Genomic DNA, 55,972 nt, shown 5'->3' with positions numbered 1-55,972 from the left:
AGGGAAATAGCGCATATAACTTTTGGCTATAGCTATTCCTGCTCCTGCTATATTGAAATTCATGTCTAAGTGCATCGTATCTCCGCGACGAGGCAGGTCGATGACTCCAATCTCAGAAAACCCGAGAGGAATTAATTTTTCTTTTAACGCCTGAGCGCTCTCATAGCTTGATCTCATTCCCACATTAATAAAGACCGCATCCTTGTTTAAGACAAATACATCGCCATTTTCAAGTGCATTCACCGTGTCATTATCATGGATGGAATAATGGTCGTCGTCAAACCACTGTTCGAAAATTTTGTGGGCATGAAAGTACTCTGGTCTTCTCATGGTATTCCCAGCTTCACCTGGAATTACTTTATTACCGAAGACACAGGCCAGGTCTCGGACAAAAACGCGATTGATCAACTGTTCATGGAAAGCTTTATCTTCTTCCTTGAGGTAATTGGAATAGTCGACCACTTGGACTCCCTCTTTACTCATCGCCTCGACCATATGGTTAAAACAGATTTTCATTTTATCGCTATCCGCTGTTTTTTCCCAACGGATATCTGTTGCGGTTTGTTGATCAGGGACATGGAGAACGGAAGGTGTACAAACCACTACCTTTTTAAGGTCATCGTATTCATTCCAGCAATTAGGGTTCCAATTCATCATGAATGCCACGCTCCTTCTTTATCTCTTGATACTTTCTCCTCATCTACATAAAACATTCTTCGTTTCACACATAATCCTGGCAAATATTTTCAAACTAAACGCAGAAGGAGGGGTGATCATGGCTGATGTACATAAAAAAGGGAAACTATCATGGTGGCAGCTGTCGTTCATCGGGATCGGATGTATTATTGGAACAGGATTTTTTCTAGGGTCCAGTATCGCCATTGAAAAAGCCGGGCCAGCGGTCTTGTTGGCCTATTTGATCGCAGGAATCGGGACGTATATTGTTTTCCGTTCCTTAGCCGCCATGACAGCGAATCATCCGGAGAAAGGTTCGTTTCGCACCTATGCCAAACAAGCCTTTGGTCCCTGGGCTGGGTTCAGCAATGGCTGGGTTTATTGGTCTTCAGAAATGTTAATTATGGGGAGTCAATTAACGGCCCTCGCCATCTTTGCACAGTTCTGGTTTGAAAAAATTCCTCTCTGGGGGCTGGCTTGTGTCTTTGCCGTCCTTGGGCTCTTGGTCATATGGCTTGGAGTCAAGCAAGTAGAGCGAATGGAGAATATTTTCGGGCTGATAAAAATTTCCGCAATCATCATGTTCATTCTTATAGCGATTCTTGCTATGACTGGAAACATAGGGGGAGGAGAACCGAAGGCTATGACAAGCCCGCTTTCTTCCTTTTCTGATGGAAAGGGGGCCGGGCTTTGGATCGCCCTGCTTTATGCGTTTTATGCGTTTGGGGGAATTGAAGTCATGGGGCTGATGGCTAATGAATTGAAAGACCCAAAGGACGCACCAAAGTCAGGGACAATGATGCTGATCGTGCTCACTAGTGTATACGTGGCCGCCTTTTATTTTGTCCTTAAACTTACCTCATGGAAGAGCATTTCCACAGAGGAAAGTCCTTTTCTCACGGCACTGACGGAATATTCTCTCCCCTGGGTGCCGCATGTATTCAATAGTGTCTTAATCATCGCTGGATTCTCAACAATGGTAGCCTCTCTCTATGCTGTCACAACGATGCTGATGGCCTTGAGTGAAGAAGGGGATGCACCTGAACTATTCGCAGAAAAGGAGGAAGGGAAAGTATCGAAGCCTGCCTTTCTTCTAACCATTCTCGTTGTCATTCTCTCCATTATACTTGCTGTACTGCTTCCTAATCGGATCTTTGAATATGTAACGACAGCAGCAGGATTGATGCTTTTGTACAACTGGGCTTTCATCCTCCTGTCTTACAAGAAGTTGATGGTGAAAGGGAAAAAGGGAACCATACTCGTAATGATTGGGATCAGTCTCATCATTGTTGCTGTAACAGGCACATGGATTGATTCAATGACTCGGATCGGTTTTTTTGTAAGCTTAGCGTTCCTGGTCCTGATAGGCTTTGCAACATGGGTGAAGCAAAAGAAAACACCCCATTCAGGGGCGTAAACTTTTCCATTTGTTCTTCAATGCCATAAAAGGACATTTGGATAAGGATGAATCGTCATCTTTCAAGAAGTATTGCTTCCATTCATGGTTATCTTTTTGTCCATACCATTTTAAGGCAGGGTGGGTAGGAATACCATCGTATTCTTCTAACCGCTTACGAATCACCTTTTTGATTTTTCTGCCAAAGGGAGTCGAATCGTTGATTTCATCAAACACCCAGCGTGGCTGAAAAGCAAGAAGCATACAAGGGAAGCTTCGACTGTTCCTGAGCTTATGGACTGGGGTAGCACAAAAAGCGAAGTAGGGTTCACCATTGAAACAAAATTCCCATGCAGGGTCCTCAGGGTTCTTTGGTATATTCTCCGGCCAAGGGGATGGATCTTTCGAGTGTGTGACGTTCAGTAAAGTCCAAAAAACCTCTTCATATTCGTCCATCGTTGTTTGTTCATCCAGAAGTGTTCGTGTATCACAAAAGATCACGAGGGATGCGTAGTTCCCTGTGGCTCTCGATATCTCACCATACTGTTTTAATAAAAGAGCTAACTGGTCTGTGCTTTCATCTGTCCGTGGATCTCCCACAAAACCGAACCGCAGCATGTTCTTCATGAATCCTTGTATTCCAGGTACACAAGGATATGGGTTCTCCCGCTGAGTCATCATGTTCGAGAATTGTTGATAAACTTCAAGTTGCCAGAGTTCGAGGTCATTCGCGTGGTTCTCTATTTCTTCCTTGGTGTACAACATAAAAAATCTCCCTCCTAGGATACATCCATATCCTATTGGAGAGAGCACTTATAGGTGACTGTCTACCCGACAAACATCTTCACTGCCTGAAATCCAAAATAAACACCGAAACCAATCAGCAATAGGCCGGAAAGTACAGAAATTCCTCTTAACAACTTCGCCGTCATCCACCTTCTAGCTCCAGATGCTGCTCCAGCCATTGTAAAATCCCATAACATGATTCCAATAAAGATGCCCCCGCTGTAAATAAGTAGTTGAGTGTGTTCATATTGAGAAGATATTTGAGCGAGAATAGAACCATAAATACCGATCCAGAAAAGAATGTTCAATGGATTTGATAAAGCCATCAAAAATCCTGTACGGAAGGATTTCATTTTTGTCGATGAATAGGACCGATTCGTTTCTTCCGTATGGGAGGCTGTCATGCTTTCAATGCCAGTATAGATCAATACAAAAGCTCCAAAAGACCAAAGGAATGTTTTCACAAGAGGGAGCTCTACGTATTGAGCCAGTCCAAAGTAGATCATCAGCATGAACAAGGCATCCGCGCACATCGCTCCCACACCGACAAGCCAGGCATGCCAAAAACCATACCGAATTCCCTTGTCCAACTGGGCGGCGTTGATGGGGCCGATTGGAGCGGATAGTGATAGGCCGAGCAGAATATAACTGAATAGCAAGGCGAAGGACCTCCTTTATAGGTGCTTGTCCCTACACTATATTATAACGATGCTTTTTGTATTAACAAAATTACAAAACAACCGTATTTTTAAAATCCTCTTTTAATCCCTTTGGAGTGCCTGATCCAGTAATAAAGGCAAATGTAGTTTGGACGCGAATGCATCATTGAAAAGGACGCCCGTGGAAAAACAGGCGTCCTTTTTATTTAGTGTGGCATGTTGCCTTGTGGAGCGGTTGTATAGCTTTGCAACATTTGGTTCATATCTTGTTGCTGTAATTGTGGGACCTGGTAATATCCATGCTTGTTTTGATAAAGGAAAATCTCATAACTCATCTCAATGAAGTTTGGAACACTATCTGCAATGACACGGCGCAGGACAGGGTTCGTCATTTCTAGAGCTGTCATGGACAATAATGTGGCGAGTGTTTTTGTTTGTCCTAACATATAGGCAGAAAGGCCGTTATCTGCAAGTTCACTGACAGACTGGTTCGGTTTTTTCGGTTGCCCGGGTTTGATGCCGTATACGACTTCATTGCTTTGTTGCATTTTATATTGTTGTGTCGCTTGAGTTGGATCCTGTCCGGTACTGAAACTCTGTACAATTGTATTGTACATCTGCGTCACAAACGCATGTTGGCGCTGCTGGATGCTTTGAAGCTCAGGGTCCTGGATATGCTGAGCATACATCTGGTACTGATCGAGCATATTGATTAAGCTTGCGATAACTTCATGTGCATCAAATAACTCGTGGCCACCATGGTTCTGATTCATCATGTTTTGGGGCATTTGCTGCCCTTGCTGGTTTTGATTCTGACCTTGGGTTGGGTTCATAATCCTTCCTCCTCCTTTTACATCTTTAAGTTTTCCTTATTTTTTGGATTCATGTACAGGGAAAGAAACCCACAGGCTAAACGAAAAAAGAAGGAAGAGTTTTATGTGTTTATAGTTGAAATAAGGGTTATTTAATGAAAATGTTTGGGACTTAACAAGGGATAGGAATTGGCTGGAATTTTGGTGATTAGGGAAGAGCGAGCCGCTAATGACCATTCCACAAAGGAAGAAGATTGAGATACTGGAAACGGTTTCTTTTTACTTATGGACAACCTCTGTGAAAGTGGTAAAATGAAGACAGCCTGAAGCAAAGGGAGATTGTCTGAAATGAAGCCGCTAATGAGAAAAGTATTTGTTGTACTGATATCTGTCATGACTTTAGGTCTTTACGTCCCACCGATGCAGATCGACACCGATGCAGCTGATAAGAAAGAGCTGTCCGATCGGCATGTGGAAGAGGCGTCCCTTTCCACTGATACTGAAGAACTTGATATAAGTCCGCCTGCATCTGTAGCGCCTTTGACGACAGATGATTGGATTGAAACCATAACGGAGCAAGCAAAAACACAGACCCTTGCAAAGATGGGGCCGAGAATTATTGAAAAAGTAGATGAAGATATGACTAAAACGATTTTTCCGAAGATCGAAGAGGTCATGGAAGAGATCCTTACATCTGCGGATGAGAACGAAGTTCCGTATTATGAAATTACCGAAGATCCGTCTCCTGGATACGGTGAACGAATTTTTAATATCAAAAACAAACATACAGACGAAGAAATTGCTCGTTTCCACGTGAGAAGAGATAAGCGTCCTGGCGAAGGATACTGGTTCAATTTCCATTATCACCTGCAAGAGGATAACTTTATGAAACACCATGAGCTTGGCGAGATTTATTGGGAAAAAAACACGCCACCCAAATGGATGTCCTAACAAAGAAAGCGACCTTATGAAAGGTCGCTTTTATTTTTCATAAAATCCCGGCCTGTCCAACAACTGTTCATTTGAATCCCTTCTTTTTCTGCGTAATCATCTCCCCATTGACACATTCCATAAAGAACGGGTTGAAGCTTGCGTCCGAAGTCAGTTGTAGAGTACACCACCCTTGGAGGAACCTCTTCATGAACTGTCCGCTTCACAAGTCCATGTCCCTCAAGTTCTCTTAATTGTTGTGTGAGCATTTTTTTAGTGATCTCTGGAATGGTTCTCCTCAATTCATTGAACCTCTTGTCTCCTTCATTCAAATGCCAGAGTAATAAGACTTTCCATTTTCCCCCGATTAAATCAATCACTAAATTGATGGCGCACTGGTATTCTGATTGCAGTTCTTTCATCGTGTTTCCCTCATTTCTAACTATGAATAGGTTACCCTTTAGTAACTCAGTTACTGAAAAGTGCCTTCTTGTTTCTGTCTTTACCACTCGTTAGTATATAGTATATCGTTTCACTTGTTTAAGGAAACTGTTTAAAGAGGAGATGAAGACGGATGAAAGCTCTGCTATTAAAAGGTGAAAATCAATGGAAAGAAATGAAACTGCAGGAAGTAGAAAAGCCTCACCCTCAAAAAGGGGAAGTTCTTATTGAGGTACATGCGGCTGGATTGAACCCTGTCGATTATAAAACCGCAACGAATGGTAACCCCAATTGGACGTATCCTCACATCCTCGGTCTGGATGCTGCAGGTACAATTGCCGAGGTTGGAGATGGTGTGACTGAGTGGAAGAAGGGCGATCGAGTGGTCTACCATGGTGATTTGCTAAAGAAAGGCGCTTATGCGCAATATGCTGTAACCACAGCTCATACGATCTCACGGATTCCAGATGAAATCAGCTTTGAAGAGGCGGCTGCATTACCGACAGCTGGTTACACGGCTTACCAAGCGATCCACCGTAAGCTTCCGTTGGATCAAGTGAACACTATTTTGATTCACGCGGGAGCAGGGGGTGTTGGAGGTTTTGGTATTCAACTGGCAAAAGCAGCAGGAAAAACGGTCATTACAACAGCCTCCTCCCATAATCACGATTATGTACGAAGGTTAGGCGCAGACTTTGTTATTGATTATCGTAATGAAGATGTTCACCAAAGAGTTAAAGAAATCACCGACGGTAAAGGTGTCGATGCAGTCGTTGACGCAGTAAGCCGTGACAATGCTACCGCATCATTGGACTTCCTTGCCTTTATGGGCCATTTGGTATATATCGCTGGTGCTCCTGATTTCACTAAAGTAAAACCCTTTACTACCGTTGTTTCGTACCATGAAATTGCCCTTGCAGCGGCACATGGAGCAGATGTAGAGTCCCAAAAAGACCTTGCTGTTATCGGGGATGAGATGCTTGAGATGATGAGTGTCGGTAAACTTTCCTCTCTACTCGAAGAGACCATTTCATTGGAAGAGGTCCCTCAGGCTCTGGAGCGTCTATCCGAACGCCATGTGAAAGGTAAAATCGTAGCGAAAATTAAATCATAAAGAAGGAGTTTTTAAGGATGTACCCATATCCAAGAAGTTTCTCACATATTGGTTTGTCCGTACCAAATTTAGAAAAAGCGATTGAGTTTTATACCGAATTATTCGGATGGTATGTCATTATGGAGCCATCAGACGTCCATAATGATAATACACCAGTCGGTCAGATGTGCCGGGATGTTTTTGGCAATGATTGGGAGACATTTAGAATTGCTCACCTATCAACAGGTGATAAGATAGGCATTGAGCTTTTTGAATTCCCACATCAGGAAGAGCCGGTAAATAACTTCGAATATTGGAAAACAGGCATCTTCCATTTCTGTATTCAAGACCCGAATATTGAAGATGTTGTCGAGAAAGTGAAGGCAAAGGGTGGGAAACAACGCATGCCTATACGTGAATATTACCCTGGCGAAAAACCGTATAAGATGGTTTATGTTGAAGATCCCTTTGGCAATGTTTTTGAAATCTACACCCATAGTTATGAATTGACTTATTCCAAAGGTGCCTATTAAGGAACGACTTCGAAAACAATGAGCTTTGTTGGAGAAAAAAAGCCTGCGCAGCGCGCAGGCTCTTTTTTTTAGTCTTTATCATCACCAATGATTCGTACTTCTCTTTCCAAGTCGACTCCGAATTTTTCTTTTACCGTTTTTTGAACGTGCTCAATCAAAGAAATGTAATCAGAAGTCGTTGCATTATCCTTGTTAATGATAAATCCAGCATGTTTTTTAGAGACTTCAGCACCACCGATATTGGTCCCTTGAAGATCACTATCTTGAATCAGCTTTCCAGCGAAATATCCTGGAGGTCGTTTAAACACACTTCCACAGGAAGGATATTCAAGTGGTTGTTTAGATTCACGCTTGTACGTCAAGTCGTCCATCACTTCTTTTATATCTTCATATGGGGCCGGTTTCAGATGGAAGGTAGCCTCTACTACGATATCACCATTGTCAGGGATGTTACTTGTTCGATAATCAAGATCAAGTTCAGATGCAAGGCGCTTTACGAGATTTCCATGTTTATCTACCACGTATGCGTAATCGAGAACATCTTTGATCTCCCCACCATAAGCACCTGCATTCATGTATAACGCTCCCCCGACTGTGCCGGGAATTCCGCAGGCAAACTCCAATCCAGATAAATTCTTATCAAGAGCATAACGAGAGGCATCGATGATACGGGCACCGCTTTGGGCGACTACGGTGTTGCCTTCAGAATAAATGGTATCCAGATGTTTTAAGTTGATGACGATTCCGCGAATGCCGCCATCTTTAATAATTAAGTTGGATCCATTTCCAAGCAGAGTGAAAGGAATATTGTCTTCATTCGAAAGCTTAACAACACTCTGAATTTCTTCGTAGGATGTTGGAGTAATAAAAAAGTCGGCTTTTCCGCCAAGTTTTGTGTACAAGTGGTCTTTCAACATTTCATCCACTTTCACATTATCCTCTTTCACAAGCTCCAACAATTTATTATAGATCTCTTGCTTCTTATTCATAAACACCAGTCCTATTATAAGTTGATTATATTCTGATTGGACCTCAATCAGTTTTTCCAGCGATTTCTTTTAATACAATTTATGAAATACCGGAGGAAAAGTTCATTTTGGCTTTTTATAATCACGCTTCCTATTCTATCACAAATCGTTGTGGTCGTTGTGTAAGGATTTCACACTAGACCTTAATGGGGAGGAATGACACGAATATTCAAAGCCTGATCAGTAGAAAATAACCGCTATAGGGAGGTGTTAGAGGATGGCGCTGGATGTAAAATGTGAAGTCCGAAACTGTGTTCATAACAATGACGGAATTTCCTGCGGAGCAGATGAGATTTTCGTTGTCAGTCACAAAGGTAAAAAAGCGAGTCACAGTGAAGAAACGGATTGTAAAACATTTGAACCTGCAAATGTATAAGATTCCCCCTATAGATCAAGGTCTGCGTTTTCGGCAGGCCTTTTTTTCATTTTTTTCTCTTAATGAAAGCGTTTTAATTGTAGGGAATGTTTATTATATTCAGAAAAATCATTGCTATGCTCCTTACTTGTTAGTATCATCATGGTAAGTTATTTCATTTACGAAATGATTCGACCATTAAAAAAGGGGTGTTAGGGATGGAGAAAACGAAAAAAGATCTAAGAATAAGAAGTAAAGACATCAGTGAAGGCGTCAATCGAGTCCCGAACCGCTCGATGTTGAGAGCTGTTGGATTTACAGATGAAGATTTCAAAAAACCGATGATTGGAATTGCGAGTACATGGAGTGAGGTTACTCCTTGTAATGTACATATCGATAAGCTTGCACAAGAAGCGAAAAGTGGAGCCGGTGAAAATGGTGGAGCACCGATGATCTTCAATACGATTACAGTAGCTGATGGGATTGCGATGGGGCACGAGGGCATGTTTTATTCCCTTCCAAGTCGTGAAGTGATTGCGGATTCCATCGAAACTGTTACAAATGCTGAACGATTGGATGGTCTGGTGGCGATTGGAGGCTGCGACAAAACAACGCCAGGCTGTTTAATATCCATTGGCCGTTTGAACATTCCTTCCGTGTACGTTTATGGAGGAACGATACAACCAGGAAAGCTGGATGGAGAGGATATCGATATTGTTTCGTCCTTTGAAGCTGTAGGAAAGTACCATGAAGGACAAATTGATGATGAACAGCTGCACAGAGTTGAATGTCATGCATGTCCTGGAGCGGGTGCTTGTGGTGGGATGTACACAGCGAATACAATGGCTTCAGCTGTAGAAGCGTTAGGGATGAGTATTCCCGGGTCTTCCTCTACACCAGCAGTTAACGATTATAAAGAAACAGAATGTAAACAAGCAGGTGAACTTGTCATCGAGCTGCTCGAAAAAGAGATTTACCCTCGCGACATCATGACCAAAGAAGCATTTGAAAATGCCATCACTGTTGTTATGGCCTTAGGTGGATCCACAAATGCGTTCCTTCACCTCCTTGCCATGGCCCATTCTGCAGGAGTGGATCTGGATCTTGATGACTTTGAGCGTATCAGACAGGAAGTTCCTCACATTGCTGATATGAAGCCGAGTGGAAAATACGTGATGCAGGACTTGTATGAAAGTGGCGGCGTACCGGCTGTTATGAAATTGCTCCTTGAAGAAGGTTTATTACACGGAGACTGCCTTACGGTCACTGGGAAGACGGTCGCTGAAAACCTGGCAGAAGTCCCTTCTCTCAAAGAGGGCCAGAAGGTCATTGTTCCGTTTGACCAGCCAATCAAAGAAAAAGGACCACTCGTCGTTCTTAAAGGAAACCTGGCTCCAGAAGGCGCTGTAGCTAAAATGTCCGGACAGACAATCAGCCGTTTTGAAGGACCTGCCCGTGTGTACAACAGTGAAGATGAAGCGACGGAAGCCATCGTCAACGATGAAATTAAAGAAGGGGATGTTCTCGTTGTACGAAACGTAGGTCCAAAAGGAGGACCGGGCATGCCAGAAATGCTTTCCATTACAGCTATGATCGTAGGAAAAGGGCTGGGTGGAAAGGTTGCCCTGCTTACAGATGGTCGTTTCTCAGGTGGATCACACGGCTTCGTAATTGGTCATGTCGCACCGGAAGCAGTCGTTGGAGGTCCGATTGGGCTGCTTCAAGAAGGGGATACCATCACGATTGATAGTGATACACAACAAATTAACTTTGAAGTTAGTGATGAAGAATATGAGCGCAGAAAAAGTGAATGGAAACGCCCAGAACCTAAGCATAAGAGAGGTGTCCTAGCGAAGTACGCGAGACTCGTGTCTTCCTCTTCCAAAGGTGCCGTAACTGATTTGGATCTGGATGAATAAAACCATATGCCTCCTGAGAAGCCCGGATTCCGCTCCGGGCTTTTTTATTTATCCCACAATAATCTTCCACGAAAGTACTCTTTACTTGAAGAATCAATTTCGAGATGTTTAGGGGTTCCTTACTCAGGTTGAGCGTTAGGGTGGCTGGGAAGCTACTCGTCCAGTTTCATCGCCTAGTCATGTCTACCAGGGAGATTCCGCATTTGAACACTTTCGTGTGGGGGAGCGCCGAGCTTCCTCGGACTGTGTCCTGCGGGATCTCGTCTATCTCCTTCTCCCACGGAAAGCGACTCATTCCCCGTAGCCCCCATCTACTCAACAAACGTCTCGAAACAGAGTCTTCAACAATCCTGCCTTTATGTACGATATGTATTTAAAGGATATGAACATCTTGTTGTAGAAAAAGAAGGAGGGAGGTGGAGCAATAATGACGAAGGTTGCATTGATTAGACATGGCAGTACACCATGGAATAAAGAAAAAAGGGCGCAGGGAAGCTCTGATATTCCTTTAGATGAAGAAGGCATGGCGGATGCTCGGAAATTGGCTGAGCGCTTACATAAGGAAACATGGGATGTGCTTTATTCAAGTCCTTTGAAAAGAGCACAGCAGACAGCAGAATTCATCAGTGAAAAAGTAGGATTGACCATCCAATTTGACTCACGTATAGAAGAAGCAAGTGGTGGTCAGATTGAAGGTACCACAGAAACTGAGAGAATTGAAAAATGGGGCAAAGACTGGCGGGATTTGGACTTAGGCATGGAAACCCCTGAGAGTGTAGTTTCAAGAGGAATGTCGTTTATGGAGGATGTTTTAAAAAAACACGAAGGGAAAAAAGTCATCGTCGTTAGTCATGGTGCTTTGATCAGTCATTTATTGAGAGAGTTGGATAGAGAAAGGGTTAGGGATGAACATATGAAAAACACTTCTTTATCTGAAGTTCATCTTAGAGACGAACAATGGTATTGTGAGCGATTTAATTGTACAATCCATTTAGATTGAGAGAAGCGGCTCAGAAATGAGCCGCTTTGTTTATTGTTCTTTTGTGTAATTTAAATCCCAAGTTATTCCGAAAGGGTCCTTCACTTTCGCATATACAGCGCCCCAAAAAGTATCCTGTAGTTCCATCACTACATTTCCACCATCTTTTAAACGGTCGTAATAAGTTTGGATCTCTTCGGAACTTTCACATTCTAATACGAGGGCAATATTGCTTCCGGCAGTAACGCTTTGATCTCTAAATGAATCGGAGACCATAAAGAATAAGGCATCTTTTTTGAATTGTGCATGCATGACGCGCTCGTCCATTTCCTTTGGAGTTTCAAAATCTGCTTCGCCAAAGGTTTGAAGATTGAGGATCTCGCCATGGAAGACTTGCTTATAATAGGCCAGTGCTTCTTTTGCCTTACCGTTAAAAGTGAAATAAGGGGTCGCTTGATGCTTCATTACAGGGAACACTCCTTTTGGAATTTTATTTATCCACACAACCATTGTATAGCTTAGAGGAAAATAAAACAAGAACATTTGTTCGTTTACTTTTTGAAGGTATTATTCCAAGCCTTCATTTTATCTAAAGCAAGTAAATCATTTTTAATTTCTCCAGGTTTGACGGCATTGCCTATCACATAATCTTCAAATGTCATCCCTACAAAATCGAAAATATGGCCGAACTGCTGGATCAAAGGCAATCCGGTGACATAAGGATTACTTCCGCCTGTAGTAATTACATAGGCTTTCTTTCCGCGCACTTGCTCTTTGAAGTTATAACGATCATCACGCATATATTGAGACCAGCGGTCGAAGAACAATTTCATATGGGAAGTCATTCCAAACCAGTAAATAGGAGTGACAAAAATGATAAGATCATGAGCTAAAAACTCAGCCAGAACGGCTTCATAATCATCGTCGACAGGTGAAAAGCCTTCATCCGTATGACGCATATCAGTTATCGGGTGTATTTTATAATCACTAAGGCGTAATTGTGTATGCTCAATTCCTTCCATTGCTTGTTTGACAAGGTGTTCAGAATTTCCGTTTTCTCTAGAACTCCCTAAAATGGTCAATATTTTCATTTAATGCTGCCTCCTTTGCTTTTAGAAAGAGTATATCATTGAACATGACATCATTGTTATCTATACTTATCGATAATAACTATTGTAAAAGATGATTGAGGTGTGCTTATGGATCTATCCTATTTTTATACATTTAAAGAAGTGGCTAAGTGGGGCAGTTATACCCGTACGGGGATAGAGCTTGGTTATGCCCAGTCCAGTGTGACTACACAAATCAAAAAACTCGAAGATTACTATGGGGTGAGACTTTTTGAGCGTGCTGGACAGATCATGCGCTTAACCCAGTCTGGCGAACAGCTCCTCTATTATGTCGATCAGGTTACCGATTTAATGGAAGAAGCGGAAACAAAGCTTTCAGATCGTGTTCAAATGCGAGGAACAGTGAGAATTGGAGCTGTCGAATCCTTGGCGGCTTATTTCATATCCAAATCATTGAAAGCTTTTAAAGAACAAAACCCCGACCTGAGAATTCAGTTAGAATCCGGACTCTGTCCAAATCTCAAGGAGAGTGTTTTAGAAAGCCATTATGATCTCGCTGTGGTTCTGGATGAAGAAGTGAAACATCCTCACTTAAAAACTTTACTTCTTCGAAAAGAAAAAATGGTTATGGTCGCTGCTAAGGAGCACCCGCTTGTGGGTGAGAAGGAAATAGACTTGCGGTGTATAGAGGATGAAACACTCATTCTGACAGAAAAGAATTGCTCCTATAGAAATATGCTGGAGAGACTTTTAAAAAAACGTGCAGTTGAACCTCGCTCTGTGATTTCATTTACAAGTCTTGAAGCAATCAAACAATGTGTGATTGACGATCTGGGGATCGCAATGCTTCCGGAAATGACAGTTGACAAGGAAATAGAGAATGGAAGTCTTTGTGTTTTGGATTTTGATCATGAAGAATTGGCTTTATATATCCAAGTCATTCATCACCAAAAGAAGTGGTTATCTCCATCGTTGGAAAAGTTCATCCAGCTGCTTGATGAGAAAAAATGAGACCAACCCCAACTGTGTTAAAACAGTTTCTTTAGAAAAAACAGGGGGAATGATTCTTTTTAGGGATCAAACCAAAGGAAATTAAATAATAAAAAAGGCGCTGAATCCCTTTCGCAGCGCCTTTTTTGTATCCGGTAAATGCCTAAATTAAAAAAACTTTCAGAAAACGGTTGCAATTTCGTGGTTCACGCAGTAAACTGTACCATAACAGATAAACAAAATAAGTTCTGTTATAACAAAGGAGGAGCTAAAATGAAAAAACAACAAAATGTCCCTTGTCCGCAGTGTGGTTCTAAAATCGAAGGTCATACTTACAATTACATGATGGAATGTGATCGTTGCCTTTCCAAAAAAGACGAATAATTTTTTGGGTTAACTGTTATATATCAGTGGTTTTTATTTCTTATTAGTATACAACAGAGGTGGCGATTCAATGGAAACCAAATTGTCTGGAATACAAATTCATGGAACGATGCACGACGGATTTGCAGAGATTTTAACAGACGAGGCATTATCCTTTATCGTTCAATTGCATGAAAAATTTAATGATAAAAGAAAACAGTTACTTGCAGATCGGATCGAGACCCAAAAGAAAATCGATCAAGGAGAGCGGCCTGATTTTCTAAAAGAAACAGAACATATCAGGAAATCTGACTGGACGATATCCCCCATACCTGACGATCTTAAAGATCGTCGGGTGGAAATTACAGGGCCTGTGGATCGGAAAATGGTTATCAATGGCCTGAATTCAGGGGCGAAGGTATTCATGGCTGACTTTGAGGATGCGAATTCTCCGACCTGGATGAATACTATTCACGGCCAGATTAATTTGAGAGATGCGGTTCGAAGAGACATTCGTTTTGAAAATCCAAGCGGGAAAGTATATGAGTTAAAGGAAAAGACCGCTGTACTTAAAGTACGCCCGCGTGGCTGGCATTTAGATGAAAAGCATATGACATACAATCAGGAACGGCTCTCAGGTAGTCTTGTCGACTTTGGTCTCTACTTTTTCCATAATGCGCAAAAACTCATAGAAAATGGTTCAGGGCCGTATTTTTACTTACCGAAGCTTGAAAACCATCGAGAAGCAAAATTGTGGAACGATGTGTTTGTTTTTGCTCAGGACTATCTGAACATCCCACAAGGTACAGTGAAAGCGACTGTTTTAATTGAAACGATTTTAGCTGCATTTGAGATGGATGAAATTCTTTTTGAATTAAGGAATCATTCCGCTGGGTTAAACTGTGGCCGCTGGGATTATATTTTCAGCTACTTGAAAAAATTCCGTCACGATCAAGACTTTTTACTGCCTGACCGTGCAGATGTGACGATGACAGTTCCATTTATGAGGGCTTACTCGCGGTTAACCATTCAAACCTGTCACAAGCGAAACGCTCATGCCATGGGTGGGATGGCGGCGCAAATACCAGTGAAAAATGATAAAGAGAAAAACGACGCTGCTTTTGAGAAGGTACGTGCAGATAAGGAGCGTGAAGTGAAAGATGGGCACGACGGGACGTGGGTCGCCCACCCGGCCATGGTAGAGACAGCGATGGATATTTTTAACAAACATATGCCTGATGAAAACCAGATTCAGAAAGATCAAGCGACCGGCTCTTACCGTGCAGAACAATTGCTCGAAGTACCTGAAGGATCTATTACAGAGCAGGGGTTAAGAACAAATATTAATGTTGGGATCCAATATATGGCGTCATGGCTGGATGGAAGAGGGGCAGCACCGATTCATCATTTAATGGAGGATGCAGCAACTGCTGAAATCTCGAGAGCTCAAGTATGGCAGTGGATCAGACATCCGAAAGGCATTTTAAAAGATGGCAGGGAGATCACGATCGAGCTTTACGCATCATTGAAAGAAGAAGAGATGGAAGCGATACGCTGGGAAGTTGGAGAGAGTGTTTTTGAAAAAGGTTCCTATGTGGAAGCCGCTCAGTTGTTTGACCAACTGATTCGAAACGATGAGTTTGCTGAGTTTTTAACTTTAGAAGCTTATAACCATTTATCTTAAGGGGGATTTCATAATGAATGAGCGTATAGAAAAGTTGCGTCACCAATGGCAGGATGAGAGTCGATGGAGCGGGGTGCAAAGACCATATGAAGCCGAAGAGGTCATTCGGTTAAGAGGGTCCATGGATATTCAACATACCTTAGCGGAAAAAGGTGCTGAAAAGCTCTGGAAGTTAATGAACGAGGAAGATTATGTCCACGCGTTAGGTGCTTTGACAGGGAACCAAGCGATGCAGCAGGTGAAAGCGGGTCTGAAGGCTATCTATTTGAGTGGCTGGCAAGTGGCGGCTGATGCCAACCTTTCAGGGCACATGTATCCTGATCAAAGTTTGTACCCGGCTAACAGTGTACCGCAAGTGGTGAAAAGGATAAATCAAGCTTTGCAAAGAGCGGATCAAATTCACCATATGGAAGGCAAAGACGATATCGACTGGTTTGCGCCTATTGTGGCAGACGCCGAAGCTGGCTTTGGTGGGCAGTTGAATGTGTTTGAGTTGATGAAAGGAATGATTGAAGCGGGGGCTGCAGCCGTTCACTTTGAAGATCAGCTTTCTTCGGAGAAAAAATGTGGTCACCTTGGAGGGAAAGTCCTTTTGCCGACACAGACGGCGGTTCGAAATTTGATTTCCGCAAGGTTTGCTGCGGATGTTATGGGGACACCGACGATTATCATTGCAAGAACCGATGCGAATGCAGCGGATCTGATTACGAGCGACGTCGACCCATATGATGCGTCATTCATTACTGGTGAGAGAACGGCTGAAGGGTTCTTCAAAACTAGGTCTGGATTGGATCAGGCCATTGCACGTGGTTTGGCTTATGCGCCATATGCTGATCTTGTTTGGTGTGAAACATCGGAGCCTAACCTGGAGGAGGCTCGCCGTTTTGCAGAAGCCATTCACGAACAATATCCTGGGAAGCTATTGGCTTATAACTGCTCTCCTTCTTTCAACTGGAAGAAGAAGCTGGATGATGAAACAATTGCAAACTTCCAGAGGGAATTAGGAAAAATGGGATACAAGTTCCAATTTGTCACATTGGCAGGGTTCCATGCCTTGAACCACGGCATGTTTGAACTTGCTCGTCAGTATAAAGATCGTGGTATGGAAGCTTATTCAGAACTACAGCAGGCAGAGTTTGCGAGCGAAATTCACGGATATTCAGCGACACGACACCAGCGTGAGGTTGGAACAGGATATTTTGATGAAGTCGCTCAAGTAATTTCAGGTGGAACATCTTCTACAACGGCATTGAAAGGGTCCACAGAAACCGAACAATTCAACACTGAAACCGTTAGCCCTTCTTCCTAACTGGAGCCAATAAATGAGTGAGAAACGTCGGGAGTTTGAGTCCTCCAGGCGTTTCTTTTTCTTGTTTATAAAGCACAATTCCCCGCCAAATTAATATGGTATGATATCAGTTATTTTCAGTGATTGCGAAAATCAGGAGTGATATCATGCCGGTGATTTCAGGAAAAGATTATATAAAACGGATTGATGCTATGCACGCAGAAGTGTGGGTGGCCGGTGATAAAGTGACGGGAAAGATTTCTGAACACCCTGCTTTTAATGGGATCATCAGCAGCCAGTCGGAACTCTACGACCTTCAATGTGATAATCAAGATGATATGACTTTTTCCTCGGAAACGACAGGGAACCGTTTGGGGCTGTCTTACTTAATTCCAAGAACGAAAGGGGATTTAGAAAGAAGGAGGAAAATGATTCAACGGTGGGCTCTTCATTCTGGAGGAGTAATGGGTAGAAGCCCGGATTACATGAATACCGTACTCGCTGCCTTCGCTGCATCCATTGATGTTTTGGACGGAGAAGCGAATTGTTACCCAGAACGGCTTTTGCAATTTTATGAATATGCCCGAGAGAATGATTTATCGTTCACCCATACATTTGTTAACCCTCAAAGTAACCGTTCAAAGTTAGCTTTTTTAGAAGAGGATGTCACCAATGCTCGGATCATGGACCGGACCGACAAAGGTTTGATTATTAAAGGAGCTAAACTTCTGGCAACACAAGGGGGAATAACGGATGAGATCATTGTCTTTTCTGCCCCTGGTGCACAGGATAATGCGCACGCCTACTGCTTTTCTATTCCGAGCGATACGAAAGGGTTAAAGTTTATATGTAGAGAATCGTTCGCCAACCCTGGTCCATCTTATGATTATCCTTTATCCTCACGATTTGAAGAGATGGACACGATCGTCATTTTTGATGATGTACTCGTTCCATGGGAGCGTGTCTTCATCCACGATAATATCCGAGCAGCGACCCGTCTGTATGTGCAGGGAAAATTTGTTCCTTTTACGCTACATCAAATTGTTTCAAGACAGATCATTAAGACTGAATTTCTATTAGGAATCGCTCAGGGAATCGTGGACACCATTCAAATCGGTGATTATCAACATGTTCAAAGTAAAGTAGTGGAAATAGTCAAAGGGTTGGAAGTTATGAAGGCACTTGCCATCAAGTCCGAACAGGAAGCGTCTGTTGATGCTTCAGGGATTATGGTTCCTGCAAAGCAACCGCTATATGTGGCTGTGAATCAATTTCAAGAATCCTATCCGAGATTTGCTGAGATCCTTCAAATCCTTGGTGCCAGCGGAATGATGTCAATTCCACAAAAGGCGGATTTTGAAGGAGAGGTCGGAAAGCAACTTGACCATTTTTTGCAAGGAGTCGATGTGAGCGGGAAAGATCGAGTTTCCCTTTTTCGGTTAGCCTGGGATTTGACGATGAGCAGTTTTGGTTCTAGACAAACGCTTTACGAACGATTTTTCTTCGGGGATCCTGTACGGCTTTCACAAACCATTTATCAAATTTATGATGACAATCATGCGTTGGAAACCATCCAACCGTTCCTATTAAAAAAAGCTGACAAGTAAATGTCAGCTTTTTAGCGTTTAGCATTCGCTTTTTTTGCTTTTTGTTCTAACTGAGAGCGAGGTTGCTGATCGGCGACATCTTCAGAAAGTCCCTGTGGGTTTACCGTATTGCCGCCATTTCTTTTGAATGCGTTACTTTTCTTACTCATAAGCACACCTCCTATCGTTTATTTTGGAATAATGCTCGGTTTTTATCCATGTTTTCAACAGGCAAAAGCTTACAACGAATGGGTTGTTCAAACATGCAAAAGCTAAGCGCAAAGGAGGAGTTAGGTATGAAGCAAAAACAAAATAACCCCCGGCGTAATCCTAGACAAAACACGGACGACTTCAGTTCCCAGGGCTTATCTATTACACAGGAGCAGGTATCCGACACGCTCACTGAAGGTACGTACGACGCCAAGATTGATGAAGTGGATGAAAACGGACAGTTGATCAGCCACAAGGGTGAGGATATTAAAAAAGGAAAGCAGCGTGACTGAGGATGGCTCGAAAAAATAAACTGCTTGTTCCGGAAGCAAGAGCAGGGCTCGATCAAATGAAAGCTGAACTTCTTCAGTCATCTTCTCCAGATCAAACGAAATATGAAGTGGCAGAGGAACAGGGAATCCCTTTGAAAAAAGGCAACAATGGTGATTTGTCTACGAGGGATGCAGGTAGAATCGGCGGTCAGATCGGTGGGCGGATGGTAAAAGAATTAATTCGCAGAGCCCAACAGCAAATGGAACAAAATCAAAAATAAGAGGCGCTGTCCGGCGCCTCTTATTTCTATATCGTCACTTGGTTGGAGAACGCTTAAAGCTTATTAGACAACATGTCTCTTGGATGCATCATCATTAAACGATCAAGTTCTTTTTTATGGTAAAGGAATTCCGATTTATTCTTAGAGACAAGGGCCTGATCGATTTGGTGCTGATGCACAAGAACCGCTAATTCAAGATCCATTTCTGTATAGAGTGAGCGGTCTTCATACTTTTCATCAATAAAAGGGATCGACATATAAAAAGGATCAGCATCATTTTTTCTAACAGCAATATACCAACCTGCATGATCTACATAAAAGGGGTCTTCGAGGATGTGAAGGTGATCGCCTTGGACAAACTCAACAATTTCATGGCATGTACAATCTTGGTTGCCTTTTTCATATGTGAACGTTTGTAGAACGGTCAAGGTATTCTCCATAGCCATTCTCCTTTCAAGGTGTTAAAACAATAATAATTGATAATGATTATCAATGTCAAACAAAAATCCGCTTTTTTTCTGATAATTTTGGTATAATGATATAAATAAAACGGCTTTTTCATAGAGGAGAATCTTTATGGGGAATATCAAAGATTTGGTTGGAAAAGTACAGTTCGATGGGGATCGTCCCATCGTTGTCCCTAAAGAATTACAGTGGATTGGCCAGGGAAGAAGCGCCGTGGTCTACCGATTGAAGGGGACAGACATAGCGGTTAAGGTTTTTTATCCAGGTTACGAGGATCTCGCCCATATTGAAGGGGAAGTTTATGAAAAGCTGAACAACCATGAGTTTTTTCCAGCTTTTCATGAAAAAGGAGAAGGTTATTTGACGATGCAGTACGTGGAAGGCATCACGTTTTATGACTGTCTCGTCAATGGAGTTGCCATTACAGAAGAGATGGTCCGACGTGTAGACGATGCCCTTGAATTTGCGTGCCGGTTAGGTTTCAACCCTTCTGATACTCATTTAAAGAATATCCTGCTTACTACCGATGGTGAAGTGAAAGTGATTGATGTGGTTCGCTTCACACAGGAGTTTGATTGTCCGCATTGGCGTGATTTGAAAAAAGCATATGAAACCTTTTATCAGCGCCGTTATGTCCCGAAAAAATTCCCTCGATTTTTTATAGAATTTATCATACGTTTGTATCGCAAAAGGCTGCTGCCGATTTAGAAGGTTCTGTTGTTTGGTCATCCATTTTTCTGGGAAAACCCTGAACTAGAAAGGTGGAATGTAATCATGACACAATATCGTTTAAGCGATGTAGAAGTCGGTAAAAATTACAAGGCCAAAGAGTTAGACAGTTTTGTATCCACAACAGATGTGCTTGTTCTTTCCAACAACGATTCACAACTATTTACAGAACCTGAAAGGGAGTATAAAGTTGTCGATTCATTTGAAGGTTTTTTTGAACATTCCTCTGAAGATGGAGAAAAGTATTTTCGTGAAAAGAAAGCCTATGTGGTAGAAAAAGTATAGAAAAAAGGCATCCTTAAAGGATGCCTTTTTTGATGGAAAATCAGTACCTTAATTTCATTAAAATATCCTTAATTTCTTCATCGGCCATAAGTATATCTTCGTATTTCTTCGTAATTTCAGTCAAAGCGACATCATGATAGAAGAATTCAGTAAAGAACTTTACTAATGGCTTGGATAAAGTATGAATGCCCTGGAAGGCATCACCCTCCACGCCGGCAAATAAAATTTCCTTGTAATCAATGATGATAAGCTTGTGCCTTTCGAGGGCTTCGTGTTTTTCATCGGGAAGGAGGACATGCGCATGCAGTTTTCCTGAATCCAGTTCCCCGACAGAAAGAAGTTCTACTTTTATCCCTTCTTTCTTTTTTTCTTCCAGAAGGGGGAGCAGAGGAGCCAATTCATCACTCCATCCAGTAACGAGTATTTCTTTCGTTGCGGTTTGGATCCGCTCTTTTAATAGAGCGTTGATGGAAGCATCATTTTGGATGGTCCACACACGTTCATCTGAATCATGAAGTTTAAAAGTTGAATTTCTTATTTCATCTATGTTGGATTGAAATTCAGTCGTCAGCTTCTCAATCGTCGTTTCCAGTGAAAGGGCGGTGTAAAGTTTTTTTCTTTCTTGAAAAGAAGTGAGAATCAGACCTTTTTCTACAAGGCGCTGAAGAACTTCATAAATTTTTGATTTTGGGACTTGTGAGTATTTGACGATGGATGTGGCATCCATAGGCTCTTCACTTGCTGTAAGGACTTCAAAAACTTGGCTTTCATACTGAGTGAATCCGAATTTCTGTAACATCATGTACCTCGCTTTTTGTGAACAGGATTTTGGATTAGTTGTAGAATATAACCTTATTCAATAGAATGGCAGGGCTGTGTAAGGCTCAGTTTCCCAAATGCGGAATCGCCCTGGTAGACACGACTGGCATAAGCAGAACAGCAAAGGAATGTGCTCTTTCATTCCTTTGCTGTTCTGCTTATGAAGCGAGTGTTTGGGCAATGGAGCTGGCTGAATAGCTTCCCAGCTCAACCCCAGCAACGAACCGCGAAACATCTCGATACTGAGTCTTCCACAATCGGGAGCTTTAGTGGAACAGAAGTTTTTAATCAATGCTTTAGATTTAGAATACATGGAGGAGTGAAAAACGTAAACATTTCCTCTTGTTTTATCTTCTCCTAATGGTTACCATTGTAGTGGTAACCTAACAGAAAGGGTCATGCAATCATGAATAAAAAAGTTTATTTATTAGCACTTGTTGCGTTTGTTGTGGGAACTGTTGAATTGATTATCGGTGGGATCTTAGACCTTGTCGCTGATGATCTTGGTATTACTCTTGGTCAAGCAGGCCTATTGATCACTATTTTTTCCTTAGTATTTGCGGTGGCATCGCCAATTTTACTAACGGCAACCGCCCGGTTTGACCGAAAAAAACTGATGCTTGTCACGTTGGTTATTTTCTTTCTAGGAAACATGCTCGCCTATCTGAGTCCGAATTATTCTACAATTATGCTGGCAAGGGTATTAACAGCTGCGAGTGGCTCATTACTTGTGGTGCTAGCTGTAACGATTGCTTCTGCAATTGTTACTAAAGAGTATAGAGGAAGAGCGATTGGTACCATTTTTATGGGCATCAGTGGTTCCCTTGTTCTTGGAGTACCTATCGGGTTGACGATTGGGAACAGCTTTGGATGGAGATCCCCATTCTTACTAATCAGTGTACTGACTCTGCTCTCTATTGTGGCCGTTTGGATTTCGTTAGGGAAAATCGCACCAAAACCCGTCCTTTCTATTAAGGAGCAATTGAGAACGTTGAAAGATAAAAAGATTTTCTCTGCGCAGCTGACCTCCTTTTTGTTTTTAACAGGTCACCTTGCTCTGTATGCTTATCTGACTCCATTTCTTAAGTCGGAAATGGGGATGAACGGGACTTGGGTGAGTATCGTCTACTTCATCTTCGGTGTTGCTGCCGTTATGGGGGGAGGAGTAGGAGGATTCTTATCAGATAAATTTGGATCTGAGAGAAGTATCCTCGGTATTATTCTCGTCTTCGCAATTGCTATTTTCACGATTCCACATGTCACGTTCTCTCTACCATTGTTTCTAATGGTGATGGTGATTTGGAGTGCATTAAGCTGGGCCGTCACACCAGCACAGCAAAATTATCTGATCTCTTCAGCACCTGAAACTTCAGATATTCAGCAAAGCCTGAATAACTCTGCCCTGCATTTCGGGATTGCTTTTGGTTCTTCTATCGGTGGAATTGTCATCGAGCAGAGTTCCGTTATTCATAACGCCACGGTTGGAGGGGTCTTCGTGCTTATCGCATTGGCCACTGCTTACTTCTCCATTACTCGTGGTCAACGAACGTATGAACAAGAACTCATGCAGCAATAGCAGAAAACTCCACTGTATGAGAGTCACCTAATAAAACACCTCCAAAGTTGTAATATTACTTACACTTGGAGGTGTTTTTCTTTCCTTTGTATTTAATGGAAATCACTCCCGATTATTTCAAATGGAAAGGGTGAAGGAGAGTCAACAATCGGGTTTTCATAAATTCAACAGGAACACTTTTTTAATAAATGGAAGCCATCCACATTTTCTTTAATGTAGGTGGATTAATTTGAATGGAGATACTTTTTCCCGCCGCCTTGTTGATAACGTCAAGTCCAATTGAGTTCTTTTAATGAGTGGTATATATACCTTCGCTACATGAACATTCGAACCAAGTTATTCGGAAACTAGAGCCCATTCTAAAGAATATTTTTGGTGATTCGAAAAATACTATCATTGTTCCAATTAAAAAGGAGGGGAAAAACATGGGTAGAGACGAACACCGTAAGAACAAAGGGAAACAGAAACGCAAGTTACCTCAAACTCCTAAGAATCAGAAGAACATTGATGTAGAGTTCTCTGAAGAATTAGCGGATCGCGAAGATAAAATCGCTCAACAAAGAGCGGAAGCTGCAGACCGCCGCGCTCACAAAAAACAATAATTGGTAAATAAAACCACACCAGGTCATCCATTATATGGATGACCTGGTGTGGAATATTCATGCATTAATACATGTTGTACAGTTTAAATTGTTTGAACTTAAATTACTTAATGGTATAATTTCAAATTGTGTTTAATTCCTGAATCACATAATAATGCAATGAATACTTAGAGGAGGTCATTTGTTATGAAACAATGGCGTAAATGGTTACCGGCTGTATTGCTTGGAATTCTCTTAACTTTAGCTGCTTGTGGCGGCGAGTCGGGGGAAGATGCATCAAATGGTAACGAAAACGAAGGTGAAAATGCCGAAACTTCTGAAGAAAAAGGAACCGTCCGAATTGGTATGAACAACTGGGCGGAGAATGTTGCCGTATCAAATATGTGGAAACTTGTCCTTGAAGAGAAGGGCTACACTGTAGAGCTGGAACAAGTCGAAAAAGGTTTCCTATATGAAGCTTTATCCAGCGGGGATTTGGATATTGGTATGGAAATCTGGCTTCCGAACACGGACAAAGCGTTTTATGAAAAATATAAAGAAGATATCGACTGGCGTGAAACTTGGTATGAAGGAACAAAATTAGGTCTTGCGGTACCGAGTTATATGGAAGATGTCAATTCAATCGAAGATTTAAAAGGTTCTGATGCCTTCCCTGACAAGCAGATTGTAGGGATTGATGCTGGGGCAAGTATCATGTCTCTGACAGAAGAAGTCATTAACGAATATGACTTGGATTATACTCTTGCAGCATCCTCAGAGCCAACGATGATTACAGAGTTGAAGAGTTCCATGGAAAGTGAAGAACCTATTATTGCGACGTTATGGAAGCCACACTGGGTATTCTCTGAAATGGATTTGAAGTTCTTGGAAGATCCTAAGAATGTTTATGGCGATTCCGAAAATATCTCTTATGCTGCACGTAAAGGTTTAGAAGAGGATCAACCTCAAGTGGTCAAATGGTTTGACAACTTTATGTTAAATGATGACGAGCTTGGCAGTCTTATGGCTAGCATAAATGAAGCTGGCGATGCCCAGGAAGGTGCTCAAAAGTGGGTGGATGAGCACCAAGACCTTATCGATGAATGGACAAAAGAATAACAGCACTAAAGACCTGCTCTTTTTTGAGCAGGTCTTTTATGTTCTTGAACAAACATGAAGATCCACACATTAAATTTTGCGATTTCTGTATGCGGGTTCAGCAATGGTTAAAATCCTGTAAATCGGGAGCCGCTTTCTCCCACACCCAGCTGAGCATCCATTACTCGTCTTCCACCTGGAACCATATGAATTGAAAAAAAGTCTAACATAATTTGGTATAATGAGGAACTGAAGATGTAGTACAAGGGAGTTTTTACATAATGAGTATAGAGAAAATAAGAAAAGCGAAAGAGGCAATCGGTCGAGTCATACTCGGTAAAGATGAGGTTGTAGAGCTTCTGTTTGTCTCTATCATTGCAGATGGACACACACTTCTTGAAAGTGTGCCCGGCTCTGGAAAGACGAAACTAGCGAAAAGCTTTGCTAAAGTGATGGATGGTCATTTTTCAAGAGTTCAATTCACTCCAGATGTCCTTCCAAGTGATGTTACAGGCATTCAATTCTTCAATCCGAAAACACAAGAATTCGAATTGCGTGAAGGTCCGGTCATGACCAATGTCCTCCTTGCCGATGAAATCAACCGGGCGACTCCGAAGACACAATCCAGTTTGCTTGAGGTCATGGAAGAAAAACAAACGACCGTGGATGGGGAAACATTACAAATTGCCCCCCCACTCTTTGTGATAGCCACTCAGAACCCTGTGGAAGGAAACCAAGGCACGTTTCCTCTACCTGAAGCCCAATTAGATCGGTTTTTATTTAAAATCGATCTCGGGTACCCGACAGAACAGGAAGAAAAGAATATTCTATGGACATACCAAAAGAATGAACCTTTTGATACTTTGACGCCACAAATTTCATTAGAAGAAATTTTGGAAATTCGAGCAAAATCAAAAGAGATTGCCATAGCTGAAGATACTATGAACTATCTTTTGGACCTCGTTCGTTTGACACGGAAAAGTGAAGATATTGAGTTGGGAGTCAGTACCAGGGGAGCTCTCGCTTTTATGAGAGCGACTCAGGCGCGGGCGTTACTAGCTGGGAATGATTTTGTACGCCCTGAGGATGTGAAATTCTTAGCTCCTTATGTGTTAGAACACCGCATTGTGCTTTCTATGGAGGGGGCTATAAGGAAAACAAAAGAACAGGTGATCCGCGAAGTGATTCAGGAAGTTCCTGTTCCCGTTGAAGCAGGTTCAATACAGTGACTCATTGGGAAAAACAACTGGGATTGGGAAGAAGATTTTACGATGGGGTTTTAGCTGCGGTCATCCTCACTGGATTAGGGGGAGTAATCGTTAACCAGCCGATTTTCTATTTTCCTACAGGTCTTCTCCTTATATTTTTACTTGGAAGTAAGATTTTCGATCATTACAGTGGTTCTGATTTTGAACTGCAAAATGTTAAACGTTCAATTCGGTTGTTTCCAGGAGATAAAGCTGAATGGGATCTCCATGTGAACAATTATTCACGGGTGCCTATGCTCAATGGAACATTGTCTTTTGAAACAGGGAAAACGGTGAGTAGTAACAGTGAGATGATGAACGAATTGAACCATTCCTATTCTTATAAATTACCCTTTTCATTAGTGAGTCGTGGGGAGTCCGTTGTGCATATTCCACTGAGAGCTGAAAAGCGCGGGGTAACAAAAGTAAAGAATATGTCGTTCCGATTTCCCCATTTACTGAATTTCACTCCTATAAAAGTGGGGTACAAAAAACCGTATCTAACAGAGTTTATCGTTTACCCAACTCCGGAACCTGTTCTGGGAGTCAAAGAATATATTCATCCGTCCATCGGGGAACAACGCACAAGTTTTTCTCCCTATGAAGATGTTTTAACACCTGTCGGTACGCGGGATTACGAACAGGGAGACGCCTTTCATAAAATTCACTGGAAAGCGAGTGCGAAATCACAATCTTTGAAGACGAAAGTGTTGGAGCGCGAGGTGAATGGGAGTTGGACGATCATCGTCAACGTAGTGGAACAAACGAGACTAGGAAATGAACGTTTGTCTCCTCGCCTTGAGTCATTATTATCCTACGCATGCTATTTATGCTATACGGCTACAGAACTCGGCAAACCATATGAGATGATCATTAATATGCGCAAACCTCAAAGAAACCCGTATTTTCATCAACAAAAAGGAGAGGGAAACGTTCATTTACGACAATCCCTGGAAATGTTGGCACGCATTGATAAACAACATCGGCTGCTGCCTATAGACCAATTGTTTCACTGGTTGGGACCGCGAGGCTTAAACAGTAAAGTTGTTCTTATTGTTGGAGAGATTCCTGATGGAATTGTAGATAAGTTAAGAGAATGGCAATCGCAAGGTACTGTTGTACTTCAGGTGCAGATGGATGACTCATCTGCCTATTTACGCCCTGCCTTACAAAGAGGAGGTGCTTGAATATGGTGGAAGGTAAAAAGATTATCATTTTTGTTTATCAGACCTTGGGGGAAGCCATGCTTTTCTTCGTGCTTCTTTTTCCTTTGGTTCAATGGACGTTCCCATCCCTTTCCTATGTTCTGTATAGTACGTATGTCATCGTTAGTATCAGTCTGTTTTTTCTATTAAGAAAGTGGTTGCCGGGTCTTTTCCCTTACCTGGTTAGTTTAGCGGGGGTCATAGCGACGGCCTATTTTGTGGAAGCGGGTTTTTTACCAGGATTCATTGTCGGATCATTTTTAGCATGGAGATATTACCTTCATGAGAAAGAGCCTGATTTGAATCATGAAATATCATTGATTTTGTTCACGTCCATTATAGCTTTTATCATGATTTTCTTTTTCCAATCCTGGGACGTGGTCTATGCACTGGTTTCCTTATATGTTGTAACGTGGGGAGGGTATGCGTCATCACATTATTACAATGTAGGGAAAAGGGAAAGAAAAGGGGGAGGGATAAGTCTTTTTGTCCTCTTTTTCTCTATAATCACGGGGACATCTGTTTTGTTGCTTCTTTTTCCATATCTACGCTCAATGATTGGAACACTCTGGAGTGGGATTTCATACACATTTCTCCTAGGTGTCAACGGGATTTTGACACTCCTTGCAAAGATAGGCCTTGATGTTTCTAAAATAGAGCCTATGGAAGAGGGTTCTTTGCCGAAAATAGAGATTTCATCTCAAGAAAGACAAGAAGAACTGCAGCGAATGAATGATAGCACTCAAGAAACTACCAAGAAAGTAGTAGAAGCGATTGAAACAGGAACCGTCATCTTTATAGTTGTTGCACTTCTTTTGGGCTTGGTCATCCTTTTCTTTTTAAGAAAAAAAGCGACCATGGAAATGGAAACCGTCTCTGATCCTCTCAACTATCAATACCATGTGTATGAGGAAGGAGAGAGAAAGACGTCATCTTCTTCTTTTGCTTTTCATAGGTCGCGGGCAGAAGATCAGGTAAGAAAAAAGTTCCGCACATTTGAACGTTTTGCCGCTCGTAATGGAATGGGCAGATTTACAAATGAATCACTGGAAGACTGGTTTCATAGGATTGGACTTGATATAGAATCAACCTCCCTTTATCAAAGAGTACGGTATGGCAGTCAAGCGTTAACGCCGGAGGAAAAAGAGCAATTTGAGCTTGATTTGAAACAATTGAAACAAAAAATCATGAAGAAAAAAAGCAATGACCTCTAGGAAATGAGTTTAAGCACTTCTTTTTCAGGAAACATACAGAATAGATTCGATTTACAATTCTTGAAAGGAGTCGCTGTTTTATGGACTTAAATAAAGAAATAAAGAAACTAGAGGCAGTACATTTAGAAAAACCACAAAAAGTATTTACGATGTATTTAAACACCGACCCTTCCGACCCTGATCAACAAGGGGGAGAATGGAAGATCCATTTGAAGAACGGATTAAATAATTTCGAATCCTATCTTCAAGAAGATGGCGATTCGGACGAAAAGAGAAACTATTGGGCAGTAAAAGAAAAAGTGGAGCAGTTCATAGAAGAAAATGAGCAGAACTTTGCTAAAAGTGTTGTCCTATTCGCCACTGGCGATGAAACGGTATGGTTTGCGGAGCGTTTCCAAATGCCCGTAAAAACAGAATTCTACTGGGAAGAAACTCCTGTCCTGGATCAATTGAAAGAAATGCAGAATAAGTTCCCTAAGACAGGAATCATCTTAACTCAGAAAAATCAAATTAAATTGATTGATGCAGAGCTTGGAACGTTGAATGATACTCAGTTGTTTGAACTTGATCTGGATACGGAAGATTGGAGACAGCATCAAGGGCCGCACCGTGCTCAGCCTTCTATGGGGTCCGGTGGTGCCAAAACTTCTAAGAGGGATCAATTTCAAGAGCGCTTTGAGGCCAATCGTTATCGTTGGTATAAGAGTGTAGCTCCTAAGATTGATAAACTAGCCAAAGATTATGGCTGGGAGCGCTTCTACCTTGTCGGTGATAAAGAAGAGCTGAAAGACTTGCAGGATAACATGAATAAAGAAGCGGATGATATGATCAACAAAAATCTTCTGGATCATGAAGAGATGCATGTACTTGAGGAAGTTGTACAATAGTAGGAGAAAGGAAGAAGGTGCTGGTGTGATAGCCGGCACCTTTTTTAATGTATGGAGAGTTCTGGACTACAAAAGAGGCGTTCCTTCGTTTCGAATAGGAGCAACCTGCGGCTCTAAAGTCTAGGTCTTCATTTATATATCCCCAAGAGGTTTATGTGCATTTATTGGACAGCTTAAGGAGAATCTTAACATTATACATAGAAGAAAAAGGTATGATAAAATATTATTTAATGAAAATAAATAGATTGGGGAATGACACATGTTTGTCGTAGATTCTATGGTGCAGGTACCAGACCATAAAGCAGATGATTTAATTGATATATATAGAAAACGATCCCGTCTTGTAGACCAGGCGGATGGTTTTATTTCCTTTCAACTCCTGCAGAACGACAGGAAACCTGGGGAACTAACGGTACACTTGGAATGGGAATCTAAAGAGGCATACCTCAATTGGGCCCGTAGTGAACAATTCAAGAAAATCCATGAATTAGAAAAGCAATATCCCGATCAGGAACTTCAGGGGATCGTGCCTAAGGTATCTAAATACGAGGTGGTCGCAACGTGAATAAGTCGGAGCAGAGCCGCTTAGTTCAATTAGTAGCAGATGAAATTTATGAGGCTTATCCATACCTTTGGGAAAAATTCGGCCAGAACGGAAGAGACCGGACCGAAGAAGATAACTTCCATCATTTAGATCATTTGCAGGCGGCCTATGAGATGGAGAGTGTCGATTTTTTTATTGATTATACGAAGTGGCTGAATACAGTCCTTACCTCGAGGGAAGTTCCTACTTCACTGATCATTGATAATTATGAACGCCTGGTACGCCTTCTTAAAGACATGGAGGTTGTGGACGAGGTCGAAAAACAGTGTTATATCAAATATTTGGACGAGGCCTTACAACATTTGCATACACTTTCAAAGAGGTGAATACTTTGGACGTGCAACACGAAATTTTAGCCCATTATTTCCTTCAAGGGGATGAACAAGGGGCAGAAGAATATATTAAAACTTTATTAGAAAAACATCCGAGAGCATATTTGTATGAAGATATTATTACTCCCGCCATGTATTATATTGGCGAACTTTGGGAGAGAAATGAAATATCCGTTGCTGACGAACACCTGGCTACAGCCATCTGCGACTTCGTGCTTTCAAAACTTCATTCAGAAAGCGGTCTTGTAAGTAGAAGACACCAAAAAAACTTCAAAGCTATGTTATTCGGTGTAGAAGAAGAACAGCATTACATAGGTTTGAAAATGGTGGCGGATACGTTTAAAGATCATGGATGGAGAGTGCGTTATTTGGGACCGGACCTTCCTTTAGAACACTCTTTCACCCAAATCGAAAAATACAGACCTGATGTCATTGGAATATCAGCAGCCTTGCCTTATCGTCTCAAAACAATTAAGAGGTTGTTGGAGCGGTTTTCTCAATTAGAATGGAATCCGCTGATTATGATTGGCGGAAGGATAGTGAAGAAGTACGACTTGAAAGAATTTGAATCTGAACACGTGATGGTTGTCAAGGATCTGGATCATCTTAAACGTTGGTTCAATGAAGGAAGGGAAGAAACGATCAATGAAACGAGTTGAACGCAGCTTTCCTTTGCCACACTTTATCATCAATAAAAACTTTAAGATTGAATCCTTATCGGATGAGGCTGTTGAGATGTTCGGCGAAATAAACAATCTTTTAAATGTTATGGACGAAGGAAGCCTCACCAAGATTGAGAAATGGGTCACCCCGGATGTTCATAAACTTTCTGTAGAAATTGCAATCAAGCCTTCTGATGAAAAGCAGAACCCTATTACATGCGATATGCATGTGAAGTGGAAAAATGATTTGTATGCAGAAGTGTTGATCATACCAAAAGATGAACAGTTATCGAAAGTTACCAAAACCATGGATCAATTGCGGTCCCGTTTGAATGATACAAACTTTCAACTGCTTGAAGAAAAAGAGAAATTGGAAGACGCAATCCAACATGGGAATCGACTCTCGGCTCCGTTTATACGCCTAACGGAAGAAACCGCCTTAGTTCCGCTCTTTGGTCATATTACGGCTGATAAAATGTACTCAGTGGAAGAGCCATTGCTGCAAGCCACACAGAACGGGGATACAGAGAGGGTTCTTTTTGATTTTACGGCAGTAGGACAAATCGACGAGGATGGAGCCCAACTATTGAAAAATTTAATGACATCCTTATGTTACATGGGCTCACAAGTCATCATCACCGGAGTTCGTCCAGAGCAGGTGAAACGGATCCAAATGATACATTTTTCTTCGGAAATTACTTTTATGAATTCTCTGCATCAGGCATTAAAGAAATATTGCAGTGATTAAAACTACCCGCTCCTTAAATGAGGAAGCGGGTTTTTAAGTATTCAAAGGTCATGATAAAAAATATGTTAAAAAATCATTCCTTTGTGGAATAGTTCAATATGAGCTTAGATTCAGAAAGGGTGTAAGAACATGGAGATGACTTTAGAAGTAAATGGTATGACTTGTAATCACTGCGAGAAGTCCGTGAAGGGTGCCCTTCAAGAATTGGAAGGCGTCCATGGTGTTGAAGTTGATCTAGACAGTGGGAAAGTAAATATCACATATGATGAAGCTTTTGTAAGCAAAAAGTTGATGAAGGAAGCCGTAGAAGCTCAAGGATATGAGCCAGTAGGGTAAACAAAGAGAAGCCCGGAATACCGGGCTTCTTTTTTAGCTCTACAATCGGTATTAACTACTGTACATTGTATGGCAATTGGGTCTTGTACCCTGTGAATTGTTGATACGTCTGATCGATTTTTTGTTTTTCCGCCTGCTCAAGGGCGTACCATCCGTTTTTAAACATGAGGTTATATAAGTTGCGTTGACAGTCCTGGGTTTCTTTGAAGATTGTAGCAAGATCTTGATAAAGGTTTTGATTGCTAGCTTCATTCAACGCGATGTTGTAAGAAGCGGTCATGTACTTTTCGGTTGTCAGCTGATCATTAACAAAATCTCTTTCATTCATTTGTGGAGTTTTAGGGACGTTTGTTTCAGGATTTTGTATCTTTTGAGTTTGATTCATAGTGCTCCTCCTCAGTTGGTTGTTTGGGATTGAGAATTTAAATGATTAAGCAGCTTATCATAATGACGCTGATGCATTTGACCTGCTTCCTCTAAAGCGGCTTGTATTTCCGGTGTTTGGCAATTTTGAGCAAAGAAGTGAGCTTTCTTACAGGCATTCAAATTCCAGGACAGCATATCCGCAAGGTAAAGCTGATCTTTTGTGCTTACGATGTTGGGAACTTGAGACATAGGCTGGGATTGTTGCATGGATTGGTTTTGTTGTTGCATCACGATTCCTCCTTCGTTTTTCATTTTTTATTATGACCTTCCTTCTCGTTTCTATAAGAGAAATATATCGTGACTAAAAGGTAGGAATGGCTTTAGTGAAAGAACAGGAGTTTGTCGAACGAAACATTATTTTTACCCATTTTATCTGATAAATGATAAAATAGTAGTATGTTAACGATTACATGACAGAAAAATCAGAACTATTTTTGTGAGCGGGAACAAGGTTTAGGGGGTTGGAGAATGGAACGGATACTCAGAAACTTTTTTCTTTTTTTATCAAAAAATCGCTTCTTTACAAAGCTGGCAAAGAAATACGGTCTTCGCTTTGGTGCCGGGAAGTTTGTAGCTGGAGAAACTGTTCCGGATGCTGTTGAAACAATCAAAGAGTTGAACAAGAAGGGGATGGCTGTGACCATCGACCACCTGGGGGAATTTATTGATAGTGAATCGGAAGCAAGGGAAGCAGCGGAAGGTTGTATAAAAGCGATCGAAGCGATTGCAGAACATCAGTTGGACTCCCAGCTTTCTTTGAAGTTAACGTCCATGGGTCTTGATATATCAGAAGACCTTGTCATGGAGAATATGCGCAGGATCCTGGATGTCGCTGAAGAAAAAGATGTGTTTGTCACCATTGACATGGAGGATTATGAAAGATGCGAAAAGACACTGGAAATTTTTAAAAAGCTGCGTGAGGATTATGAGCATATCGGAACCGTATTACAGTCTTATTTATACCGTACCGTAGAGGATATAAAAGAACTCGACGAGTATAATCCCAATTTAAGACTTGTGAAAGGTGCTTATAAAGAGTCGCCGAAGGTTGCTTTTCCTGACAAGAAAGATGTAGATGAAAATTTGAAAAAAATCATTCGTATCCATTTGCTGAACGGAAATTATACAGCTGTAGCCAGTCACGATGATCGAATGATTGAATATACGAAATCTCTTGTTGAGGAAAAGGATATATCAAAGGAACAATTCGAATTTCAAATGCTCTATGGAATCAGGGTGGAAAGGCAAGAGGAGTTAGTAAAAGAAGGATATAAAATGCGGGTCTATGTCCCTTATGGAAATGACTGGTATGGATATTTCATGAGAAGGCTTGCAGAGAGACCAGCAAACGTTGCCTTTGTGTTGAAAGGTGTGTTCGGAAAATAATCCATTGCCCGCAGATCTGCGGGCAACCTATGGGACGGTCATGCATAGAATAAATGAATCATTAAAAATTCAAATGAAAATTTTACAGAATTATGTGGAAAAGGATTGCGAAATGTCTGAAAATATTTTATATTATACATAGATACGAATTAGCCGTACTTATTTTTTTGGCTGTAAAATGAATGAGTATTCATTCAAATGAGATAGGGGGAATTGAAATGAATCACAAAATCAAGCGGGCAGCCGTCCTTGGATCAGGAGTAATGGGCGCAGGGATCGCCGCACACCTAGCAAATGTAGGAATACCTACATTGATGATGGATATCGTCCCTCGCGAATTGACGGATGCAGAAGCAAAAAAGGGGCTCACGTTAGAAGATAAAGCTGTGAGGAACCGAATTGCTGCTGAAAATAAAAAAGCACTTCTTAAACAAAAGCCTTCACCACTTACAAGTAAACAAAATCTCGATCTTATAGAAGTCGGAAACTTTACCGATGATATGGATCGTTTATCTGACGTCGATTGGGTCATTGAAGTAGTCGTAGAGAACCTTGATATTAAGAAAAAGGTTTTAGCAGATGTTGATCGTCATCGTAAGAAAGGCGCATTTGTAAGTTCCAATACTTCAGGAATTTCCATTGAAGCCATGTCCGAAGACTGCAGCGAGGATTTCAAAGCTCATTTCTTAGGCACACACTTCTTCAACCCGCCACGTTATTTGAAGTTATTAGAAGTAGTTCCGACGAAGCATACGAGTCCAGACGTTCTTCAATTCATGAAAGAATTCGGAGAAGATGTACTTGGCAAGGGTGTTGTCGAAGCGAAAGACACGCCGAACTTCATTGCTAACCGAATTGGAACATACGGTCTATTAGTGACTGTCCAACAAATGCTTGAAAAAGGATACTCAGTGGGTGAAGTGGATTCTGTCACCGGACCCATGATTGGCCGGCCAAAAAGTGCGACCTTCCGTACGCTTGATGTTGTTGGTTTGGATACGTTTATTCATGTGGCGAACAACGTGTACGACCAAGTGGAAGGGGAAGAGAAAAAGGCTTTCGAAACCCCTGACTTTATGAAAAACATGCTTGAAAAAGGGTGGTTGGGATCGAAGAGCGGCCAAGGGTTCTTCCTTAAGCAGAAAGGGGAAAAGGGAAGCGAAATCCTTCAGCTTAATCCTGAAACCCTTGAATATGAAAAACGAGGCAAGTTGAAAACCAAGGCCACTGAGATGGCGAAACAGGAAAAAGGTCCACAGCGGAAATTGAAAACCCTTGTAAACGCTGAAGGAGACCGTGCTGGAGACTTGGTCTGGTCTGTTGTAAAACCTGTCCTTCTCTATTCAGCAGAATTGTATGGTGAGATTGCTGATGATGTACCATCTATTGATGATGCCATGCGATGGGGATTCGGATGGGAGCTCGGTCCATTTGAGATGTGGGACAGCATCGGAGTGAAAGCGTCTGTTGAGCGTATGAAGGAAGAAGGAGAGACGATTCCAACATGGGTGGAGAAGATGTTGGATCAAGGAATCGAAACATTTTATAAAAAGGAAAATGGAAACGTTTACTTCTATCATGCAGGAGAATACAAGCAGCAGTCCTTTAATGACAAGGTCATCAACCTTAAACGCTTGAAAGAAGAGCGGGAGGTTATCAAGAAAAATTCTGGTGCGAGCTTAATCGACCTTGGAGACGGGGTTGCAGGGTTAGAGTTTCATTCCAGAAGCAATGCCATTGGGCTTGATATCATTCAAATGATTAATTTTGCCATTGATCATGTAGATGAGAACTTTGAAGGTCTTGTCATCGGAAACCAGGCGAAGAACTTCTGTGTGGGTGCAAACCTTGGAATGATTCTTATGGAAGCGCAAGACTTTAACTTCTTTGAAATCGAAATGGTCGTGAAAAGTTTCCAGGATAGTATGATGAAAATGAAATATTCGGATAAGCCAGTTGTGGCCGCACCTTTCGGAATGACCCTTGGAGGTGGAGCCGAAGTTTGTCTCCCTGCTGATGCCATCCAAGCCTCACAAGAAACCTATATGGGTCTAGTGGAAGCTGGTGTCGGTCTCATCCCTGGTGGCGGTGGAAATAAAGAGCTTTATATCAAACACTTGAGAAATGTACCTGAAGGCATTGATTTTGACCTTCAAAAGGTATCGAACAGTGTGTTTGAAAAAATCGCTATGGCGAAAGTATCTACTTCAGGGGAGGAAGCGAAGGAGAATGGTTTCTTAGATTCACGAGATGCGATTAGTGTCAATGGTGACCACCTCCTTCATGATGCGAAGCAGAAAGTGCTCGGGTTAGCTAGGTCAGGCTACCAGGCACCTAAACGGACAAAAATACCTGTAGTTGGCGAGCAGGGCTATGCAACGATGGTTCTGGGAGCTAAATCACTTGCTCTAAGTGGATATGCGAGTGAACACGACCTTAAAATCGCTGAAAAACTAGCTTTTGTCCTGTCCGGAGGAAAGTTGAAAGAAGGAACGCTCGTGGATGAACAGTATTTATTAGACCTTGAACGTGAAGCCTTTTTAAGTCTAGTAGGTGAGCCGAAGTCACAAGCTCGTATGCAGCACATGCTTATGAAAGGCAAACCGCTACGCAATTAATTCAATTTAAAGAGGGGGAAGAGTCGTGAAAGAAGCAGTTATCGTATCAGGAGCCCGTACCCCAGTCGGTCGGGCGAAAAAAGGTTCACTTGCATATACACGGCCTGATGATCTGGCCGCTTTGACAATAAAAGAAACGTTAAAAAGAGCGAACAATTATGAAGGAAATATTGATGATGTCATCATTGGGTGCGCGATGCCGGAAGCAGAACAAGGAATGAACATGGCAAGGAACATCGCAGGCCTTGCCGGACTTCATCACAAAGTGCCAGCGATTACCGTTAACCGTTATTGTTCTTCAGGATTGCAAAGTATCGCTTATGCCGCAGAAAAAATCATGCTCGGCCACAGTGACACCGCCATTGCAGGGGGAGCGGAGTCCATGAGCCTCATCCCTATGGGAGGTCATGTGATTAAGCCGAATATCCATTTGGTCGAAAACGCTCCTGAGTATTATATGTCAATGGGTCATACCGCTGAAGAAGTGGCGAATCGCTTTGAGATATCAAGAGCCGATCAAGATGCATTTGCGGTCCAGAGTCACGAGCGTGCAGCTAGAGCGATTCAGGAAGGGAAATTTGAAGATGAGATCGTCCCGGTTGAGGTGACCAACCGTGAGCTTGGAAAAGATAACAAAGTAAAAGAAACGAAAACCTTATTCTCTATGGATGAAGGGGTTCGCGCGGGGACTACGTCTGATGTGCTTGCGAAGTTGAAGCCCGCCTTTTCAACAAAGGGTTCTGTAACAGCAGGGAACTCTTCACAAATGAGTGACGGTGCAGCAGCCGTAATGGTTATGGACCGGGAAAAAGCAGAAGCGGAAGGACTTACTCCGCTAGTTAAATTCCGCTCCTTTGCAGTGGCCGGAGTTGAGCCGGAGATCATGGGGGTTGGACCAATTGAAGCCGTACCTAAGGCACTACGAATGGCTGGTCTTTCTTTATCCGACATTGGCCTCTTTGAATTGAATGAAGCGTTTGCTTCTCAATCCCTTCGAGTCATACGTGAACTTGGATTAGATGAAGATAAAGTAAACGTGAACGGCGGGGCCATTGCTTTAGGGCACCCGTTAGGATGTACAGGAACAAAGCTTACCTTAAGCTTAATCCATGAAATGAAACGCAGAAATGAGCAATTCGGTGTCGTGACGATGTGTATTGGTGGCGGTATGGGAGCCGCAGGAGTATTTGAACTAATTTAACTTGGGGAGGAAAAGAAAGATGAGCGATTTAAAAGAGATGATTAAAGGTGGAGGCTTTATTGTTGAAGATCTGACTGCAGAGGATGTTATTACTCCAGAAGACTTCACTGATGAACATTTAATGATTGCGAAAACGGCGGAAGATTTTGTCCTTGGTGAGGTTGTTCCAAAGATTGAGAATCTTGAAAACCATGAGTTCGAGCATTCTGTTGCCCTACTTAAACAAGCAGGTGAGTTGGGATTGTTGGGTGCCGATGTACCAGAAGAGTATGGTGGGTTACAGTTAGATAAGATCAGCTCATCACTAATCACTGAAAAGTTTTCTCGTGCGGGAGGCTTTTCCGTTACTCATGGTGCTCACGTTGGGATTGGATCCCTGCCAATTGTTTTCTTCGGTAATGAAGATCAGAAACAAAAATATCTTCCTTTGCTCTCTACTGGTGAAAAAATTGCAGCATATGCACTGACAGAGCCTGGTTCAGGATCTGATGCACTTGGAGCGAAAACGACAGCCAAGTTAAATGATGCAGGTACTCATTATGTGCTAAATGGTGAAAAACAGTGGATTACGAACTCTGCGTTTGCTGACGTCTTCGTCGTGTACGCGAAGATTGATGGGGATAAGTTTACGGCCTTTATTGTGGAGCGTGATTATCCAGGTGTTTCTACAGGTCCGGAAGAGAAGAAAATGGGAATTAAGAGTTCTTCCACCCGTACTTTGATTCTAGAAGATGCTGAAGTACCAGTTGAGAATGTTCTTGGAGAAGTTGGCCGAGGCCATGTCATCGCATTTAACATTCTAAATGTCGGGCGTTATAAACTGGCCATCGGGGGAGTAGGTGGATCCAAACGAGCCATTGAACTTTCAGTGAAGTATGCGAAGGAACGCAAGCAGTTCAAGACTCCGATTGCAAGTTTTCCATTAATTCAGGAGAAGATCGGTTCTGTAGCCGCCAACACTTATGCCAATGAAAGCTCCGTATATCGTACGGTAGGTTTATTTGAACAAAGCATGGGTAAATTATCCGACGAAGAGCTGAAAGATGGCGCTGCTGTGGCTAAAGTTATTGCAGAATATGCGATCGAATGCTCACTAAATAAAGTGTTCGGAACAGAGCTCCTTGATTTTGCCGTTGACGAAGCGGTCCAAATCCATGGTGGATACGGGTTCATGGCTGAATACGAAGTGGAAAGAATGTACCGTGATTCTCGAATCAATAGAATCTTTGAAGGAACGAACGAAATCAACCGTATGATTGTTCCAGGCACATTGTTGAAGAAAGCAATGAAAGGCGAGTTGCCTCTCCTTCAGAAAGCTCAAGCCCTTCAAGAAGAAATCATGATGATGATGCCGGAAGAACCAGGCGTAGAAGTTCTGGAACAAGAGAAATATTTATTGAAAAATGCGAAGAAGATTGGTCTCCTTGCTGCTGGCCTTGCTGCTCAAAAATACGGAGAAAAACTGGAAAATGAACAAGAACTCCTTGTGAATATTGCGGATATCGTAGGCGAGATTTATAACATGGAATCTGCTGTTCTTCGAACTGAAAAAGCGATCAACAAGTCAGGTGAAGAGAAGAACAAACAGAAACTTCTTTATACACAAGTGTATGTTCAGGAAGCCTTCAACCGAATTGAAGGGCATGCTAAAGAAACATTGATTGCAGCAGAATCCGGGGACTCTTTAAGAATGATGCTGGGTGCTCTTCGTAAATTGACTCGTCATACACCGACGAATGTCATTCCTAAAAAACGTGAGATCGCTAAAGCTTTGATTGAAGCCGAAAAATATACAGTCTGAGAAATAGGATGAATGTGACACAGGGCCTGCACTTTCGAAATCGCGAAGGTGCAGGCCTTCGTTCTGCCCTCTACTTAAACAACATGTGAGTCTTCGAGAATAGGGAGCGATGATGGAAGAGTTTTATGTAAGGATTGTGAAGACAATAATAGAAATAAATGAAATCCTTACCTTCCTTATGATAAAATATTAGACAACAAGAAGAAGGAGGGTGTGTAGATGTCTTTAACCTTCTATTGGTACCCAAATTGCGGGACCTGTAAAAAAGCAAAAAAATGGTTGGATGAGGAGGGGATTGACTACGAATCTGTACATATTGTCAATAATCCCCCTTCAAAAGATCAGTTACAAAGCTTCATCACTACTAGCGATAAGCCTGCAAAAAAATTCTTCAACACTAGTGGGAAAAAGTATAGAGAACTGAACATGAAGGAAAAGCTAAAAGAAGCAGAAGAAGAAGAAATGCTTGAGTGGCTTGCATCTGATGGTATGTTGATTAAAAGGCCTATCCTGACTGATGGAAAGAAAACAACGGTAGGGTTCAAGCAAGAAGAGTTTGAAGACGTTTGGTCTCAGTGAGCACATTATTGGGAATAGAAGCATATAGCTTTTATGTTTATATTTGATGTTGAACTATAATTTTTATTTTGGAGGTAATGGAAATGAGCGTACCTAAAGATCTGCGTTATTCTGAAGAACACGAATGGGTGAAAGAAGAAGGAGAAAAAGTAAGGGTCGGTATTACTGAATTTGCGCAATCAGAACTTGGGGATATCGTATTCGTAGAGCTTCCAGAAGTTGGAGATGAACTGGAAGCGGATGAGCCATTTGGCAGCGTGGAATCTGTGAAGACCGTCTCTGAACTTTATGCCCCTCTCAGTGGTAAGGTCGTAGAAGTAAATGAAGACTTGGAAGACAGTCCAGAGTTTGTTAACGAATCTCCTTATGATAAGGCATGGATGGTTGTCGTTGAACCTAGTGACAACTCTAAAATCAACGACTTGATGACACCGGAAGAATATGAAGCAATGATTGATGAAGACTAAGAATAGTGCATTGGACAGGCAGGGCTGTAAGAAACCTTGTCTGACATGATCACGTTTGATCTTAATCATGTTCAGACCATGCCTGATTGGCATGGTCTGTTTCTATATAGTAGGTGATGAAGATGGATGGAGAACGAATCGTCATTGTTGAAGGAATCACAGATAAAAAGAAGTTGAATAAAGTTCTTGATGAAGAAATTGAAATCATCTGCACCCATGGCACTTTAGGAATCGAGCGGATGGAAGAAATGATTCTTGATCATAACTTAGATGATCGAACCGTGTATATTCTAGTAGATGAAGATGACTCTGGCTATAAATTAAGAAAACAATTGACGGAAGAGCTTCCTCACGCCGAGCATATCTATATAGATAAGGCTTTCAGGGAAGTGGCAGCTACGCCGGAACCTGAATTGGCAAGGGCCTTACTCAGTAGACATTTCAATGTGAAGTCGATTTATTTAATTTAGGAGGATGAATGTGGAGGAAATAAAAACAACAGAAGCAAAGAAGCACTTTAACGCTCCACAAACCACCCTCACCTTTGTCCATAGCCCTTTTTGCGGAACTTGTCATTTAGCTCGTCAAATGCTTACAACACTTGAGTCTGTATTTGAAAGAGAAGTTTTTAAGGAAATGAATGCTTCCCTGCACCCGGAATGGATGCAGCGATATAAAATTAAAAGTGTTCCATGTCTGCTTGTGACGAGTGGCGGGCAGGTGAAAGAAAAGATTTATGCTTTTCAATCTGTCTCCTATATGTATGAAAAAGTGATTGGTTTTGTTGAATAGTGTATGTATTTCCCAGGAAATGACCACTTCTGTAGAACTTACTCATTTTCTTATTACTTAGTTTAGGAATATATTCAATAATGGAAAAGACAGCAATGACCCTGGAATGTCATTGCTGTCTTTTTTTGAATATCAAACGATTTCTCCTAATTTGCTTACAATATCTAAAAAGGAGGATTGATCACCAAAATTCGCATGAATATCACCTTCCTGATCAATGATGATGGTGGAAGGTACGCCCTCACAATTATAGAGGTCATAGACATAGCGACCTTTATCAGAAAGGGTAGGCTGGGTTAAAAACTTTTCGGTGAATTCAATGCCTTCCTCTCTATTTCGCTCCCTTCCAGTTACATTAATGGTCAACAATTTTACTTTGTCATGGTCCATTGTTTTGAATAGTTGTTCTTTCATAGGTAAGTCTTTCCCACAATCGGGACACCAGGAAGCCCAAAAGGTCAAGACGATCACTTTCCCTAAATCCTCCTCAAGTTTATAAATGGAAGAGTGGTCGTTAATATAAGGTAATTCAAACAAAGGGGCTTGTTTACTCAAAGGTCATTCTCCTTTTATTTAGCGAAGGTTATGGATTGACGCTCATCTATCCCTCATGCTAACATAATTTATAATTTCATATCGACATCTTCACTTATCCAGAGCGGCGGAGGGACTGGCCCGACGATGCCCGGCAACCGGCAGGTACACTGCACGGTGCTAATTCCTGCGAAGTCTTTGACTTTGATAGATGAGAAATGTAAAAACGCGAATCTCTTCTATTAAAGAAGGGATTTTTTTATTTTCAAAAAGGAATATATAGTGGATATTACCTAAGGAAGTTGTATGCATTTTATGGATTTGAATGACTTTATTTTTCTGAAGAATCTGTTTATGAGTTGACACAAAATTCTTACGGTGCTAAAATCCTTTTTGTACTACTTAAACGGGTTAAAGCAATAATAATTTAATAAATTAAAATCTCTTATCCAGAGTGGCGGAGGGACTGGCCCGATGATGCCCGGCAACCGGCAAAACTGTTTTGCTCAGGTGCCAAATCCTGCAAAGTATAAAGCTTTGACAGATGAGAGAACAGATTTTTAGGTATGATTACAAACGCCACTCTGTTCTCGAGAACAGAGTGGCGTTTTTTGAAGTGGAGGGAAAAACATCATGATTACAATTAAAGGACTATCTAAGATATTCCACACGAAAGATCAGGATGTACGAGCAGTGGATGATTTAAGTCTAAATATCAATAAAGGAGAAATTTATGGAGTCATCGGCTACAGCGGTGCAGGTAAAAGTACATTCATTCGTTTGCTGAATCGCTTGGAAGACCCAACAGAAGGCAGCATTCTAGTAGATGAGCAGGAACTTACTTCATTAAGCAAAGGAAAATTAAGATTGGCCAGACAAGAAATCGGTATGATCTTCCAGCATTTCAATTTGCTCTGGTCACGAACCGTTCATGATAATATCGCTTTTCCTTTGGAAATTGCAGGGGTCTCAAAAGCAGAAAGGCAAAAACGTGTCGATGAATTGATTGAGTTGGTCGGGTTAAAAGGCCGGGGAGGTTCGTATCCATCCCAATTGAGTGGTGGGCAAAAGCAGAGAGTAGGGATAGCCAGGGCGCTTGCAAACAACCCTAAAGTTCTTTTATGTGATGAGGCCACATCGGCTCTGGACCCTGAAACCACTGATTCCATCCTGGACCTTCTTGTGGATATTAATGAAAAGCTTGGTCTTACAATCGTTCTGATTACACATGAAATGCACGTCATCCGCAAAATTTGTCATCAGGTGGCGGTTATGGAAGAAGGAAAAGTTGTGGAAAAAGGGGAAGTGTTGGACGTCTTTCTTCATCCTAAAAAACCTGTAACGAAGAAGTTTGTGGATCAGGTGATGGGCGACCCTGAAAAAGAGACGTCCCTGCAGTTAATCAAAGATAATTATCAGTCCGGAGAAATCATACGTCTTCATTTTGTCGGAGAAAGTACAAATCAGGCATTAATCAGTGACCTATCAAGGAAGTTTGAAGTAGACGTCAATATTCTCCATGGTAAGATTACCCAAACACAAAAGGGTGCGTATGGGACAATGTTTGTTCAGTTTGATGGAGATCGAACTGAAGTTCAACGTGCCATTGAATATATTGAGTCAACATCTGTAGAAGTGGAGGTGAATCCACATGTTTAATCAATGGTTTCCGAACGTAAGAATGGAAGACATGATTACAGCTACAAACGAAACCCTGTATATGACATTGGTTTCTGTCGCTGGGACATTCGTTTTGGGTTTGCTTTTGGGTCTCCTTCTTTATTTGACAGGCCCGGGGGGGCTTTGGGCAAACAAAACGTTGAATTGGATCACTGCTTCTGTCGTTAACATATTTAGAGCGATTCCCTTTATCATTCTTATATTACTATTGTTCCCTTTTACCGATTTTCTGTTAGGGACCATTCGAGGACCGCAAGCAGCATTACCTGCACTGATTATAGGCGGAGCACCATTTTATGCCCGGTTAGTGGAAATTGCTTTGAAAGAAGTGGACAAAGGTGTCGTAGAAGCAGCGAAATCCATGGGAGCTAAGTATTCAACGATTATCTTTAAAGTATTACTTCCGGAATCGATGCCAGCTTTGATATCAGGGATTACCGTAACTGCCATCGCATTGATCGGTTACACCGCAGTAGCCGGTGCTATCGGATCTGGTGGTCTCGGAGATTTCGCCTATTTCTACGGATTCCAAAGAAGTAATTTTGATGTTGTATTCATCTGTACCATTCTAATCATTTTAATTGTGTTTATTTTCCAATTCATCGGAGATGCTATCTCACGTAAATTGGATAAAAGATAAAATAAAGAAAAGGGAGAGAATGAAAAATGAAAAAAATCTGGACGAGTTTAATTGCCGTATTGCTTATCCTTGTTCTCGCAGCCTGCGGGTCCTCTAGTGAGGATGAAAATACATCAGGATCTGAAGGTGAAGAAGGTGGAACAAAAGAGATTAAGGTAGGAGCTACTAGTGTGCCTCATGCTGAAGTTCTCGAAAAAGCCAAACCTATGCTTGAAGAAGAAGGAATCACTTTAACTATTGAAGAGTATCAAGACTACATTTTACCAAACCAAGACTTAGATGAAGGTCGTATTGACGCAAACTATTTCCAAACAATCCCTTATATGGAGATTCAAGAGGAAGAGAAAGGGTATGACTTTGCAAACCTCGGGGGGATCCACATTGAGCCCATCGGAGTTTATTCTCAAAAGTATGAAAGCCTGGAAGAAGTTGAAGAAGGTACAACGCTGGTCATGAGTCGTTCTGTCTCCACACATGGTCGAATCCTTTCTCTCTTAGAGAAAGAGGGACTGATCAAGTTGGATGAAAGTGTTGAAAAAGTAGATGCTACTGTGCAGGATGTTGTAGAAAACCCTAAAAACATTGAATTTGATACAGGAGTAGATGCAGCCAACCTTCCACAAGTTTACCAACGTGAAGAAGACGTGCTTGTAGCAATTAACACGAATTATGCCATAGAAGCGGGACTGTCTCCTAGCGAGGATTCAATTATCCTGGAGGAATCTGATTCTCCTTACGTGAACGTTGTTGCTGCTAATAGTGAAGATAAAGATAATGAAGCATTGAATAAACTTGTAGAAGTTCTTCGTTCTGAAGAGATCGTGAACTTCATAAAAGAAGAATATGACGGTGCTGTTGTGCCGGTATCAAGTGATGCTGAATAACGGATAAAATGGGTGACTGCGGTTTATACTAACCGCAGTCACTTATTTTTATTGGGAGGTTTTCATATGCAGGAGCAAAATATGACGTGGACTCAAACGTATTTACATGATTATAAAGAAGGAATGGGAGCCTTCAGAGAGCACATGCCGGAAGTTTCTCATAAGTTCGATGAATTTACACAAGAATGTTTTAAAGCTGGAGAACTATCTAAAAAAGAAAAACAATTGATGGCATTAGGAATCAGTATTGTTGCACAGGATGAGTATTGTATGATCTATCACACGAAAGGCTGCGTGGATCAGGGGGCAACAGAAAAGGAAATACTAGAAGCTTGTGGTGTTGCAGCTGCATTTGGAGGGGGAGCGGCTTTAAGTCAGGCCGTAACACTTGTACAGGATGCCTACATGGATTTGACAACAACTATTAATTGACGGAGTTATTAGAAAATTCAAGGAAATCGGATGTATTCTAGACACTCGCTTGTGGTAAACGCTTACATTGAAGCTGAGGATTTGTTTTGCATGAATTTAAAGTTTCAAGGGGTTTTATTTGGGTATAGTATCTATGGTACTTTAAATTGTGTAAATAATCTGAAAGGGTTGATTCGTTATTAGTGACGATCTGAAAATGAATTATACTGCTGATATGGAGAAGGCCATGCATCAATCCCATAACATGAGTTATGCGGAATACAGCAGAAAGTTGGATACACGTTTGAAAGTAGAAGAAAAACGCCAACGTGAATTCGAAGAGAGTCAGAAAATGATTGCCCAGGTCGACCGTCAATTGCATAAATAAATCCTTACATTAAACGAAAAAATCAGGTGTGTTTAGTCACCTGATTTTTTCATGTTATAATACACTTGAAATATGTAGAAATTTGTTCTTTGCATGTCCAGCCCTTCTGGTTTCAGGTAAAGGGAAAAAGTTGATAACAAGCACTAAATGATATAAGATTGTAATGAGAATAAATTGAGAATAGTTCTTTGTTTCCAACTAACTTGGACATTCGATAATAATAGATACTGGAGGTATTCATTTATGGCAGGATCAACTTTAGAAATCAAAGATCTTCACGTAGAAATTGAAGGTCAAGAAATCCTTAAAGGTGTAAATTTAACAATCAACGGTGGTGAATTCCACGCTGTTATGGGACCGAACGGAACTGGTAAATCCACACTGGCTTCCGCAATCATGGGTCATCCTAAATATGAAGTAACAAAAGGTGAAGTATTGCTTGACGGCGAAAACGTCCTTGAAATGGAAGTGGACGAGCGAGCTCAAGCAGGTCTATTCCTTGCGATGCAATATCCTAGCGAAATCAGTGGCGTAACAAATTCTGATTTCCTGCGTTCTTCTGTTAACGCTCACCGTGAAGAAGGCGATGAAATCTCCCTTATGAAATTCATCAAAGAGATGGATGCGAAAATGGATACGCTTGATATGGATAAAAACATGGCACAGCGTTATCTTAACGAAGGTTTCTCCGGCGGTGAGAAAAAACGTAACGAAATTCTACAATTAATGATGATCCAACCAGCCATTGCTATTTTGGATGAAATCGATTCAGGGCTTGATATCGATGCATTGAAGGTTGTTGCTAAAGGAATTAACGAAATGCGCAACGATGCTTTCGGTTGCTTGATTATTACTCACTACCAGCGTCTATTGAACTACATTACTCCTGATAAAGTACACGTTATGATGCAAGGACGTGTTGTCAAATCTGGTGGACCAGAACTTTCGCAGCGTCTTGAAGCGGAAGGTTATGACTGGATTAAACAGGAACTTGGCATCGAAGACGAAACCGTTAACGCGTAATTAAGATAGGAGGGTAACCATGACAGTAGAAGTCTCACTACCATATGACAAAGAGTACATCTCACAATTCTCCCAAGGGCAGAATGAGCCTGAATGGATGAAGAACCTTCGTCTTAGCGCCCTGGAGAAATCGGAATCTCTACCGCTTCCGAAACCGGATAAAACGAATATCTCCAAATGGAACTTCACAGAGTTCGACCATCACGTAACGGGTGAGCGTATTGAATCTCTTGATGAACTTCCAGTTGAAATCAAAGATTTTTTAGATGAAGAGAAAGAACAGCAAAACCTGGTCATCCAGCGTAACCATACTGTGGCTTACGGAACCATTGATCAAAAATTGAAAGACCAGGGTGTCATTTTCACAGATATCGGCACAGCACTTAGAGAGCATAGTGAATTGGTAGAGAAGTATTACATGAACGATGCCGTTCACATGGATGAGCACCGTTTGACTGCTCTTCACGCAGCTCTTATGAACGGAGGAATTTTCCTTTACGTTCCAAAGAATGTGCAAATAGAAGATCCTATTCAGGCGATTTTCTGGCAGGAAAATCCAAAGGCTTCCTTGATCAACCACATTTTAGTCGTGGCCGAAGAGAATAGTTCCGTGACATATGTAGAGAACCATATTTCTCACAATAAAGAAGAGAAGACTTCCGCGAACATTGTGACAGAGGTTATCGCTAAAGATGGAGCAAAAGTATCCTTCGGTGCGGTCGACAACTTTGAAGCAGGCACGACAGTTTATGCCAATCGCCGTGGAGTTGCTTATCGTGATTCTGTTATTGAATGGGCGCTTGGACAAATGAACGAAGGCGACACCGTTTCTGAGAACATCACACACTTGATTGGTGACAACTCACACTCCAATGCGAAAACAGTTGCTATTGGACGTGGAAAACAGAAACAAAACTTTACAGCTAACATCACGCACTTCGGAAAAGGCTCTGACGGTTACATTCTTCAACACGGGGTGATGAAGGATAAAGCGTCTGCTATTTTCAACGGAATCGGTAAGATTGAACATGGGGCAAGCAAGTCTAATGCCGAACAGGAATCACGTGTTCTTATGCTGAGCAGTGACGCACGTGGTGACGCGAACCCAATCCTTCTCATTGATGAAGATGATGTAACAGCGGGACACGCCGCTTCGGTTGGACGTGTTGACCCGATTCAATTGTATTACTTGATGAGCCGTGGAATTTCCAAGTTCGAAGCAGAGCGATTAATCATTCACGGATTCCTTGCTCCAGTAGTAAACCAATTGCCTGTTGAAGCTGTTAAACGCCAGTTGAAACAAGTGATTGAAAGGAAAGTATATTAATGGATGTAAAAGCGGTACGCGACGAATTTCCTATTCTACACCAGGAAGTAAATGGACATCCGCTCGTGTATTTGGATTCCTCAGCGACTTCTCAGAAACCGATCAAGGTGATCGAGAAGCTTGATGAATACTATCGCGGATACAACTCTAATGTCCATAGAGGTGTTCACACGCTTGGCACAAAAGCGACAGATGAGTATGAAGGCGCGCGTGAAAAAGTAAGACGCTTCATTAATGCGTCCAGTACGCAAGAAGTGATTTTCACACGTGGTACAACGACAGCCATCAATACCGTAGCGGCGAGCTATGGCCGTGCGAACTTGAGTGAAGGTGATGAAGTTGTCATCACTCCAATGGAACACCACAGCAACATTATTCCATGGCAGCAGATTGTTAAGGAAACAGGAGCGACTCTGAAGTATCTTCCATTGCAGTCTGATGGTACAATTCTTTTGGATGACGTGAAGAAGACCGTCACATCCAAAACTAAAATTGTAGCCATCATGCATGTCTCCAATGTTCTCGGCACAATCAATCCGGTGAAAGAGATTGCTCAAATTGCCCATAACCATGGTGCAGTTATGCTTGTTGATGGTGCTCAAAGTGCGCCTCACATGAAAATTGATGTTCAAGACTTGGACGCTGATTTCTATGCGTTTTCAGGACATAAAATGTGCGGTCCGACAGGTATTGGCGTTCTTTATGGTAAAAAGGCGCTTCTTGAGAAAATGGAGCCCGTTGAGTTTGGTGGAGAGATGATTGATTTCGTTAACCTCTATGACTCGACATGGAAGGAGTTGCCTTGGAAGTTTGAGGGTGGTACTCCAATCATTGCTGGTGCTGTCGGACTAGGAGCGGCCATCGATTTCCTTACAGATATCGGTTTGGATGAGATCAAACAACATGAAGAAAAACTTGCCTCTTACGCCATGCAAGAGATGAACAAGGTCGATGGCATGACCATTTATGGTCCTGAACATCGAGCAGGTCTGGTCACTTTCAACCTATCAGATGTCCATCCTCACGATCTTGCAACGGTTTTGGACGCTGAGGGAATTGCTGTACGTGCAGGGCATCACTGTGCACAGCCGTTGATGCGTTGGTTGGAAGTTTCAGCTACGGCAAGGGCAAGCTTTTATTTGTATAATACGGAACAAGAAATTGACAAACTTGTTGCAGGATTAAAAACGACAAAGGAGTATTTTGGCGATGTCTTTTAATAACCTGGATACACTTTATCGTCAAGTCATCATGGATCATTATAAAAATCCGCGCAACCGTGGTTCCATCGAAGGAAACCCTATGACTGTAGATATGAACAATCCTACATGTGGGGATCGCATTCAGCTACAATTGTTGGTCGACGATGGCATTGTGAAGGATGCTAAGTTCGATGGTGAGGGCTGTTCCATCAGTCTATCCTCAGCCTCCATGATGACACAGGCAATCAAAGGAAAGCCAGTTGACGAAGCACTGAAAATGTCTGAGCTCTTTTCTGACCTCATGCAGGGGAAAGATATCGACGAAGGCGATATAGACCTTGGAGATATTGAAGCCCTACAGGGAGTTTCCAAGTTCCCTGCCCGTATTAAATGTGCGACGCTAGCTTGGAAAGCAATGGAAAAGGGTGTAGATGTAGAGAAGGAAGACTAAGCTTTTCTATACCAAAAGGAGGTATATAACATGGCCAAAAAAGCGCCAGAAGTGGGAGAGTATCAATACGGTTTCCACGAAAAAGATGTTTCGATTTTCCGTACGCAAAAAGGTTTGACGAAAGAAGTCGTTGAACAAATCTCCAACTATAAGGAAGAACCGAAATGGATGCTGGACTTCCGTTTGAAGTCTTTGGAGCAATTCTATAAAATGCCGATGCCTCAGTGGGGCGGCGATCTATCTGAACTGAATTTTGATGACATCACATATTATGTGAAGCCATCTGAACGTTCAGAGCGTTCATGGGATGAAGTACCTGAAGAAATTAAAAACACATTCGACCGTCTTGGAATTCCTGAAGCCGAGCAGAAATACCTTGCTGGTGTATCCGCTCAGTATGAATCCGAGGTCGTTTATCACAACATGGAAAAAGACCTTGAAGATTTGGGTGTTATTTTCAAGGACACGGACTCTGCGCTTAAAGAGAACGAAGATCTTTTCAAAGAGTACTTCGGTAAAGTTATTCCACCGTCTGATAACAAATTCGCAGCCTTGAACTCTGCGGTTTGGTCCGGAGGTTCCTTCATTTATGTACCGAAAGATACGAAAGTAGAAACGCCTTTGCAAGCATACTTCCGTATCAACTCTGAAAATATGGGTCAATTTGAGCGTACGTTGATCATTGCTGACGAAGGGTCTTCTGTTCACTACGTAGAAGGTTGTACAGCACCAACGTATTCTTCAAGCTCTCTGCATAGTGCCGTTGTAGAAATCTTTGTTAAAGATAACGCTTATTGCCGTTATACAACGATCCAAAACTGGGCGAACAACGTATACAACCTTGTAACAAAACGCGCGGTTGCAGAGTCAAACGCTACGATGGAATGGGTCGATGGAAACCTTGGTTCCAAATTGACGATGAAGTATCCAGCTGTGCTTCTTAAAGGTGAAGGAGCGCGTGGCATGACGCTTTCCATCGCTCTAGCTGGTAAAGGACAGCACCAGGATGCTGGTGCTAAAATGCACCACTTGGCACCGAATACTTCTTCTACGATCGTTTCTAAATCCATCTCTAAACATGGTGGTAAAGTAACGTATCGCGGAATTGTTCAATTCGGTCGTAAAGCTGAAGGTGCTCGTTCCAACGTTGAGTGCGATACGCTCATCATGGATAACGAGTCTACATCAGATACGATTCCTTACAATGAAATCATGAACGAGAACATCTCTCTTGAGCACGAAGCGAAAGTTTCTAAAGTGTCAGAAGAGCAGTTGTTCTACTTGATGAGCCGTGGTCTTTCTGAAGAAGAAGCTACAGAAATGATCGTCATGGGCTTCATTGAGCCGTTCACTAAAGAGCTCCCAATGGAGTATGCCGTAGAAATGAACCGTCTGATCAAATTTGAGATGGAAGGTTCCATCGGTTAATAAAAGATAAAAAGCCGTGCAGATATCATCTGCACGGCTTTTTCATCGTGGACTGGTCATTATATGCTTTTTATTAAACACTCAGTTTAGAGACTTTTATTGAGTGCATGAGGCTACAGAGGAAAACTAGCTTTCCACGGGAGCGCGATGAGCCTCCTCAGGCTGACGCCTTGCTTGCGTGGTCTCACCTAGCGCTCTTTCCCCGCAGGAGTGTCGCCATTCCCCTCCGCCCCTATGCCAAAGAGGACTCTCGAAACCACTTCTGAAAAATCAGCTTGTATGATCAGCAAAGGGGACAATATTAATTCTTCCCAGCGGTCATTCAGATCGTGAAATCTTGGTACAGATCGCTTGAGGCCTACTTAGGAGAAAAGTGGAAGACCTCGGTATAAGGGGGCGTTTCTCCTTTACATGGAATGGGGTGATTGGGAAGATGCGAGACTCCCGTGGAAGAAGGAGATAGGCGAGATCTATAGTATTAACAGCAGGATTCAAAAGAGCCTGCTTTTTATGGGCTTATTTGATCCTCCGATGGAAGCAAGATGTTTTATGAATACAAAACATGATACTATAATATTATCTATTAAGAGTTAAGGAAGATTCGATATGTTTTTGATTATGTTTGTGATCGGTTTAATCACAGCCGTGGTAGGCAGTGTGGCAGGCCTTGGGGGAGGCGTTATTTTAGTTCCTGTTCTCCTGTTTTTAGGTGATCATTTTGCTTCCTTCGATTGGGTAAACCCACAGGCAATCGTAGGGGTTTCTTTGGTTGTGATGATTTTTACAGGGATGTCTTCAGCCATCTCATATATGAAGCATAACCGTGTGGATAGAGGTATTGGGTTGGTTTTCTTGTATGGAAGCATCCCGGGAGGCATTCTAGGTTCCTGGCTGAATCAATTCTTTGAAACGGATGGTTTCTCTCTATTTTTCGGAATTGTTATGATTGCAGTTTCTTTACTATTCTTCATTCCAAGAAGACCATCAGGTGATTCCTTATTCAAAACAGGGAAGTTAAGAGAGAAAACAGTGGACGGGAAAGTATATAAGTATCGGATGCCTTTTTGGGTTGGTTTTATTTTATCGTTTTGCGTAGGAATGTTATCTGGTTTATTAGGCATAGGTGGAGGTTCTTTAATGGTCCCAGCTATGATATTACTATTGAACATCCCCCCTCATATCGCAACAGCGACTTCTATGTTTATGATTTTCTTTGCCAGCATAACAAGCTCTGCGACGCATGTTCTTTTAGGACATGTGGACTGGAGTCACACACTCTGGTTTATTCCGGGAGCTTATGTTGGAGGAACGCTTGGGGCATGGGTCAATCGCCGGCTTGATGGACAAGTAGTAGAAAGATTCCTGAGAGGGCTGCTCATATTGATTGGTATACGTTTAATATGGCAAGGTTTAGGGTGAGGAGACTGATGATGAAGGAAAAATTATACTTTTACTATACAAGCGATCTGCACAGTCACTTTGAAAATTGGCCACAAATCGTCGGGTATTTTAATGAACAGAAAAAGAAACACGACAAAAAAGGCGAAGAGTACTGGCTCTTTGATAATGGAGACCATGTCGATCGTTTCCATCCGATTGCGGAAGGCTTGATGGGAAAAGGCAATGTTGAACTTTTGAATGACGCCGGGTATGATGTGGCAACAATCGGGAATAATGAAGGCATTACTTTAGCGAGTGAAGATCTTCATTCCTTATACGATCAGGCGACATTTCGTGTCGTTTGTGCCAATTTGGATTGTAAGAGTTCCTCTTCACCTTCTTGGTTAAAGCCCTACCACATCCTTGAGTCCAAATATGGGACGAAAATCGGGGTATTAGGTCTGACTGCACCATTTCAAGCGTTTTACCAGCAGCTTGGGTGGGATGTGCTTTCTCCATTTGATATTTTGGATGGGATCATTGAGGAGTTGAGAAATCAAACCGATATCATCATTTTACTTTCACACCTTGGTATAAATGAAGACGAAGAAATTGCGAGGCGTTATTCAGACATTGATATTATTATTGGCGGACACACGCACCATCTTTTCAAGAATGGCGAATATATTGACGGGGCCTTATTGACTGCAGCAGGTAAACACGGGACGCATCTCGGGGAAGTTGCTGTGGAATGGAACATTGATACTCGCCATCTGGAAAAGAAAGAGGCCTATGCGGTACCAACGGAACAACTGAAGAAAGATGATGGAGTAACAAAAAAAGTGAAAGAGATACGTTCTAAAGCCGTTCATGAACTAGGCACTCCCGTGACTTATCTCAGGGAACCTCTGCACATTGCATGGTTTCAAGACACCCCGCTTATGAACCGCTTGACTGAACAATTACGCTTATGGACATCTGCCGATATCGCGATGCTAAATGCAGGTGTGCTCCTCGACCATTTATCCGCTGGTGAAATCACTTATGAGGATATCCACCGCATATGTCCACACCCGATGAATCCCTGCTTGGTGCAACTGAAAGGGGATGAGCTGATGGAAGTGATAAGGGCGGCTCATACTAAAGAACTAACGGAAATCAGATTAAAAGGTTTTGGCTTCAGAGGCGAAGTGATCGGTAAGATGGTTTTTGCAGGTATTGATATAGAAGTGGGAACGGATGAAGATGGATGTGAACATGTGCAGCATGTCACCTTTGGTGGTGAACCCATTGATTATGAGAAGACCTATCAGTTTGCTACTGCTGATACATTTACATTTGGCCGATTCTTTCCTGAAATCGCTTATGCTAAGTCAAAGAAATATTTTATGCCGGAATTATTGAGAGATCTTTTATCCGAAGCATTAAAGTCATAGCATCTAGAGCTACCCTCATAGGTAGCTCTATTACATAATGAATTGTTAGGAGCTTATTATGAGAGTTGTTGCAACTAGCTCTTTAGTACCAGGGGCTGTATTAGCTAAAACCATTTATAATGAAAGTGGTCGAGCGCTTCTCCAAAATGGGATCGCTTTTACGCCACGGATCATTGAAAGGTTAAAAAGTTTTGATATTACTTATGTGTACGTTGAAGATGGACGAACTTCAGATATCATCGCAAACTCTCCTCTTTCTGAAAAGACTCGAATGCATGCGATTCATTCTATTAAGCAGTCTTTTTCGACCATTCACCAATCTGTTTTATCTGATCACCGCTATGTTTTAGAGGAAACAGGCCAAGAAATTCATGGGATTGTAAGTTCTCTGATCAAAGAATTACAAAATCATGGAGAAGTCATGTCTCTGTTGTCGGATGTTTTTACTCATGATGATTATATCTTTACCCACTCCTTAAACGTTACGATGTACGCTCTTGCTTTAGGGAAAGAACTGAACCTCACATCTTCGAAAATGGAGGCACTTGGGCTCGGGGCTATCCTTCATGACGTAGGGAAAATGAATGTACCAAGAGAGGTCCTTTTGAAACCAGGAAAATTAACAGAAGAAGAATTTAAATGTATTCAAACCCATACCGAATCCGGTTTTGAAATTCTGCGTCAATCATCCAACATTCCTCTTTTAGCGGCTCATTGCGCTTATCAACATCACGAGAGGCTTGATGGATCAGGGTATCCGCGTGGAATTAAGAGTGAGGATATCCATCTATTCGGAAAGATTCTTGCTATTGCAGATGTATTTGATGCTGTGACAAGCAATCGGGTATATCGAGACGCCATGCTGCCTCATGAAGGCTTAGAAATCCTGTATTCTGGATCAGGTTCTTTATTTGACCAGAGCATGGTAGAAGCTTTTAGGCGTTGTATTGCCGTTTATCCGAACGGGTTATCTGTTCAACTGGACGATGGCCGTAAAGCAATCGTCGTTAAACAGAACCCAAATTTGTGTGATCGTCCTGTAGTAAGGGAAATAAAAGGAGACGGTACAACCGGGCGGGACATCGACTTGTCCAAAGAATTAAATATTATGATTTCGAATTGTCATCTGACATCGGCAAGTTAATGCTTAAACCCTTCTTTTCTTTCATATAGATAGATGAGGAGGGTTGTTCTATGCCAAAAAAGAGTGCGACTACTGGTTCCACGATCGGAAAAAGGATTGTGCTTAGTCTACTGTTTTTCGCCCTTTTCACAGCGTTAAGCCTTTGGTTCATCAACCGAGGTGTAACTCCGGCGCTTGTTGAAATTGCTGAAACGAAAGCTCAACAGTTGGCTAGGGATGCCATTAATGAAGCAGTTAGTAAAACGATCGCAGAAGATCTGCAATTTAATGACCTTGTGAATATGGAAAAAGATAACCAAGGAAACATTGTTTATATGGGGTGGAACTCTGTTGTTGTTAACCGGGCACTTCGTGATACGACCATACGAGTTCAAAATTTCTTAAAAAGGATGGAGCTTGGCGAGCTTCCTATGGAAGATACATCTTTAGAACCGAATATTGATCCCGATCGTACACAGGAAGAACTAGGAGAACAGCCGGCCACCCTAATTGAACTTCCTATCGGGGTAGCGACGAACAATAGTTTACTTGCGAACCTCGGGCCAAAAGTTCCTGTTCAACTTAGAGTGATTGGAGACGTTCAATCGGAAGTCGATATCAAGATGACTGAGTATGGGATTAATGCGGCTCTGTTTG

Annotated in this window: 64 protein-coding genes and 2 riboswitches (2 of these 66 only partly in view); of the genes, 50 read left to right on the top strand and 14 right to left on the bottom strand. The window is 41.9% G+C overall.

All coding sequences use genetic code 11. From position 1 onward, the window contains the following. A protein-coding gene (locus tag K2225_RS07110; RefSeq protein WP_220584116.1) for an arginine deiminase family protein crosses the window boundary here: on the bottom strand, positions 1 to 657 show its 5' portion. 285 nt of this gene lie to the left of the window's left edge; the window shows 657 of its 942 coding nt (coding positions 1–657); its start codon is at positions 655 to 657; the stop codon falls past the left edge of the window. 118 nt (positions 658 to 775) lie between these two features. Here K2225_RS07110 and K2225_RS07105 point away from each other — a divergent pair, with 118 nt between their 5' ends. Further along, complete coding sequence (locus K2225_RS07105; RefSeq protein WP_220584115.1) at positions 776 to 2,092, top strand: amino acid permease; 1,317 nt, start codon at positions 776 to 778, stop codon at positions 2,090 to 2,092. Here K2225_RS07105 and K2225_RS07100 read toward each other — a convergent pair. The 3 genes from K2225_RS07100 to K2225_RS07090 all read right to left on the bottom strand — a co-directional run bounded on the left by K2225_RS07100 (position 2,081) and on the right by K2225_RS07090 (position 4,349). Beyond that, positions 2,081 to 2,836, bottom strand: a complete 756-nt coding sequence (locus tag K2225_RS07100) for a YqcI/YcgG family protein (protein WP_220584114.1) — start codon at positions 2,834 to 2,836, stop codon at positions 2,081 to 2,083. The genes K2225_RS07105 and K2225_RS07100 overlap by 12 nt on opposite strands. Positions 2,837 to 2,898: 62 nt before the next feature. Beyond that, positions 2,899 to 3,516 (bottom strand): LysE family translocator, encoded by a 618-nt coding sequence (locus K2225_RS07095; RefSeq protein WP_220584113.1) that lies wholly within the window; start codon positions 3,514 to 3,516, stop codon positions 2,899 to 2,901. 206 nt (positions 3,517 to 3,722) lie between these two features. Beyond that, positions 3,723 to 4,349, bottom strand: a complete 627-nt coding sequence (locus tag K2225_RS07090) for a spore coat protein (RefSeq protein ID WP_220584112.1) — start codon at positions 4,347 to 4,349, stop codon at positions 3,723 to 3,725. Between the two features lie 327 nt (positions 4,350 to 4,676). Here K2225_RS07090 and K2225_RS07085 point away from each other — a divergent pair, with 327 nt between their 5' ends. Next, positions 4,677 to 5,279 (top strand): YpjP family protein, encoded by a 603-nt coding sequence (locus tag K2225_RS07085; RefSeq protein WP_220584111.1) that lies wholly within the window; start codon positions 4,677 to 4,679, stop codon positions 5,277 to 5,279. Positions 5,280 to 5,293: 14 nt separating this feature from the next. On the opposite strand, the gene K2225_RS07080 is transcribed toward K2225_RS07085, so the two are convergent. Next, entirely contained in the window at positions 5,294 to 5,680 is a 387-nt protein-coding gene (locus K2225_RS07080) for a winged helix-turn-helix transcriptional regulator (RefSeq protein WP_220584110.1), read from the bottom strand. A gap of 152 nt (positions 5,681 to 5,832) precedes the next feature. On the opposite strand from K2225_RS07080, the gene K2225_RS07075 reads away from it, so the two are divergent. Further along, a complete protein-coding gene (locus K2225_RS07075; RefSeq protein ID WP_220584109.1) occupies positions 5,833 to 6,813 on the top strand; it encodes a zinc-binding dehydrogenase in 981 nt (326 codons plus the stop codon). A gap of 17 nt (positions 6,814 to 6,830) precedes the next feature. After that, positions 6,831 to 7,325 (top strand): lactoylglutathione lyase family protein, encoded by a 495-nt coding sequence (locus K2225_RS07070; protein WP_220584108.1) that lies wholly within the window; start codon positions 6,831 to 6,833, stop codon positions 7,323 to 7,325. 68 nt (positions 7,326 to 7,393) lie between these two features. On the opposite strand, the gene murB is transcribed toward K2225_RS07070, so the two are convergent. After that, on the bottom strand, positions 7,394 to 8,314 hold the full coding sequence (gene murB / locus K2225_RS07065; protein WP_220584107.1) for a UDP-N-acetylmuramate dehydrogenase: 921 nt from the start codon (positions 8,312 to 8,314) through the stop codon (positions 7,394 to 7,396). A 256-nt stretch (positions 8,315 to 8,570) separates the two neighbouring features. Here murB and K2225_RS07060 point away from each other — a divergent pair, with 256 nt between their 5' ends. The 3 genes from K2225_RS07060 to K2225_RS07050 all read left to right on the top strand — a co-directional run bounded on the left by K2225_RS07060 (position 8,571) and on the right by K2225_RS07050 (position 11,627). Then, the gene (locus K2225_RS07060; RefSeq protein WP_089651397.1) at positions 8,571 to 8,729 is read left to right on the top strand and encodes a DUF1540 domain-containing protein; all 159 of its coding nucleotides are present in this window, start codon (positions 8,571 to 8,573) and stop codon (positions 8,727 to 8,729) included. A 197-nt stretch (positions 8,730 to 8,926) separates the two neighbouring features. Further along, complete coding sequence (ilvD, locus tag K2225_RS07055; RefSeq protein ID WP_220584106.1) at positions 8,927 to 10,627, top strand: dihydroxy-acid dehydratase; 1,701 nt, start codon at positions 8,927 to 8,929, stop codon at positions 10,625 to 10,627. A 427-nt stretch (positions 10,628 to 11,054) separates the two neighbouring features. Further along, entirely contained in the window at positions 11,055 to 11,627 is a 573-nt protein-coding gene (locus K2225_RS07050; protein WP_220584105.1) for a histidine phosphatase family protein, read from the top strand. 30 nt (positions 11,628 to 11,657) lie between these two features. Here K2225_RS07050 and K2225_RS07045 read toward each other — a convergent pair whose 3' ends face one another. Continuing rightward, on the bottom strand, positions 11,658 to 12,071 hold the full coding sequence (locus tag K2225_RS07045) for a VOC family protein (protein ID WP_220584104.1): 414 nt from the start codon (positions 12,069 to 12,071) through the stop codon (positions 11,658 to 11,660). 86 nt (positions 12,072 to 12,157) lie between these two features. Continuing rightward, entirely contained in the window at positions 12,158 to 12,691 is a 534-nt protein-coding gene (locus K2225_RS07040) for a flavodoxin family protein (protein ID WP_220584885.1), read from the bottom strand. Positions 12,692 to 12,805: 114 nt separating this feature from the next. Here K2225_RS07040 and K2225_RS07035 point away from each other — a divergent pair, with 114 nt between their 5' ends. From K2225_RS07035 to hpaB, 5 genes are all read left to right on the top strand, one after another. Beyond that, the gene (locus K2225_RS07035) at positions 12,806 to 13,687 is read left to right on the top strand and encodes a LysR family transcriptional regulator (protein WP_220584103.1); all 882 of its coding nucleotides are present in this window, start codon (positions 12,806 to 12,808) and stop codon (positions 13,685 to 13,687) included. A gap of 252 nt (positions 13,688 to 13,939) precedes the next feature. Beyond that, on the top strand, positions 13,940 to 14,050 hold the full coding sequence (locus K2225_RS07030; protein WP_115822687.1) for a YhfH family protein: 111 nt from the start codon (positions 13,940 to 13,942) through the stop codon (positions 14,048 to 14,050). Positions 14,051 to 14,120: 70 nt separating this feature from the next. Then, entirely contained in the window at positions 14,121 to 15,713 is a 1,593-nt protein-coding gene (aceB, locus tag K2225_RS07025; RefSeq protein ID WP_220584102.1) for a malate synthase A, read from the top strand. A 13-nt stretch (positions 15,714 to 15,726) separates the two neighbouring features. Beyond that, a complete protein-coding gene (aceA, locus tag K2225_RS07020; protein WP_255574300.1) occupies positions 15,727 to 17,022 on the top strand; it encodes an isocitrate lyase in 1,296 nt (431 codons plus the stop codon). Between the two features lie 146 nt (positions 17,023 to 17,168). Then, positions 17,169 to 18,608, top strand: coding sequence for a 4-hydroxyphenylacetate 3-monooxygenase, oxygenase component (hpaB, locus tag K2225_RS07015; RefSeq protein ID WP_220584101.1), 1,440 nt, complete (start codon positions 17,169 to 17,171; stop codon positions 18,606 to 18,608). Positions 18,609 to 18,619: 11 nt separating this feature from the next. On the opposite strand, the gene K2225_RS07010 is transcribed toward hpaB, so the two are convergent. Continuing rightward, complete coding sequence (locus tag K2225_RS07010; RefSeq protein WP_220584100.1) at positions 18,620 to 18,757, bottom strand: hypothetical protein; 138 nt, start codon at positions 18,755 to 18,757, stop codon at positions 18,620 to 18,622. A 126-nt stretch (positions 18,758 to 18,883) separates the two neighbouring features. Here K2225_RS07010 and K2225_RS07005 point away from each other — a divergent pair, with 126 nt between their 5' ends. Then, positions 18,884 to 19,090, top strand: coding sequence for a YozQ family protein (locus K2225_RS07005; RefSeq protein ID WP_146816768.1), 207 nt, complete (start codon positions 18,884 to 18,886; stop codon positions 19,088 to 19,090). A gap of 2 nt (positions 19,091 to 19,092) precedes the next feature. After that, the gene (locus K2225_RS07000; protein ID WP_220584099.1) at positions 19,093 to 19,350 is read left to right on the top strand and encodes an alpha/beta-type small acid-soluble spore protein; all 258 of its coding nucleotides are present in this window, start codon (positions 19,093 to 19,095) and stop codon (positions 19,348 to 19,350) included. Between the two features lie 53 nt (positions 19,351 to 19,403). Here K2225_RS07000 and K2225_RS06995 read toward each other — a convergent pair whose 3' ends face one another. Further along, complete coding sequence (locus K2225_RS06995; RefSeq protein ID WP_220584098.1) at positions 19,404 to 19,790, bottom strand: hypothetical protein; 387 nt, start codon at positions 19,788 to 19,790, stop codon at positions 19,404 to 19,406. A gap of 136 nt (positions 19,791 to 19,926) precedes the next feature. Here K2225_RS06995 and K2225_RS06990 point away from each other — a divergent pair, with 136 nt between their 5' ends. Together K2225_RS06990 and K2225_RS06985 are read left to right on the top strand one after the other, a co-directional pair. After that, positions 19,927 to 20,523, top strand: coding sequence for a serine/threonine-protein kinase (locus K2225_RS06990; RefSeq protein ID WP_220584097.1), 597 nt, complete (start codon positions 19,927 to 19,929; stop codon positions 20,521 to 20,523). A gap of 66 nt (positions 20,524 to 20,589) precedes the next feature. Continuing rightward, positions 20,590 to 20,829: a hypothetical protein gene (locus K2225_RS06985; protein ID WP_146816760.1), complete on the top strand. Its 240-nt coding sequence runs from the start codon at positions 20,590 to 20,592 to the stop codon at positions 20,827 to 20,829. 40 nt (positions 20,830 to 20,869) lie between these two features. Here K2225_RS06985 and K2225_RS06980 read toward each other — a convergent pair whose 3' ends face one another. Continuing rightward, positions 20,870 to 21,628, bottom strand: a complete 759-nt coding sequence (locus K2225_RS06980; protein ID WP_220584096.1) for a TrmB family transcriptional regulator — start codon at positions 21,626 to 21,628, stop codon at positions 20,870 to 20,872. Between the two features lie 426 nt (positions 21,629 to 22,054). Here K2225_RS06980 and K2225_RS06975 point away from each other — a divergent pair, with 426 nt between their 5' ends. From K2225_RS06975 to copZ, 12 genes are all read left to right on the top strand, one after another. Next, positions 22,055 to 23,224: an MFS transporter gene (locus K2225_RS06975; protein WP_220584095.1), complete on the top strand. Its 1,170-nt coding sequence runs from the start codon at positions 22,055 to 22,057 to the stop codon at positions 23,222 to 23,224. Between the two features lie 425 nt (positions 23,225 to 23,649). Beyond that, positions 23,650 to 23,826: a YfhD family protein gene (locus tag K2225_RS06970; RefSeq protein ID WP_089654190.1), complete on the top strand. Its 177-nt coding sequence runs from the start codon at positions 23,650 to 23,652 to the stop codon at positions 23,824 to 23,826. Between the two features lie 186 nt (positions 23,827 to 24,012). Then, positions 24,013 to 24,924: a glycine betaine ABC transporter substrate-binding protein gene (locus tag K2225_RS06965; protein ID WP_220584094.1), complete on the top strand. Its 912-nt coding sequence runs from the start codon at positions 24,013 to 24,015 to the stop codon at positions 24,922 to 24,924. A 260-nt stretch (positions 24,925 to 25,184) separates the two neighbouring features. After that, positions 25,185 to 26,132 (top strand): AAA family ATPase, encoded by a 948-nt coding sequence (locus K2225_RS06960; protein ID WP_220584093.1) that lies wholly within the window; start codon positions 25,185 to 25,187, stop codon positions 26,130 to 26,132. Continuing rightward, positions 26,129 to 27,337 carry a DUF58 domain-containing protein gene (locus K2225_RS20185; protein WP_220584092.1) on the top strand — a complete coding sequence of 403 codons (1,209 nt, stop codon included), beginning with the start codon at positions 26,129 to 26,131 and terminating at the stop codon, positions 27,335 to 27,337. Before K2225_RS06960 ends, K2225_RS20185 begins: the two co-directional genes overlap by 4 nt. A 2-nt stretch (positions 27,338 to 27,339) precedes the next feature. Then, positions 27,340 to 28,569 carry a hypothetical protein gene (locus K2225_RS06950; RefSeq protein ID WP_220584091.1) on the top strand — a complete coding sequence of 410 codons (1,230 nt, stop codon included), beginning with the start codon at positions 27,340 to 27,342 and terminating at the stop codon, positions 28,567 to 28,569. An 80-nt stretch (positions 28,570 to 28,649) separates the two neighbouring features. Beyond that, entirely contained in the window at positions 28,650 to 29,456 is an 807-nt protein-coding gene (locus K2225_RS06945; RefSeq protein WP_220584090.1) for a VLRF1 family aeRF1-type release factor, read from the top strand. A 259-nt stretch (positions 29,457 to 29,715) separates the two neighbouring features. Beyond that, positions 29,716 to 30,021 (top strand): antibiotic biosynthesis monooxygenase family protein, encoded by a 306-nt coding sequence (locus K2225_RS06940; RefSeq protein ID WP_146816746.1) that lies wholly within the window; start codon positions 29,716 to 29,718, stop codon positions 30,019 to 30,021. Further along, positions 30,018 to 30,386: a hypothetical protein gene (locus tag K2225_RS06935; protein ID WP_146816744.1), complete on the top strand. Its 369-nt coding sequence runs from the start codon at positions 30,018 to 30,020 to the stop codon at positions 30,384 to 30,386. The genes K2225_RS06940 and K2225_RS06935 overlap by 4 nt, the downstream gene beginning before the upstream one ends. A gap of 11 nt (positions 30,387 to 30,397) precedes the next feature. After that, on the top strand, positions 30,398 to 31,051 hold the full coding sequence (locus K2225_RS06930) for a cobalamin B12-binding domain-containing protein (protein WP_370632745.1): 654 nt from the start codon (positions 30,398 to 30,400) through the stop codon (positions 31,049 to 31,051). After that, positions 31,038 to 31,802 (top strand): STAS domain-containing protein, encoded by a 765-nt coding sequence (locus K2225_RS06925; RefSeq protein ID WP_220584088.1) that lies wholly within the window; start codon positions 31,038 to 31,040, stop codon positions 31,800 to 31,802. Before K2225_RS06930 ends, K2225_RS06925 begins: the two co-directional genes overlap by 14 nt. 129 nt (positions 31,803 to 31,931) lie before the next feature. Beyond that, entirely contained in the window at positions 31,932 to 32,138 is a 207-nt protein-coding gene (gene copZ, locus K2225_RS06920) for a copper chaperone CopZ (RefSeq protein ID WP_146816738.1), read from the top strand. 55 nt (positions 32,139 to 32,193) lie between these two features. Here copZ and K2225_RS06915 read toward each other — a convergent pair whose 3' ends face one another. Both K2225_RS06915 and K2225_RS06910 read right to left on the bottom strand, forming a co-directional pair. Further along, the gene (locus tag K2225_RS06915; RefSeq protein WP_146816736.1) at positions 32,194 to 32,523 is read right to left on the bottom strand and encodes a spore coat protein; all 330 of its coding nucleotides are present in this window, start codon (positions 32,521 to 32,523) and stop codon (positions 32,194 to 32,196) included. Between the two features lie 11 nt (positions 32,524 to 32,534). After that, on the bottom strand, positions 32,535 to 32,792 hold the full coding sequence (locus tag K2225_RS06910; protein ID WP_146816734.1) for a hypothetical protein: 258 nt from the start codon (positions 32,790 to 32,792) through the stop codon (positions 32,535 to 32,537). Positions 32,793 to 33,032: 240 nt separating this feature from the next. On the opposite strand from K2225_RS06910, the gene K2225_RS06905 reads away from it, so the two are divergent. The 8 genes from K2225_RS06905 (at position 33,033) to K2225_RS06870 (ending at position 41,408) form a co-directional block, all read left to right on the top strand. Further along, entirely contained in the window at positions 33,033 to 33,950 is a 918-nt protein-coding gene (locus tag K2225_RS06905; protein ID WP_220584087.1) for a proline dehydrogenase family protein, read from the top strand. A gap of 218 nt (positions 33,951 to 34,168) precedes the next feature. Beyond that, the gene (locus K2225_RS06900; RefSeq protein WP_220584086.1) at positions 34,169 to 36,568 is read left to right on the top strand and encodes a 3-hydroxyacyl-CoA dehydrogenase/enoyl-CoA hydratase family protein; all 2,400 of its coding nucleotides are present in this window, start codon (positions 34,169 to 34,171) and stop codon (positions 36,566 to 36,568) included. 25 nt (positions 36,569 to 36,593) lie between these two features. Beyond that, on the top strand, positions 36,594 to 37,769 hold the full coding sequence (locus tag K2225_RS06895; protein ID WP_220584085.1) for an acetyl-CoA C-acetyltransferase: 1,176 nt from the start codon (positions 36,594 to 36,596) through the stop codon (positions 37,767 to 37,769). A 19-nt stretch (positions 37,770 to 37,788) separates the two neighbouring features. Then, positions 37,789 to 39,570, top strand: coding sequence for an acyl-CoA dehydrogenase family protein (locus K2225_RS06890; RefSeq protein ID WP_220584084.1), 1,782 nt, complete (start codon positions 37,789 to 37,791; stop codon positions 39,568 to 39,570). Between the two features lie 219 nt (positions 39,571 to 39,789). Further along, a complete protein-coding gene (locus K2225_RS06885; RefSeq protein WP_220584083.1) occupies positions 39,790 to 40,149 on the top strand; it encodes a Spx/MgsR family RNA polymerase-binding regulatory protein in 360 nt (119 codons plus the stop codon). An 83-nt stretch (positions 40,150 to 40,232) separates the two neighbouring features. Continuing rightward, positions 40,233 to 40,616 carry a glycine cleavage system protein GcvH gene (gene gcvH, locus K2225_RS06880; RefSeq protein ID WP_146816721.1) on the top strand — a complete coding sequence of 128 codons (384 nt, stop codon included), beginning with the start codon at positions 40,233 to 40,235 and terminating at the stop codon, positions 40,614 to 40,616. A 122-nt stretch (positions 40,617 to 40,738) separates the two neighbouring features. After that, entirely contained in the window at positions 40,739 to 41,086 is a 348-nt protein-coding gene (locus tag K2225_RS06875; protein WP_146816719.1) for a toprim domain-containing protein, read from the top strand. 4 nt (positions 41,087 to 41,090) lie between these two features. Beyond that, complete coding sequence (locus K2225_RS06870) at positions 41,091 to 41,408, top strand: thioredoxin family protein (RefSeq protein WP_146816717.1); 318 nt, start codon at positions 41,091 to 41,093, stop codon at positions 41,406 to 41,408. A 132-nt stretch (positions 41,409 to 41,540) separates the two neighbouring features. Here K2225_RS06870 and K2225_RS06865 read toward each other — a convergent pair whose 3' ends face one another. Next, positions 41,541 to 41,963 (bottom strand): TlpA family protein disulfide reductase, encoded by a 423-nt coding sequence (locus tag K2225_RS06865; protein ID WP_220584082.1) that lies wholly within the window; start codon positions 41,961 to 41,963, stop codon positions 41,541 to 41,543. Between the two features lie 91 nt (positions 41,964 to 42,054). Beyond that, a riboswitch (SAM riboswitch) is annotated at positions 42,055 to 42,160 on the top strand. Between the two features lie 224 nt (positions 42,161 to 42,384). Further along, a riboswitch (SAM riboswitch) is annotated at positions 42,385 to 42,493 on the top strand. Positions 42,494 to 42,575: 82 nt separating this feature from the next. On the opposite strand from K2225_RS06865, the gene K2225_RS06860 reads away from it, so the two are divergent. The 14 genes from K2225_RS06860 to yunB form a co-directional block, all read left to right on the top strand. Then, a complete protein-coding gene (locus K2225_RS06860; protein WP_220584081.1) occupies positions 42,576 to 43,601 on the top strand; it encodes a methionine ABC transporter ATP-binding protein in 1,026 nt (341 codons plus the stop codon). Next, positions 43,594 to 44,262: a methionine ABC transporter permease gene (locus K2225_RS06855; protein ID WP_146816710.1), complete on the top strand. Its 669-nt coding sequence runs from the start codon at positions 43,594 to 43,596 to the stop codon at positions 44,260 to 44,262. The genes K2225_RS06860 and K2225_RS06855 overlap by 8 nt, the downstream gene beginning before the upstream one ends. A gap of 26 nt (positions 44,263 to 44,288) precedes the next feature. Further along, positions 44,289 to 45,146 (top strand): MetQ/NlpA family ABC transporter substrate-binding protein, encoded by an 858-nt coding sequence (locus tag K2225_RS06850; RefSeq protein WP_220584080.1) that lies wholly within the window; start codon positions 44,289 to 44,291, stop codon positions 45,144 to 45,146. Positions 45,147 to 45,212: 66 nt separating this feature from the next. After that, positions 45,213 to 45,578 carry a carboxymuconolactone decarboxylase family protein gene (locus K2225_RS06845; RefSeq protein ID WP_220584079.1) on the top strand — a complete coding sequence of 122 codons (366 nt, stop codon included), beginning with the start codon at positions 45,213 to 45,215 and terminating at the stop codon, positions 45,576 to 45,578. A 196-nt stretch (positions 45,579 to 45,774) separates the two neighbouring features. After that, complete coding sequence (locus K2225_RS06840) at positions 45,775 to 45,945, top strand: YuzK family famiily protein (protein ID WP_167506230.1); 171 nt, start codon at positions 45,775 to 45,777, stop codon at positions 45,943 to 45,945. Positions 45,946 to 46,188: 243 nt separating this feature from the next. Further along, the gene (sufC, locus tag K2225_RS06835; protein WP_146816706.1) at positions 46,189 to 46,968 is read left to right on the top strand and encodes a Fe-S cluster assembly ATPase SufC; all 780 of its coding nucleotides are present in this window, start codon (positions 46,189 to 46,191) and stop codon (positions 46,966 to 46,968) included. Between the two features lie 19 nt (positions 46,969 to 46,987). Next, a complete protein-coding gene (sufD, locus tag K2225_RS06830; RefSeq protein WP_220584078.1) occupies positions 46,988 to 48,295 on the top strand; it encodes a Fe-S cluster assembly protein SufD in 1,308 nt (435 codons plus the stop codon). Beyond that, entirely contained in the window at positions 48,295 to 49,515 is a 1,221-nt protein-coding gene (locus K2225_RS06825; protein WP_146816702.1) for a cysteine desulfurase, read from the top strand. The genes sufD and K2225_RS06825 overlap by 1 nt, the downstream gene beginning before the upstream one ends. After that, a complete protein-coding gene (gene sufU / locus K2225_RS06820; protein ID WP_220584077.1) occupies positions 49,505 to 49,948 on the top strand; it encodes a Fe-S cluster assembly sulfur transfer protein SufU in 444 nt (147 codons plus the stop codon). The genes K2225_RS06825 and sufU overlap by 11 nt, the downstream gene beginning before the upstream one ends. A gap of 30 nt (positions 49,949 to 49,978) precedes the next feature. Then, positions 49,979 to 51,376 carry a Fe-S cluster assembly protein SufB gene (sufB, locus tag K2225_RS06815; protein ID WP_146816698.1) on the top strand — a complete coding sequence of 466 codons (1,398 nt, stop codon included), beginning with the start codon at positions 49,979 to 49,981 and terminating at the stop codon, positions 51,374 to 51,376. A gap of 606 nt (positions 51,377 to 51,982) precedes the next feature. Beyond that, positions 51,983 to 52,795, top strand: a complete 813-nt coding sequence (locus K2225_RS06810; protein WP_220584076.1) for a sulfite exporter TauE/SafE family protein — start codon at positions 51,983 to 51,985, stop codon at positions 52,793 to 52,795. Between the two features lie 11 nt (positions 52,796 to 52,806). Then, on the top strand, positions 52,807 to 54,192 hold the full coding sequence (locus tag K2225_RS06805) for a bifunctional metallophosphatase/5'-nucleotidase (protein WP_220584075.1): 1,386 nt from the start codon (positions 52,807 to 52,809) through the stop codon (positions 54,190 to 54,192). Positions 54,193 to 54,250: 58 nt separating this feature from the next. Further along, positions 54,251 to 55,336 (top strand): HD-GYP domain-containing protein, encoded by a 1,086-nt coding sequence (locus K2225_RS06800; RefSeq protein ID WP_220584074.1) that lies wholly within the window; start codon positions 54,251 to 54,253, stop codon positions 55,334 to 55,336. 50 nt (positions 55,337 to 55,386) lie between these two features. Further along, positions 55,387 to 55,972: the 5' portion of a sporulation protein YunB gene (gene yunB / locus K2225_RS06795; protein ID WP_146816690.1), read on the top strand. It continues 185 nt past the right edge of the window; only the first 586 of its 771 coding nucleotides appear in the window; its start codon is at positions 55,387 to 55,389; the stop codon falls past the right edge of the window.

Source organism: Halobacillus sp. Nhm2S1, assembly GCF_019599545.1.
In the GTDB taxonomy this organism is placed as follows: domain Bacteria; phylum Bacillota; class Bacilli; order Bacillales; family Halobacillaceae; genus Halobacillus.
The sequence above is the reverse complement of the archived record's forward strand: the minus strand, read 5'-3'. Positions and strand labels throughout refer to the sequence as shown.

Excerpts from the sequence above, each read along its gene's own strand:
- K2225_RS07105 (WP_220584115.1), top strand. The coding sequence starts at position 776 with ATGGCTGATGTACATAAAAAAGGGAAACTATCATGGTGGCAGCTGTCG.
- K2225_RS07100 (WP_220584114.1), bottom strand. The coding sequence starts at position 2,836 with ATGTTGTACACCAAGGAAGAAATAGAGAACCACGCGAATGACCTCGAA.
- K2225_RS07090 (WP_220584112.1), bottom strand. The coding sequence starts at position 4,349 with ATGAACCCAACCCAAGGTCAGAATCAAAACCAGCAAGGGCAGCAAATG.
- K2225_RS07085 (WP_220584111.1), top strand. The coding sequence starts at position 4,677 with ATGAAGCCGCTAATGAGAAAAGTATTTGTTGTACTGATATCTGTCATG.
- K2225_RS07080 (WP_220584110.1), bottom strand. The coding sequence starts at position 5,680 with ATGAAAGAACTGCAATCAGAATACCAGTGCGCCATCAATTTAGTGATT.
- K2225_RS07075 (WP_220584109.1), top strand. The coding sequence starts at position 5,833 with ATGAAAGCTCTGCTATTAAAAGGTGAAAATCAATGGAAAGAAATGAAA.
- K2225_RS07070 (WP_220584108.1), top strand. The coding sequence starts at position 6,831 with ATGTACCCATATCCAAGAAGTTTCTCACATATTGGTTTGTCCGTACCA.
- murB (WP_220584107.1), bottom strand. The coding sequence starts at position 8,314 with ATGAATAAGAAGCAAGAGATCTATAATAAATTGTTGGAGCTTGTGAAA.
- K2225_RS07060 (WP_089651397.1), top strand. The coding sequence starts at position 8,571 with ATGGCGCTGGATGTAAAATGTGAAGTCCGAAACTGTGTTCATAACAAT.
- ilvD (WP_220584106.1), top strand. The coding sequence starts at position 8,927 with ATGGAGAAAACGAAAAAAGATCTAAGAATAAGAAGTAAAGACATCAGT.
- K2225_RS07050 (WP_220584105.1), top strand. The coding sequence starts at position 11,055 with ATGACGAAGGTTGCATTGATTAGACATGGCAGTACACCATGGAATAAA.
- K2225_RS07045 (WP_220584104.1), bottom strand. The coding sequence starts at position 12,071 with ATGAAGCATCAAGCGACCCCTTATTTCACTTTTAACGGTAAGGCAAAA.
- K2225_RS07035 (WP_220584103.1), top strand. The coding sequence starts at position 12,806 with ATGGATCTATCCTATTTTTATACATTTAAAGAAGTGGCTAAGTGGGGC.
- K2225_RS07030 (WP_115822687.1), top strand. The coding sequence starts at position 13,940 with ATGAAAAAACAACAAAATGTCCCTTGTCCGCAGTGTGGTTCTAAAATC.
- aceB (WP_220584102.1), top strand. The coding sequence starts at position 14,121 with ATGGAAACCAAATTGTCTGGAATACAAATTCATGGAACGATGCACGAC.
- aceA (WP_255574300.1), top strand. The coding sequence starts at position 15,727 with ATGAATGAGCGTATAGAAAAGTTGCGTCACCAATGGCAGGATGAGAGT.
- hpaB (WP_220584101.1), top strand. The coding sequence starts at position 17,169 with ATGCCGGTGATTTCAGGAAAAGATTATATAAAACGGATTGATGCTATG.
- K2225_RS07010 (WP_220584100.1), bottom strand. The coding sequence starts at position 18,757 with ATGAGTAAGAAAAGTAACGCATTCAAAAGAAATGGCGGCAATACGGTA.
- K2225_RS07005 (WP_146816768.1), top strand. The coding sequence starts at position 18,884 with ATGAAGCAAAAACAAAATAACCCCCGGCGTAATCCTAGACAAAACACG.
- K2225_RS07000 (WP_220584099.1), top strand. The coding sequence starts at position 19,093 with ATGGCTCGAAAAAATAAACTGCTTGTTCCGGAAGCAAGAGCAGGGCTC.
- K2225_RS06995 (WP_220584098.1), bottom strand. The coding sequence starts at position 19,790 with ATGGAGAATACCTTGACCGTTCTACAAACGTTCACATATGAAAAAGGC.
- K2225_RS06990 (WP_220584097.1), top strand. The coding sequence starts at position 19,927 with ATGGGGAATATCAAAGATTTGGTTGGAAAAGTACAGTTCGATGGGGAT.
- K2225_RS06985 (WP_146816760.1), top strand. The coding sequence starts at position 20,590 with ATGACACAATATCGTTTAAGCGATGTAGAAGTCGGTAAAAATTACAAG.
- K2225_RS06980 (WP_220584096.1), bottom strand. The coding sequence starts at position 21,628 with ATGTTACAGAAATTCGGATTCACTCAGTATGAAAGCCAAGTTTTTGAA.
- K2225_RS06975 (WP_220584095.1), top strand. The coding sequence starts at position 22,055 with ATGAATAAAAAAGTTTATTTATTAGCACTTGTTGCGTTTGTTGTGGGA.
- K2225_RS06970 (WP_089654190.1), top strand. The coding sequence starts at position 23,650 with ATGGGTAGAGACGAACACCGTAAGAACAAAGGGAAACAGAAACGCAAG.
- K2225_RS06965 (WP_220584094.1), top strand. The coding sequence starts at position 24,013 with ATGAAACAATGGCGTAAATGGTTACCGGCTGTATTGCTTGGAATTCTC.
- K2225_RS06960 (WP_220584093.1), top strand. The coding sequence starts at position 25,185 with ATGAGTATAGAGAAAATAAGAAAAGCGAAAGAGGCAATCGGTCGAGTC.
- K2225_RS06950 (WP_220584091.1), top strand. The coding sequence starts at position 27,340 with ATGGTGGAAGGTAAAAAGATTATCATTTTTGTTTATCAGACCTTGGGG.
- K2225_RS06945 (WP_220584090.1), top strand. The coding sequence starts at position 28,650 with ATGGACTTAAATAAAGAAATAAAGAAACTAGAGGCAGTACATTTAGAA.
- K2225_RS06940 (WP_146816746.1), top strand. The coding sequence starts at position 29,716 with ATGTTTGTCGTAGATTCTATGGTGCAGGTACCAGACCATAAAGCAGAT.
- K2225_RS06925 (WP_220584088.1), top strand. The coding sequence starts at position 31,038 with ATGAAACGAGTTGAACGCAGCTTTCCTTTGCCACACTTTATCATCAAT.
- copZ (WP_146816738.1), top strand. The coding sequence starts at position 31,932 with ATGGAGATGACTTTAGAAGTAAATGGTATGACTTGTAATCACTGCGAG.
- K2225_RS06915 (WP_146816736.1), bottom strand. The coding sequence starts at position 32,523 with ATGAATCAAACTCAAAAGATACAAAATCCTGAAACAAACGTCCCTAAA.
- K2225_RS06910 (WP_146816734.1), bottom strand. The coding sequence starts at position 32,792 with ATGCAACAACAAAACCAATCCATGCAACAATCCCAGCCTATGTCTCAA.
- K2225_RS06905 (WP_220584087.1), top strand. The coding sequence starts at position 33,033 with ATGGAACGGATACTCAGAAACTTTTTTCTTTTTTTATCAAAAAATCGC.
- K2225_RS06900 (WP_220584086.1), top strand. The coding sequence starts at position 34,169 with ATGAATCACAAAATCAAGCGGGCAGCCGTCCTTGGATCAGGAGTAATG.
- K2225_RS06890 (WP_220584084.1), top strand. The coding sequence starts at position 37,789 with ATGAGCGATTTAAAAGAGATGATTAAAGGTGGAGGCTTTATTGTTGAA.
- K2225_RS06885 (WP_220584083.1), top strand. The coding sequence starts at position 39,790 with ATGTCTTTAACCTTCTATTGGTACCCAAATTGCGGGACCTGTAAAAAA.
- gcvH (WP_146816721.1), top strand. The coding sequence starts at position 40,233 with ATGAGCGTACCTAAAGATCTGCGTTATTCTGAAGAACACGAATGGGTG.
- K2225_RS06875 (WP_146816719.1), top strand. The coding sequence starts at position 40,739 with ATGGATGGAGAACGAATCGTCATTGTTGAAGGAATCACAGATAAAAAG.
- K2225_RS06870 (WP_146816717.1), top strand. The coding sequence starts at position 41,091 with ATGAATGTGGAGGAAATAAAAACAACAGAAGCAAAGAAGCACTTTAAC.
- K2225_RS06860 (WP_220584081.1), top strand. The coding sequence starts at position 42,576 with ATGATTACAATTAAAGGACTATCTAAGATATTCCACACGAAAGATCAG.
- K2225_RS06855 (WP_146816710.1), top strand. The coding sequence starts at position 43,594 with ATGTTTAATCAATGGTTTCCGAACGTAAGAATGGAAGACATGATTACA.
- K2225_RS06850 (WP_220584080.1), top strand. The coding sequence starts at position 44,289 with ATGAAAAAAATCTGGACGAGTTTAATTGCCGTATTGCTTATCCTTGTT.
- K2225_RS06845 (WP_220584079.1), top strand. The coding sequence starts at position 45,213 with ATGCAGGAGCAAAATATGACGTGGACTCAAACGTATTTACATGATTAT.
- K2225_RS06840 (WP_167506230.1), top strand. The coding sequence starts at position 45,775 with ATGAATTATACTGCTGATATGGAGAAGGCCATGCATCAATCCCATAAC.
- sufC (WP_146816706.1), top strand. The coding sequence starts at position 46,189 with ATGGCAGGATCAACTTTAGAAATCAAAGATCTTCACGTAGAAATTGAA.
- sufD (WP_220584078.1), top strand. The coding sequence starts at position 46,988 with ATGACAGTAGAAGTCTCACTACCATATGACAAAGAGTACATCTCACAA.
- K2225_RS06825 (WP_146816702.1), top strand. The coding sequence starts at position 48,295 with ATGGATGTAAAAGCGGTACGCGACGAATTTCCTATTCTACACCAGGAA.
- sufU (WP_220584077.1), top strand. The coding sequence starts at position 49,505 with ATGTCTTTTAATAACCTGGATACACTTTATCGTCAAGTCATCATGGAT.
- sufB (WP_146816698.1), top strand. The coding sequence starts at position 49,979 with ATGGCCAAAAAAGCGCCAGAAGTGGGAGAGTATCAATACGGTTTCCAC.
- K2225_RS06810 (WP_220584076.1), top strand. The coding sequence starts at position 51,983 with ATGTTTTTGATTATGTTTGTGATCGGTTTAATCACAGCCGTGGTAGGC.
- K2225_RS06805 (WP_220584075.1), top strand. The coding sequence starts at position 52,807 with ATGAAGGAAAAATTATACTTTTACTATACAAGCGATCTGCACAGTCAC.
- K2225_RS06800 (WP_220584074.1), top strand. The coding sequence starts at position 54,251 with ATGAGAGTTGTTGCAACTAGCTCTTTAGTACCAGGGGCTGTATTAGCT.